Origin of the sequence: Cohnella boryungensis (assembly GCF_042651945.1) — a bacterium.
Lineage (GTDB): Bacteria > Bacillota > Bacilli > Paenibacillales > Paenibacillaceae > Cohnella > Cohnella boryungensis.
This window is the reverse complement of record NZ_JBHSED010000067.1, coordinates 1-57671: the sequence shown is the minus strand read 5'-3', so window position 1 is coordinate 57671 and position 57671 is coordinate 1. Positions and strand designations below refer to the sequence as shown.

The 57671-nt window shown below is 56.0% G+C and carries 41 protein-coding genes and 1 pseudogene (1 of these 42 running past the window's edge); 37 read left to right on the top strand and 5 right to left on the bottom strand.

Translation table 11 applies throughout. The features are described from left to right. The 6 genes from ACFO1S_RS25765 to ACFO1S_RS25740 all read left to right on the top strand — a co-directional run. Positions 1-621, top strand: partial view of an ABC transporter permease gene (locus tag ACFO1S_RS25765; protein ID WP_204606010.1) — the 3' portion only. 318 nt of this gene lie to the left of the window's left edge; 621 of the gene's 939 nt are visible here — the last part of the coding sequence; the start codon falls outside the window, past its left edge; its stop codon occupies positions 619-621. 14 nt (positions 622-635) lie between these two features. Beyond that, entirely contained in the window at positions 636-1520 is an 885-nt protein-coding gene (locus ACFO1S_RS25760; protein ID WP_204606011.1) for a carbohydrate ABC transporter permease, read from the top strand. 79 nt (positions 1521-1599) lie between these two features. Beyond that, positions 1600-3132 (top strand): extracellular solute-binding protein, encoded by a 1533-nt coding sequence (locus ACFO1S_RS25755; protein ID WP_204606012.1) that lies wholly within the window; start codon positions 1600-1602, stop codon positions 3130-3132. A 33-nt stretch (positions 3133-3165) separates the two neighbouring features. Further along, on the top strand, positions 3166-4212 hold the full coding sequence (locus ACFO1S_RS25750; RefSeq protein WP_204606013.1) for a glycoside hydrolase family 130 protein: 1047 nt from the start codon (positions 3166-3168) through the stop codon (positions 4210-4212). Positions 4213-4448: 236 nt separating this feature from the next. Further along, complete coding sequence (locus ACFO1S_RS25745) at positions 4449-8909, top strand: polysaccharide lyase family 8 super-sandwich domain-containing protein (RefSeq protein WP_204606014.1); 4461 nt, start codon at positions 4449-4451, stop codon at positions 8907-8909. A 210-nt stretch (positions 8910-9119) separates the two neighbouring features. Then, positions 9120-10697, top strand: coding sequence for an alpha-L-rhamnosidase-related protein (locus ACFO1S_RS25740; protein ID WP_204606015.1), 1578 nt, complete (start codon positions 9120-9122; stop codon positions 10695-10697). Here ACFO1S_RS25740 and ACFO1S_RS25735 read toward each other — a convergent pair. After that, positions 10685-11689, bottom strand: coding sequence for an AraC family transcriptional regulator (locus ACFO1S_RS25735; protein ID WP_204606016.1), 1005 nt, complete (start codon positions 11687-11689; stop codon positions 10685-10687). The genes ACFO1S_RS25740 and ACFO1S_RS25735 overlap by 13 nt on opposite strands. A gap of 251 nt (positions 11690-11940) precedes the next feature. On the opposite strand from ACFO1S_RS25735, the gene ACFO1S_RS25730 reads away from it, so the two are divergent. From ACFO1S_RS25730 to ACFO1S_RS25720, 3 genes are all read left to right on the top strand, one after another. Then, the gene (locus ACFO1S_RS25730; RefSeq protein WP_204606017.1) at positions 11941-13254 is read left to right on the top strand and encodes an ABC transporter substrate-binding protein; all 1314 of its coding nucleotides are present in this window, start codon (positions 11941-11943) and stop codon (positions 13252-13254) included. Positions 13255-13331: 77 nt separating this feature from the next. After that, positions 13332-14213: a carbohydrate ABC transporter permease gene (locus ACFO1S_RS25725; protein WP_204606018.1), complete on the top strand. Its 882-nt coding sequence runs from the start codon at positions 13332-13334 to the stop codon at positions 14211-14213. Further along, entirely contained in the window at positions 14210-15040 is an 831-nt protein-coding gene (locus ACFO1S_RS25720; RefSeq protein ID WP_204606019.1) for a carbohydrate ABC transporter permease, read from the top strand. Before ACFO1S_RS25725 ends, ACFO1S_RS25720 begins: the two co-directional genes overlap by 4 nt. Positions 15041-15499: 459 nt before the next feature. Here the strand turns inward: ACFO1S_RS25720 and ACFO1S_RS25715 are convergent, their stop codons facing one another. Continuing rightward, complete coding sequence (locus ACFO1S_RS25715) at positions 15500-17095, bottom strand: response regulator transcription factor (RefSeq protein WP_378127825.1); 1596 nt, start codon at positions 17093-17095, stop codon at positions 15500-15502. A gap of 11 nt (positions 17096-17106) precedes the next feature. Further along, entirely contained in the window at positions 17107-18903 is a 1797-nt protein-coding gene (locus tag ACFO1S_RS25710) for a sensor histidine kinase (RefSeq protein ID WP_204606021.1), read from the bottom strand. A 195-nt stretch (positions 18904-19098) separates the two neighbouring features. Here ACFO1S_RS25710 and ACFO1S_RS25705 point away from each other — a divergent pair, with 195 nt between their 5' ends. The 8 genes from ACFO1S_RS25705 to ACFO1S_RS25670 all read left to right on the top strand — a co-directional run bounded on the left by ACFO1S_RS25705 (position 19099) and on the right by ACFO1S_RS25670 (position 32128). Then, complete coding sequence (locus ACFO1S_RS25705) at positions 19099-20097, top strand: 2-hydroxyacid dehydrogenase (RefSeq protein WP_204606022.1); 999 nt, start codon at positions 19099-19101, stop codon at positions 20095-20097. Beyond that, positions 20094-21149, top strand: coding sequence for an NAD(P)-dependent alcohol dehydrogenase (locus ACFO1S_RS25700; protein ID WP_378127822.1), 1056 nt, complete (start codon positions 20094-20096; stop codon positions 21147-21149). The genes ACFO1S_RS25705 and ACFO1S_RS25700 overlap by 4 nt, the downstream gene beginning before the upstream one ends. 23 nt (positions 21150-21172) lie before the next feature. Next, positions 21173-23875, top strand: coding sequence for a family 78 glycoside hydrolase catalytic domain (locus tag ACFO1S_RS25695; protein ID WP_204606023.1), 2703 nt, complete (start codon positions 21173-21175; stop codon positions 23873-23875). Positions 23876-24199: 324 nt separating this feature from the next. Continuing rightward, on the top strand, positions 24200-25639 hold the full coding sequence (locus ACFO1S_RS25690) for an SWIM zinc finger family protein (protein ID WP_204606024.1): 1440 nt from the start codon (positions 24200-24202) through the stop codon (positions 25637-25639). Between the two features lie 21 nt (positions 25640-25660). Then, positions 25661-27466: a HEAT repeat domain-containing protein gene (locus ACFO1S_RS25685; RefSeq protein WP_204606025.1), complete on the top strand. Its 1806-nt coding sequence runs from the start codon at positions 25661-25663 to the stop codon at positions 27464-27466. 1 nt (position 27467) lies between these two features. Continuing rightward, a complete protein-coding gene (locus tag ACFO1S_RS25680; RefSeq protein WP_204606026.1) occupies positions 27468-28559 on the top strand; it encodes an ATP-binding protein in 1092 nt (363 codons plus the stop codon). Further along, entirely contained in the window at positions 28517-30913 is a 2397-nt protein-coding gene (locus ACFO1S_RS25675) for a DUF5682 family protein (protein WP_204606027.1), read from the top strand. The genes ACFO1S_RS25680 and ACFO1S_RS25675 overlap by 43 nt, the downstream gene beginning before the upstream one ends. A 3-nt stretch (positions 30914-30916) precedes the next feature. After that, positions 30917-32128 (top strand): VWA domain-containing protein, encoded by a 1212-nt coding sequence (locus ACFO1S_RS25670; protein WP_204606028.1) that lies wholly within the window; start codon positions 30917-30919, stop codon positions 32126-32128. Between the two features lie 15 nt (positions 32129-32143). On the opposite strand, the gene ACFO1S_RS25665 is transcribed toward ACFO1S_RS25670, so the two are convergent. Then, entirely contained in the window at positions 32144-32506 is a 363-nt protein-coding gene (locus ACFO1S_RS25665; RefSeq protein ID WP_204606029.1) for a Z-ring associated ZapG family protein, read from the bottom strand. A gap of 281 nt (positions 32507-32787) precedes the next feature. Here ACFO1S_RS25665 and hprK point away from each other — a divergent pair, with 281 nt between their 5' ends. The 20 genes and pseudogenes from hprK (at position 32788) to ACFO1S_RS25565 (ending at position 56663) form a co-directional block, all read left to right on the top strand. Continuing rightward, complete coding sequence (hprK, locus tag ACFO1S_RS25660; RefSeq protein ID WP_204606030.1) at positions 32788-33702, top strand: HPr(Ser) kinase/phosphatase; 915 nt, start codon at positions 32788-32790, stop codon at positions 33700-33702. Continuing rightward, positions 33699-34733 carry a TraB/GumN family protein gene (locus tag ACFO1S_RS25655; RefSeq protein ID WP_204606031.1) on the top strand — a complete coding sequence of 345 codons (1035 nt, stop codon included), beginning with the start codon at positions 33699-33701 and terminating at the stop codon, positions 34731-34733. The genes hprK and ACFO1S_RS25655 overlap by 4 nt, the downstream gene beginning before the upstream one ends. Continuing rightward, complete coding sequence (locus tag ACFO1S_RS25650; RefSeq protein WP_378127818.1) at positions 34730-36727, top strand: cache domain-containing sensor histidine kinase; 1998 nt, start codon at positions 34730-34732, stop codon at positions 36725-36727. Before ACFO1S_RS25655 ends, ACFO1S_RS25650 begins: the two co-directional genes overlap by 4 nt. Then, a complete protein-coding gene (locus ACFO1S_RS25645) occupies positions 36699-37514 on the top strand; it encodes a response regulator transcription factor (protein WP_204606032.1) in 816 nt (271 codons plus the stop codon). Before ACFO1S_RS25650 ends, ACFO1S_RS25645 begins: the two co-directional genes overlap by 29 nt. Positions 37515-37656: 142 nt before the next feature. Beyond that, positions 37657-38967 carry an extracellular solute-binding protein gene (locus tag ACFO1S_RS25640; RefSeq protein WP_204606046.1) on the top strand — a complete coding sequence of 437 codons (1311 nt, stop codon included), beginning with the start codon at positions 37657-37659 and terminating at the stop codon, positions 38965-38967. Positions 38968-39044: 77 nt separating this feature from the next. After that, the gene (locus ACFO1S_RS25635) at positions 39045-39926 is read left to right on the top strand and encodes a carbohydrate ABC transporter permease (RefSeq protein WP_204606033.1); all 882 of its coding nucleotides are present in this window, start codon (positions 39045-39047) and stop codon (positions 39924-39926) included. A gap of 37 nt (positions 39927-39963) precedes the next feature. Continuing rightward, positions 39964-40833, top strand: a complete 870-nt coding sequence (locus tag ACFO1S_RS25630) for a carbohydrate ABC transporter permease (protein ID WP_204606047.1) — start codon at positions 39964-39966, stop codon at positions 40831-40833. Between the two features lie 189 nt (positions 40834-41022). Beyond that, a complete protein-coding gene (locus ACFO1S_RS25625; RefSeq protein ID WP_204606034.1) occupies positions 41023-42597 on the top strand; it encodes a response regulator transcription factor in 1575 nt (524 codons plus the stop codon). A 25-nt stretch (positions 42598-42622) separates the two neighbouring features. Continuing rightward, on the top strand, positions 42623-44365 hold the full coding sequence (locus ACFO1S_RS25620) for a sensor histidine kinase (RefSeq protein WP_204606035.1): 1743 nt from the start codon (positions 42623-42625) through the stop codon (positions 44363-44365). A 113-nt stretch (positions 44366-44478) separates the two neighbouring features. After that, positions 44479-46206 (top strand): ABC transporter substrate-binding protein, encoded by a 1728-nt coding sequence (locus ACFO1S_RS25615; RefSeq protein WP_204606036.1) that lies wholly within the window; start codon positions 44479-44481, stop codon positions 46204-46206. Positions 46207-46422: 216 nt separating this feature from the next. Continuing rightward, positions 46423-47286: an ABC transporter permease gene (locus ACFO1S_RS25610; RefSeq protein WP_204606048.1), complete on the top strand. Its 864-nt coding sequence runs from the start codon at positions 46423-46425 to the stop codon at positions 47284-47286. Positions 47287-47299: 13 nt separating this feature from the next. Further along, entirely contained in the window at positions 47300-48220 is a 921-nt protein-coding gene (locus tag ACFO1S_RS25605; protein ID WP_204606037.1) for a carbohydrate ABC transporter permease, read from the top strand. Positions 48221-48233: 13 nt separating this feature from the next. Beyond that, entirely contained in the window at positions 48234-49397 is a 1164-nt protein-coding gene (locus tag ACFO1S_RS25600) for a glycosyl hydrolase family 8 (RefSeq protein WP_204606038.1), read from the top strand. Between the two features lie 79 nt (positions 49398-49476). Beyond that, positions 49477-50094: a polysaccharide deacetylase family protein gene (locus ACFO1S_RS25595; RefSeq protein WP_204606039.1), complete on the top strand. Its 618-nt coding sequence runs from the start codon at positions 49477-49479 to the stop codon at positions 50092-50094. A gap of 23 nt (positions 50095-50117) precedes the next feature. Continuing rightward, a complete protein-coding gene (locus ACFO1S_RS25590) occupies positions 50118-52181 on the top strand; it encodes an alpha-glucuronidase family glycosyl hydrolase (protein ID WP_378127817.1) in 2064 nt (687 codons plus the stop codon). 21 nt (positions 52182-52202) lie between these two features. Beyond that, the gene (gene uxuA, locus ACFO1S_RS25585) at positions 52203-53279 is read left to right on the top strand and encodes a mannonate dehydratase (protein WP_204606040.1); all 1077 of its coding nucleotides are present in this window, start codon (positions 52203-52205) and stop codon (positions 53277-53279) included. Then, a complete protein-coding gene (locus ACFO1S_RS25580; protein WP_204606041.1) occupies positions 53276-54127 on the top strand; it encodes an SDR family oxidoreductase in 852 nt (283 codons plus the stop codon). The genes uxuA and ACFO1S_RS25580 overlap by 4 nt, the downstream gene beginning before the upstream one ends. Positions 54128-54140: 13 nt before the next feature. Further along, positions 54141-54941 (top strand): Nif3-like dinuclear metal center hexameric protein, encoded by an 801-nt coding sequence (locus tag ACFO1S_RS25575; protein WP_204606042.1) that lies wholly within the window; start codon positions 54141-54143, stop codon positions 54939-54941. Positions 54942-55247: 306 nt separating this feature from the next. Continuing rightward, positions 55248-56174, top strand: a pseudogene (locus ACFO1S_RS25570) (endo-1,4-beta-xylanase); the annotation flags it as partial. Further along, a complete protein-coding gene (locus ACFO1S_RS25565; RefSeq protein WP_378127834.1) occupies positions 56151-56663 on the top strand; it encodes a hypothetical protein in 513 nt (170 codons plus the stop codon). The pseudogene ACFO1S_RS25570 and the gene ACFO1S_RS25565, both read left to right, overlap by 24 nt. Positions 56664-57038: 375 nt before the next feature. On the opposite strand, the gene ACFO1S_RS25560 is transcribed toward ACFO1S_RS25565, so the two are convergent. Then, a complete protein-coding gene (locus tag ACFO1S_RS25560) occupies positions 57039-57125 on the bottom strand; it encodes a putative holin-like toxin (protein ID WP_378127832.1) in 87 nt (28 codons plus the stop codon). Between the last annotated feature and the right edge of the window lie 546 nt (positions 57126-57671).

Genomic DNA, 57671 nt, shown 5'->3' with positions numbered 1-57671 from the left:
AATGAGATTCGCAATAAGTATTTCAAACGAATTTCGCAGTCTTTCATCTTTCTTCCTTATTTTATGTCCTGGATTGTGGTAGGAATGATTGTCCAATCCTTGTTCGGCGGGGAAGAGCCGATGATCAACACCTGGCTGCAAAGCATGGGATTGGAGCCGGTCAACTGGATGTTTGAGTCGAAGCTATGGCCTTACATTCTGACGGTGATTCGCGTGTGGCAAGGGGCCGGTTATCTTTCGATTATTTTTTTGGCCGCGATTACCGGCATATCGGAGGATTTGTACGAGGCTGCCCGGATTGACGGGGCGTCCAAGATACAGATTGTGCTGCGCATTACGCTGCCGCTGCTCGTTCCTACCATTATGATCATGACTTTGCTGGCCGTAGGCAAGATTTTCAATGGGGACTTTGCCATGATCTATGCCATCATCGGAGACAATTCCTTGCTGTATCCGACTACCGACGTTATCGACACCTTCGTATTCCGCTCCATGAGACAGTTGCATGACTTTGGCATGTCTTCTGCGGTTGGCCTGTTCCAGTCGGTTATGGGTCTGATCTTCGTCATTACCGCCAACTGGGTAACCCGAAGAGTGTCTAAAGAATCCGCATTATTCTAGGAGAATAAATAACGATGAGACTGAAACAGAGCGCTACGGATCGAGCTTTTACGGGATTTGCCTATACGTTCATTTCATTGTTTACCTTATTCTGTCTGTTTCCTTTTCTGCTGATGATCATCGGATCGTTTACGGACGAGGGGGAACTGATTGCGCACGGGTATACATTATTTCCGCAAAAATTATCGCTGGACGCTTATAAAGCGGTGTTGCAATCGGATGTGCTGTTTAACGGCTATGCGGTCACGGTATTTATCACCGTCGCAGGCGCATTAAGCGCATTGTGCATTTCCGCAATGCTCGGATATTCTCTGGCCAACAAGCGAAATGTCCTGCAAACGCCTTTTCTCATTTTTTGCTATCTGCCTATGCTTTTTTCCGGAGGCATCATTCCGTTTTATATTGTGGTCAGTCAGTGGCTGCATTTGCAGAATACCGTCTGGGTGCTCATCTTAACGATGTTATGCCAGCCGTTCCTCGTCTTTTTGCTTGTCAGCTTTTTCCGTACGATTCCCGAGGAATTGGAGGAAGCCGCAAGAATTGACGGGGCGAATGAAATGAGAGTTTTCTTTCAAATTATGATCCCGATCTCGAAGCCGATTCTGGCTTCCGTCGGTCTCTTCTATGCTCTGAACTACTGGAACGACTGGTTTATGGGACTGATGTTCGTGGATAATGAGAAGCTGTACCCGCTGCAGTTGATTCTGCGCCGAATGGTATCCAATATGGAAGCCGCCAAAAATCTCATTCCCGCCGCTGCGGCCATTGCCGTCACGCCGCCCACCTACGGCGTGCGGATGGCGACAACCGCATTGACAATCGGCCCGATCGTCTTGCTGTATCCCATGCTTCAGAAGTATTTCGTCAAAGGTCTAACGGTAGGGGCCGTAAAAGGGTAATCGAGGATTTCCGGCATTAACCGGATTAGTCCGGTTAATCATAGATGCTTTTTTTCAATATATAAGGGAGGTTAACGAAATGAGATTCAAAAAACAGTTTGGCGCGGCGACGACCGCGGTATTGGCTATTTCATTGATGCTGGCGGGCTGCGGAGGCAAGTCGAATAATGGCGGCAATGAAGGGAAATCTCCAACGAATACGGAAAGCGCTGCATCCGCAACGAAGGAAACAGTGACGCTGAAAGCTTATTTCCCGGGGGATAAGCCGGCGGGCTTCGACGATGTGCTGCAGGCGGTCAATGATAAATTAAAAGCGGACAACGTCGGCGCCGCCTTGAATGTCAATTTCTTGCCGTGGTCCGATTACGGGAACGCGGTATCTGTGAAGATGTCTGCCGGTGAAGGCTTCGACATGTATTTGGATGCTCCATGGTTATCCATGAATCAGATGATCGCCAGCAATTCTTTGACGGAGCTGGATGCGATGGTGGCCGAGCGTTCGGAGCTAAAGGCATCCATTCCCGATGAAATGTGGAATTATAACAAGTTCGACGGCAAAATTATGGGCATTCCGCTCGGTACCACGCAAGGTCAGGTATATGGCCTGCTGATCCGCAAGGATTTGCGCGTGAAATACGGACTTCCCGAGCTGAAAACGCTCGACGATTTGGAAAAATTCCTGTATTCGGTCAAGGAAAACGAGAAGGATGTTAAGCCCTTCGTTATAAACGGCATCAAAGCGGATAAACTTCCGTTTATCCTGAGCGATTCCGCTAATCTGGCTCTCGATGAAGTGCTCGAAATCGGTGTCAACATGTTCGCCTATTCAACCAAGGACAAGAAAGTAGTCGGTCAATGGGCAAGCCCGATGATTGCCGATGCTTATGAACGCGTCACCAAATACTACAAGGACGGCATACTTTCCAAAAACATCGCGCAGGAGCAAAATGCAGAAACCCTGTTCAAGCAAGGCAAATATGCGGCTACCTATTATGCGGCTGATGGAGTAGAGGGATTGAAATATTCGGAAATGCTGCAAGACGGCAGCGACAAGCTTGAGGTTTTCGTTCCGAACGGGGATAAGGCCAAGCCTTATACCGCTTTCCAGCAATGGAATTTCCTTTGCATTCCGACTTCATCCAAGCACGCCGATCTGGCTATGGACGTAGCCAATTGGATGTCCATTAAGGAAAACCACGATTTGATGGAATACGGCATTCAAGGGAAGGATTGGGAGCCTGTCGGCGATACGAGCTACAAGGTGCTGTCCAACTATTCGTTCCCGGGCTATGTGTTGACCTGGAGGCCAACGCTGAACCGCACGCCGGCCACGATGACGGCCGATGACAAGAAGTGGTTCGACTTCTCCACCAACCCGGCCAATTTCACGCTTAGTCCAACGGCGGGTTTCAACTTTAACGCTGAAAAGGTAAAGACGGAATATGCTAAAATTACGCCGCTTCACGATTCGATCTTCCTGCCGCTTAGTCAAGGCTTGTTGCCTGCCGATCAAGGCAAGGCGAAGCTGGAGGACAAAATGGCGAGTCTCGGCGGGCAAAAAGTGATCGATGAAATTCAGGCCCAAATCAACGCCGTCCTGTCCGGTAAGTAACGGCACTAATAATACTGAAAGAGGTACTTCACAGTGAACATAATACGCTGCGCGCAAAATCCTGTTGTACGGGTCGAGGATGTTGCACCCTCCCGCCCCGACTTTCAAGTGCTTGGTGCGTTTAATGCAGGCGTTGCGCAGCTGCGGGATGAAATTATTCTGTTGCTGCGCGTTGCGGAAGCGCCGATCGCGGACCGGGCGGATGAAGCGCTTATCCCCCGGCTGAACGAAGCGGGAACCGAAGTACTTGTAGAGCGCTACGATAAGACCGATCCCAGCTATGATTTCTCCGACTCGCGCTTCATCGTAAGGGACGGACGAACGGTCATGCTCACCTCCTTATCCCATCTCCGGGTGGCGCGAAGCAAGGACGGCGTTCATTTCGACATCGAGCCGCAGCCGGCCTTGTTCCCGCAACACGATTTTGAGGCGTGGGGAATTGAAGATCCGCGCGTGACCCAAATCGGAGACGTCTACTATATCACTTACAGCGCCGCCTCCGCCCGCGGCGTTGGCGTCGGCCTGGCGGAGACCCGGGATTTCCGAACATTCAAGCGACGCGGGCTGATGCTGGCTCCCGAGAATAAGGACGTCATGATCTTCCCGGATAAAATTAACGGCAAATACTATGCCTTGCACCGTCCGGTGCCAAAATCGTTCGGCTCTCCCGAGATGTGGATCGCCGAATCGCCCGATCTCGACCATTGGGGGAACCATCGCTTCCTGATGGGGCTAAGCGAGCAAGGCTGGGATTCGGCTCGAATGGGCGGCGGCGCGGTTCCGATTCGAACCGAACGCGGCTGGCTTGCCCTGTACCACGGAGCGGACAGCAAGCATCGCTACTGTATGGGCGCTGTTCTGCTCGACTTGGATAATCCGGCCAAGGTGCTCGCGAGATCACGCGTACCCGTATTGGAGCCGGAAGCCGCATATGAAGTGAATGGATTTTTCGGCAAGGTCGTATTTTCGTGCGGAGCCCTGTTGCTGGATCAAACGGTCCGTATGTATTATGGCGCCGCAGACGAAGTGATGGCTGTAGTAGATATCCCCTTGGAGGACATCTATAGCACTTTGTTATGAAGAAATGGAGGGCAGTAAATGGCTGCCCTCTTCAATCGATGAATTGGAAAGCGGTTTCAATAGCCTTTGAGGCTTAGCAAAGGAGGAGCATGAGAATGGCTGCCCGTATACAAAATTCAGTAAAGAGATGGATATGTCTGGCTACGGCTTGTTTAATGATATCCTCGATACTTTCAAATCCGGCCGCATTGGCAAGTACTCCCGAGGGAGCGAGCGCCTCTCAGGAAATCGCGGATATGAAATGGATGAAAGAACGGATGGTCGATTTTTACATCTCCAAAGATATCATCAACGACGGAACGAACGGTCGAGTCGAATGGACCTTCAAATCACAGGCCGGCACTTACTTAGCCAATCAAAATTCGGACGGAAGCTGGGGGGACGTCGATTACGCGAGCACAGCCTCCAGCGCCAATGGGAGAGCTTGGTCGCCCTATCTTGCGCTGGATCGGATGCAATCGATGGCGCAGGCGTTTGCTGACCCGAATGGTCCATACTATCGTAGTGAAACGCTGTTAGGCGGTATTCAAAAGGGGTTGGACTATTGGTTTACGGTAAAGCCGACTTCAACCAACTGGTGGGAGACCGGAATCGGCAAACAATTAAGGCTGGAGAAGATCGCGCTTTTGTGTGAAGGCTATTTAACGGCAACGCAAGCATCCAATATAATAGCCACGTTAGACAGCAGCCCACACATTGTCGATGGTGCCAACTCGTCCTGGTACAATCAAAATTATATGTACCGCGGCTTATTGCTGGAGGATGCTCAGATCGTCCGGAACGCCGTGAATGCATTTAACGTGCTGTCGAATGTGACTACGACTGTGACGGGAATCCAGTCGGACATGTCATTCTTCATGCACGGCAAAACGAATTATACGACGGGTTACGGAAGAAGCTTTGCCAGAGATATGTCATTCTGGGCTTACATTACCTCGGGCACCGTTTTCTCGTACAGCAAGGTGGCAATCGATTCGTTATCGTCCTACTTGTTGGACGGCACCCGGTATCTCGTGAGAGGCGATGTTGCCGATCTGGGTATGGGGATGAATGGACCCGATTGGCCGGATTATGAGAGCGCGGCTTTGACCTTCTATGAAGACCCATTGGAGTGGATGCAGACGGCCAATCCAAGGCGGGCTGCGGAGTTTGCGAGTTTTCTTGACAATATTCGCAGCATCGGCACGAGCACAAGCAACGGATTGGAAGCCAACAATATGACGCAATGGCAGACGCTGGTCTCCTCCCATATGCGAGACGACTATGGAATTACGGTCAAGATGTCTTCCAGCACGGTCAAAGGCGGCGAATGGAGAACGATTAATCCCAGCGGATATAACCTGCTGTACTGGACGCCGCAAGGAGCTACCGCCATTCAGAGAACCGGCGACGAATACAGAACCGTATACCCGCTGATGGACTGGGCCCATGTTCCCGGCACAACGGCTCCGTACGTACTTACGAAAGACGGGAATTTCAACAATCCCAAAACGTTTGTAGGCGGAGTGACTAATGAGCGTTATGGAGCCACCGCGTTTGATTTCAACAAGCTGAGTACAAGCGGGAAGAAAGGTTACTTCTTCTTCGACGATGAAATGGTGGCGCTTGGCGCAGGAATCACTTCGACGAATGCGGCTTCTATTCACACGACATTAAACCAAAGTCAGGCGGTAGGCGAAGTTCTCGTAGACGGCAATCCTATAGCAGACGGAACGATGCAAACAAACGGACGCTGGGCCTACAACGACCATATCGGCTATGTATTCCCGAATCCGACGACCTTTCAAGTAAAGCAGGAGACGAAAACCGGAAGCTGGAGCGGCGTAGTTTCGGGAAGCTCAACGGCGCCGATCACCAAATCGATTTTTTCGATTTGGGTCGACCATGGCGTGAAGCCCGCAAACGCCTCCTACCAGTACATCGTATTGCCGAACAAAACCTCCGAAGAGGTCGGCGACTACGCGAGCGACAACCCGATTAGCATTCTTTCGAATACCCCGTCGCTTCAGGCTGTTCGGCATAATTCTCTTGGAATTGCGGAATTGCTGTTTTATCAACCTGGGACGGTGACGGTGAGAGACGGTTTGACGGTCACAGTTGATAAACCCGCCATGGTGATCGTTGACGAATCCGCAGCGCCTGTCCGTATTTCAGTCGCCAATCCCGAAACGCCGGGGATTACGGTGAACGTGACATTGGATCGTAACGGAGAACAATCCACGACAAGCTATAAGCTCGGCAAGGATACGTTCACAGGCCGAAGCTTGACTTTGAATGAGGGAGCCTCCCACGATGACAGAGGTTTCGATCTCGCTTACGATAAAGGCGCGATCGCTTCATCGAGCAAAGACAACCTGCATGCTTCGAATGCTACGGATATTTACAGAACTTCGTATTGGGGTTCAAACCATTCGGACAATGAATGGATTTATGTTGATTTGCAAGATCAATATACGATCAATAAAGTTAGGCTGAATTGGGAGAAAGCTTACGCGAAAAGCTATAAAATTCAAGTATCGAACGATGCTGCCGCCTGGACGGATGTTTACTCCACGACGACGGGTAACGGAGGAATCGTCGACATTCCTTTCAGACCGACCAGTGCCAGGTACGTTCGGATGCAGGGCGTTCGACAGGGGAGCGGAAATGGCTACTCGCTTAATGAATTTAACGTGTATGAAGCTGTACCGCCCAATCTTGCAGAAGGCATGCCGGTAGTGGCAAGCTCGTCCAGAGCCGCGGACGTGGCGCCCGGGAATGCGGTGGATGGCTTTCTGAATACCCGCTGGGGATCTAACTATTCCGATCAGCAGTGGATCTACGTCGATCTTGGCTCAAGCCAATCCATCGAGAAGGTCATGTTGCATTGGGAATCTGCGTATGGGAAGGAGTATCAAATTCAGGTTTCCGACAACACGACGAACTGGACGACAGTATACAGCACCACAAACGGAAGCGGAGGAGTCGAAGAGATCTCCTTCGAACCGGTCAATGCCAGATACGTTCGGATGAACGGCATAAAAAGAGGGAGCAACTACGGCTACTCGCTCTGGGAATTTAAAGTGTATTCCGCTCTTCTATCCGTCCCCGACGCTCCTGCCAATGTGTATGCCGTCGGTCTAGACGGGGCCGCCGAGGTGAGCTTTGCCGCGCCGATCGATAACGGCGGAAGCGAGATTACAGGCTATAAAGTAACCGCATGGGCGAACGGAGAAGCTGTTACGACGGTGGAAGGTACGGACAGCCCAATCACGGTCGCCGGTCTGACGAACGGTACGGCGTATACCTTTACAGTAGCCGCGACGAACGCTCAAGGCGATTCGGCGGCATCCGAGCCGTCGAACGAAGTGATTCCGTCGGCGGATGCAGGTACTGTTCCGGCTTCGCCTGCGAATTTGACGGCGGCGCCCGGCGACCGATCCGTGACCTTAAGATGGCACGCTTCGGCCGAAAGCGTCACCTATTCGGTGTACCAATATCAAGGCATGACGGCGCCGGCCGACCCGGGCAATTGGCAGCTGGTTCAAGCCAGCGTAACGGAAGCCACGTACGCAGTAACCGGATTGACGAACGGGACGCGCTATGCGTTCGCGGTGAAGGCCGTAGATGAGAGAGGCGAGAGCGGGTTCTCCAATGCCGTGACAGCGACGCCGAAGGCTCCGCAATCGGAGACGCCGGTCAGCGGCGGCACAAACAATGGCAATGATACTTCCGTCATTAAGTCGACCAACGGCACCATCCTTATTCCGAGCGGCAGGAGCGGCGAGGTCAGCCTCGATACTGAAGTTATCCTTACGATAGGCGCAGGAGCGGTTGAGCAAGAATTGCGCATTGAGATCGAGAAGCTGTCCAGTATAGCAAACCTAATATTCGATAAAGAAACGCTAATCAGCAACGTCTTTGAATTAACGAAAAATAGTGCAGGAAACTTCAAGAAGCCTATCGTTATCTCAATGAAGTTCGATCCGTCTCTCGCAGGAGACAAGCAAAGAGTCGCTATCTTCTATTATGACGAAGCGAAGAAAGTATGGATTGAAATAGGCGGCGTCGTGAAGGGCGATCGAATTACGGCCGAGGTGGATCACTTCACCAAGTTTGCGGTCATGGCTGTAGGCGGGAAGAAGGACGAGAGCGGCGAACCGAACGCGCCCGCGCCATCGTTCAAGGACATCGCGGGACATTGGGCGCAGAACGCCATTCTGAGCGCGGCGGGCATGAAGCTTGTCAGCGGCTATTCGGATGGAACGTTCAAGCCGAATGCCGCCATTACCCGCGCCGAATTTACGGTCATGCTGGCCAATGCGCTTAAGCTGGAAGGAGCCGGTTCAGCGACTGCGTTTACGGACGAAGCCGCAATCGGCGGATGGGCGAAGCAAGCGATCGCGAATGCAGTTGAAGCAGGCATAGTGAGCGGGTATGCGAACGCCAGCTTCCGGCCGACTGCGATTATTACCCGCGCGGAAATGGCGGCGATGATAGCCAGAGCGCTTAAACTGTCTGCCGAAGCAGGCGCAACGACCGGCTTCGCAGACGATAAGGACATTCCGAAGTGGGCGAAAGGCGCGATTGAGGCGGTTCGCAAGCTGGGCATCGTGAACGGCCGCAGCAACAATAAGTTTGTGCCGAACGGTACTGCGACCCGAGCGGAAGCGGTGACCCTATTGGTGCGGATAGTTGAGCTTGGTACAGAGCAATAAAACATAGTTAACAGCGGGCACAGCGCAGGAACGGATATGTTCCTCATGCTGTGCCTGTTCTGTGCATGGGCGATAACTTGGCAGTGAAAGTATGTGCAGCCGATTATCATGAATCTGATATTCGGATAAAAAAACGCGGCGATCGGGCATGTTATCGGAGAAAGAAATAGGGTAGGGTGAGAGGCAAAAGATACGATGGAGGTCGAAGTCATGTCAGACCAAGCCAAATTTCAATCCGCCCAAGCAACGATTGTTCGCAATGAACGCTTCATCCGAACGGCGGAGCAGCTTAAGCCCGCCTTGCTTCGCGAGGAGGTCGAGCCGACTCGGCTCGTCCAGATGAAGGCCGACAGCTCTGCAATGCACGGATGGCGTGCTTCGCGCGAAGCGGGAATCGATACGCTGGACAGCCGGGAGCTGGGCAAAGGACAATCCGTCATCGCGGATTTCGGGGATCATCGGGTCGGTTACGTTTCATTCGAGGTCAGACCGGTCGGCAGTCCGCCGGACGCTCCGCTGAAGCTGAAGCTTACGTTCGGAGAGATGCCGGTGGAGATGGCGGTGCCGTTCTCCGGCTATGACGGATGGATCAGCAGCTCCTGGCTGCAAGAGGAGATCCTGTTCGTAGACGTGCTTCCCGGACGCGTAAGCTTGCCTCGCCGGTACAGCTTCCGGTATCTTAAGCTCGAAGTGCTGGATACCTCCCCCAAATATCGCGTGAGCTTCTTCAATCTGAGGTGCATGACCGTCACCTCGGCCGACAGAGCGAATGTCGCTCCGTTCGATCATGCCGACCCGCTGCTGCGAGAGATCGACCGCGTCAGCGTCCGGACGCTGGAGGATTGCATGCAGGACGTATACGAGGACGGACCGAAGCGGGATCGCCGATTGTGGTTGGGAGATTTGCGCCTGCAAGCGCAGGCGAACTACGCCACGTTCCGCAATGATGCGCTCGTCAAGCGCTGCTTGTATTTGTTCGCCGGAGTTCCCGACGACCGCGGCCGGGTGTCCGCCAATCTGTTCGTCGAGCCCCAGTTAATCGCGGACGATACGTACCTGTTCGATTATTCGCTATTTTTTACCGTAACCTTACACGATTATTACGAAGCGACCGGAGACGGGAATACGCTGAGGGAGCTGTGGCCGACCGCGCGCCGCCAAGTCGAGCTGGCGCTGGAACGGTTGGACGACAGAGGGATTGTGAAGGACGATCGTACTTGGTGGTCATTTATCGACTGGCACGAGTCGTTGAACAAGCAGGCGCCTTCGCAGGCCGTCCTCATCTATACATTGAAACGCGCTATTCATCTGGCCAAGGCGGTGGGCTGCAGCAGCGGCGCAGAGCTTGAACGGCGACTCGCCGAGGCGGAGCAAGCCGCTCTAGATTATCTTTGGAGTCCGGAGCAAGGCTTCTTCGTCAGCGGAGAGGAGCGTCAAGTCTCTTGGGCGACACAAATCTGGATGGCGCTTGCGGAGGTGCTGCCGCAGCAGCGGAATCAGGAGCTGATGAAGCGGTTGCTGGCCGCGCAGCCGGAGATCGCGCCCACCACGCCGTATATGTATCATCACCTCGTAGAGGCGCTTCTTGTCGTCGGCCTGAAGAAGGAAGCAGTCGATTGGATGAAAACTTATTGGGGAGGCATGCTGAAGGATGGCGCCGATACGTTCTGGGAGCTGTACGATCCGAATAATCCGGAGTTCTCCCCTTACGGCAGCCCTCTCATTAACAGCTACTGCCACGCGTGGAGCTGCACGCCGACTTATTTGATCCGCCATTACGGGCTGTAAGGAGACGAGCGGGACGGCGCGCTGCGGAATTCGTAAGGCGTTCGACCGAAGCGGGCCTTGAACTTTTTGTAGAAAAACCCCATGCTTTCGTATCCGCACAGACGGGCGATCTCTTCGATGCTCATCTCGGTCTCCATCAACAGCCGAGCGGCCCGGTTTAAGCGTTTCCTCTGGACCCATTCCGTGAACGTTAATCCGGTCCGGCTTTTCAGCAGGCTGCCCAAATATTTGGAATTGAAGTGGAAGCGCTCGGCCAACTCGGCAAGGGTACAGCTTTCCGAATGAGCCTCCATATAGGCTAAGACATCCTGAAGCACTCCCCGTTGAAGCGGCGGATCCGGCTCGTAATTCAGATCGAGTTCGTAGATGCGCATGAGCTCGATCAGCAATACGGGGACATAATGGTGCAGCAGGTCGGCGGAGTAGTCATCCGGATCGTAAAATTCGCACATCATATCCCGCATCAAGCCGTGGAGTCTCCCGCCCTCTCCCGGCCGGAAGACGATGTACCGCCCGGGCCGCTGCCGCTCGGACATCGCATGCGCGATAAAGCTTGCAACCGCGCCGCCCCGGGGAAGCGGCTGCGGGAACGCGGAGTCGATGGCCTCTTTGCGCAGCAGCAGGTTCACGAGAATATCGTTCTCGCCAAGCGGGGCGATTCCGTGGGGAACGTTCCGGTCCATCAGACACGCGTCGCCTTGGCACAGCGTGATTTCCTTGCCGTCGATCCATTGGTTACAGGAGCCGGAATACATGTAGTTGAGCTCGATAAAGTCATGCTTGTGAATCGGCATGGCGGCAAAACGATGATGCTTATGGATGGATACGAAGTCATTGCCGAAAAAATAGCTGCCCCGCATGCGGGGAATGCCGTCCGGCTCATCCGCAAGCTCGCCGCCGTCGAAATCGTTGACGTTCTCGCGAGTGCGAATCTGAATGCCTTCGACTGCATCCAGACCCCGCAGCAAATCGTCCAACTGAAGATGATTCATGCGCTGCCCCCACTTTTCAGATTGCTGAACAAAATATAACATATTGCGAGGCGGGATTTCTTCCCGTCTCTTGGGCGTGTACGATCCTTGGCTCGGACCGCTGTAGAGTGGACCGGTCATCCACCCATACCTAAAAATTGTGCACTTTAAGTACTAAAGTAAATGCACCGGATGAGAAGGTAACATGAACTTAGCCCAAAAACAGCACCAAATTAGGGGGATGGTTATCAGTGTTCAAAGGAAAGAAAAAGATGAAAACGGTTCTAGCCGGCGTAACCGCGCTGGCGGCGAGCATGGCCCTGTTGAGCGGATGCGGAAGCTCAAGCAGCGAAGAACCCGGAAAGAGCGGCAGCGGAGCCGGAACCGTTACGCTGACGATGATCGTATCCGGCAACAAGGCGGCGGACGGTCAGGATTTCGAATTGGACGTTCTTCCGAAAATGGTGAACGAGAAGTTCCCGAACATCAAGCTGGAGGTTCAGAAGCTCCCCGACGATCAATACAACACGTCGATCAAGACGAAGCTGGCTGCGGGCGAAGCGCCGGATATTTTCCGCGTATGGCCGAGAATGGGCTCCGCGGCAAGCATCATCGACCTGTCGAAGGCCGGATACCTGGCCGATCTGACCGACTTGCCGTTCATGAGCAACATCAGCGACGGCGCAAGAACGGATATGTCGAATGACGGCAAAGTGTACGGGATTACGAAGGGCATCGACATGCTTGGAACGTACTACAACAAAAGCCTGTTTGAGCAAGTAGGCATTACGGAAGTACCCCAAGACTGGGATGCGTTCCTTGCAGCTTGCCAGAAGCTGCTGGACGCCGGCGTCACGCCGATCGTCATGGGCGACAAAGACCCGTGGTGGATTCAGTTCGGAGCCTATCAATTGGCGGCGAACACGGTCTACTCGGCGGACAAGGATTTCGATCTCAAGCTGCAGAGCGGCGAGAAGAAATTCACGGACGAAACCTGGGTGAAGGCTCTCTCGATGTACAAAGAGCTGTACGACAAAGGCTACATCGCCAAAAACACGCTCGGACTGGGCGGTCCGCAAGCGACGCAAATGTTCATCGACGGCAAAGCGGCGATGGTGTTCGACGGCACGTGGGACTTCCCGACGCTGACGGCCAAAGGCGCGGCGGACTTCGAGCGCGGATTTTTCCCTCTGCCGGGCAACCAGCCGGGACAGCCGGTATGGCAAGCCGTGTCGACAGCGGCCGGATGGGCGGTCCATGCGAAATCCAAGCATATGGAAGAAGTCAAGCAAGTGCTTAACTACTGGTTCGACGTCGAGTCCGACCTGTTCGCAGAATGGGTGAAGCTGAATCCTTCGATCAGCGCGTTTAACGGCGTTCCGCTAAACAACGAGCTGTACAAGCATTCGTACGAGCTGTACCAGTCCAGCGGCAATTCTACCTACTTCGCGAATCAGATGTGGCCGAACGGCGTAGCCGACACGCTTCAGGTGAAGTTCGGCGAAGTCATCGGGGGCCGCAAGACGACGCCGGAAGACGTGGCAAGCGCCATGCAAGCGAAGTTCGACGAGCTCTGGAAGAAGTAAATCGACCGTCATCGAGAATCGAGTGAAGGGGACCGCAACGGTCCCCTTCCCATTCCATTCGGAAAGGAACTCCCAGCATGAATTCAGCGGTTTTGAAAAAAACGATGTACTGGTTTGTCGCTCCGGCGCTCGCCATGTATTTGATTTTCTGGATCTATCCCATCTTCAAGCTGTTCCAATACAGCTTTTCCGATTACAACGGTTTCGTCCAAAGCTTCAATTATATTGGCTTCGACAACTTCGCCTATATTTTCAAGGACGGCGTCGCGGGCACGTCTCTGTCAAACACGCTGGTCTATACGTTTGTTTTCGTCGTGTTCAGCAATTTAATCGCATTGGGTTTGGCTTTTCTTCTGAATATGAAAATTAGAGCCACGGGCCTTTATCGTACAGCCGCCTACGTGCCGACTTTGTTCAGCGCAATCGTCGTCGGGTTTATTTGGAGCTATGTCTACATGCCTGACAGCGGCCTGATCGCTACCCTCTTAAGCTGGTTCGGCATGGACGGTGCTAGTCTTAATCTGCTTGGAAGCTATAATTCCGCCTTGTACGCGATTAGCGCCGTTGACGTCTGGAAGCATATCGGAACAAGCACGGTCATTTTCTTGGCCGGACTGCAGACAGTTCCCGTCGATCTGGAAGAAGCGGGCCGAATGGACGGAGCCAGCTCCTGGCAGGTGACGAGATTCATTCGCCTGCCGCTGCTCGCCACGTCCGTGACGATCAACGTTACGCTCAGCCTGATCAATGGATTGAAGGCGTTCGACTACTCGTTCATCATGACCAATGGCGGTCCGGGGCGGGCGACGAGCACGCTGCTGTTCGAAATATTCCGCATGGCGTTCCGCGAAATGCAATACGGCAAAGCGTCCGCGCTCGCTGTCGTGTCCTTCGTCGTTATTATCGCCATAACGATCTTCTTCGTGCTCAAGCTCAACAAAAGGGAGGTATCGGCATGAACGGCTTCGCCAAAAAGACGCTTACGCACGCCGGAATCTCTTTCGTTCTGCTGCTGAATATACTGCCGCTGCTGATTGCATTGTCCAGCTCTTTTCGTTCCGTCTCCAATATGACCAATCCGCTGCAGTTGTTCAGCGAGTTCTCGCTTGAAAGCTATCGGGTCGCCTTCGAGAAGATGCATTTCATGCAGGCGCTCGGCAACAGCTTGATGCTGACGGTCATTTCGGTCGTCGTAGTCGTGCTGTTCACTTCCATGGCGGCGTATCCGATCGCTCGGCTCAACAACCGGCTGAGCAAGACGCTCTATTTGTTTTTCTTGTGCGGGCTTGTCGTTCCGAGCCAGATGGTCATTATCCCCATCGTTCAGACGATTCAGGGGCTGCATATTCCAAGCTCGCAATTCACGCCGATTCTGATGTTCATTACGTGCAGCATTCCGTTCTCCTCATTCCTGTATACCGGCTTTATCAAGAGCAGCGTTCCGATCGAGGTCGAGGAGTCTGCGCTTATCGACGGAGCGGGCTTGCTGCGCCGCTTCTGGCAAATTGTGTTCCCCTTGCTGCTGCCGGTGACGGTGTCGGTGGTGATTACGCAGGGCGTGTGGATCTGGAACGACTATTTCTTTAACATGATCTTTATTTCCAGAGCCGCCGAATCCCCGCTGCCGCTTGCCATGCTCGGCTTCATGGGCGATCAGACAAACCCGACGGCGTGGAACGTGCTGTTCGCGGCGTGCTTCCTCTGCGCGTTGCCGCTGCTCGTTATGTTCGCCTTCCTGCAAAAGTATTTTATCGGCGGTCTAACAGTCGGCTCGGTCAAAGGGTAACGCTCGTGTAGAAAAGGAAACGAAGCTGGCTCAAAAGTGCTAAACTTTTGAGCAGCTTCTTTGTTTTATATCGATTATGGTTTTGCGGGCATGTATCCCCTTCCGGTGGCTGTTGCATTCGTGAAATTTTGAATTTGTAAACTCGTAACGAGGAAATTTCACGACTGCAAAGGCCAACGCTCCGCTCCTCCAGGAGATACATGCCCTCTTTTTTCATCGATTGAGGGAAGAAAAAGCCCACAGAAATGCATAAAGAAATCGCTATTTGGTAGAATGGAGGTACCACCCAACCATCCCCAAAAGAGCGATTTCTTTGTACATTCAATCTACCATGGACCAACTTTAACTGCCGATGGATCTGAGGAAGACATCCCTGAAAATCATCTTGTTCGCATCGTTAATGAAGCCGTAAATCGACTCAATACTTTTGAATCAGCCCCTTCTTTGTCGTTCAGTAAACTATGCGTCGGCAGGAGCGCCATCACGCCGAGTCCCCTCCGCGGAGGCTTTAGCCGCATTCGTCCGGTATTCCTCCGGCGTGAATCCGGTCAGCTTCTTGAATACGCGAAAGAAATACTTGGTATTGTCGTACCCGAGCGATTTGGCGATCTTGTACACTTTGTCGTCGGTGCCTCCGAGCAGCGCTTTCGCTTTGTCGATGCGCACCTGATTGACATAGTCGATAAAATTGATGCCGGTTTTCTCCTTGAACAGAAAGCTGCAATAGCTGGGGTTGAGGAAAAACAGCGACGAGATCTTGTCCAGCGTCAGCACCTTGTTGGAATTGTTGTGAATGTACGCCTTGATATTGTCGACGACCTGCTCGGACGAATACAGGTTGTGACCGTTCATCATCTCCGCAATGCTGGGCAGTACGTTCGACAAATACGCCTGGATGGCCTCCGCATCGAAAAAGCCGGATAAGGCAGCCTCAAAGCTGGAGGAGGGGGATTGGTTTCCATCGATATGGAAGTTACGGTGGAGAAGACCGCGAACCTCCTGCACGAGAAGCCGGCATTCTCCCTTGACCTCGCCCAGAGTCAGATCGGGCATCTCGGCATAATGCTCGAACAGCTTAACCGTCCACTCGGTCGTTTTGGCCGCGTTGCCCGACTCGATGAAAAACAGCAGCTCGTCCATCCGCTCCCATGCCTCCGCAGCGGCTGCAGGCTTCTCTCCGCCGCCAAAGGCCGACACAACCGGTCCGTTCTCCCCTACGCGAATGCCGTTCAGCGCTTCGACCGTTTCCTCGTATGCCTCGAACAGCCCGCCAAGCGAGTCTTTTTCTCCGCTGATTCCGAGCCTGGGGCGTCCGGGCAGCTCCGCGGCGATGGCTGCGGCAACAGCCGCCGCGGCGCGGAGAAGAGCCTCGCCCGCCTCCGCGGAATAAAACACGTACAGCGCCATATGATCCTGCTGAACGTGCGGCACATAGACGTAAGGGACGTCGGCTTGCCCGGAATAGGGGGCGAACTCGTCCGAGGAATATGCGGCCAGCAGGACGTAACGCTTCGCCTCGGCGACCTCCATCAGCCGGGTCGAGCGAAAGGTCGGGAGCTTCTCCTTGCGGTGCAGACCCAGGATAAGATGGCCGAGCGACTGCAGGTCCGCGTCATAGCTAATTACCTGCTTTTCGTTCTCTCTATGCTCAAGCTGCTCCAGCGCCGATCGTTCGGCATCCAGCGTGGCGATCGCCTTGGACAACGCCTCGCGAATTTCCTCGCGGCTGAACGGCTTGAGCAAGTAGCCTACCGCCTTGGCGGAAATCGCTTCTTTCATGTATTCGTAATCCGAGTAGCCGCTGACGACAATAATTTTTTTGTGCGGGTAGTGCTGCTGAAGCGTCTGCAGAAGCAGCTTCCCGTCCATCTCGGGCATTCTCATGTCGGTGATGACAATGTCCGGGTCGGCGCTCTGGATTAGAGCAAGGGCATCCTCGCCGTTATTCGCCTCGCCGGCGAAGACAAGCCGCTCCCCGAAATCGGCGGTGCGGATTTTTTTGAGCATTCCGCGCCGAATCAGGATCTCGTCGTCCACCACGATATACTTGTACATGCCTGACACCTCTATTTCAATATCGGAACGTTCAAGATGACCTTCGTTCCCTTGTCGAGCTCGCTCTCCAGCGACAATCCGTACTCGGGACCGTAGTAGAGGGAGATTCTCGAATGCACGTTTTTTAGCCCGATGCTGCGCTTATCCCGGCGCCCAAGCTCGTTAAAGGCGGGCGGCTCGCGCAGCAGCGAGCGCAGCTCCTGAAGCTGATCGTGCGACATGCCGACGCCGTCGTCCTCGATCTCGAAGACGAGCCGCTCCTCTTCGCGGTATACGGTCACAGCAACCGTCCCTTTGTTTTTCGTGCTTTCCAGGCCGTGGTACAGGGCATTCTCGATGATCGGCTGAACGATAAGCTTCAGCACCTTCAAGGACGACAAGCCCTCCTCCAGATTGAAACGGAAATCGATCTTGTCCTCGTAGCGGATTTTCTGGATCGTCAAATAGTTGCTGACGTGCGCCAGCTCTTCCTCGATCGGGACCAGCTCGCTTTCCGTCTTGATGCTGTAGCGGAACATGTCGCCGAGCGCCTTCGTCATGACTGCGATGCTCTCGACTTCCTCGATCTCGGCGATGCTGTTGATCGCCTCCAGCGTGTTGTACAGGAAGTGCGAATTGATCTGCGCCTCCAGCGCTTTCATCTGCGAGTCGAGCGTAATCAGTCTGTTCTGGAAGCTCTCCTTGATGTAATTGTCGATCTCCTGAATCATCTTGTTGTATTCGGTGTACAGCACGCCGATCTCGTCCGTCCGCTCCAGATGCTTCTTCGTCGTGACGAGGCTGAGGAACTTGTTTTTGCGCATTGTTTTGCTTAGATCGATAATCGGCTTGGTGATCAGGTTCGAGAGCAGAATGGAGAGGAGTACGAAAATGACCGCGCAAGTGGCGGCGATCGAGATCAGCACTCTCTCGGACACGCCATATTGCTTGTACAGCTCCGACAGCCGGACCGACGCGACGATTTTCCAATCGTTATCGGGAAACGGCTTGACGACGACCAGCGTTCCGTCCTGTGTCTCCTCGGCGGCTTCTCCGGCATGTGCTGCCGCCCAGCTACTCAGCGGCTCCGGAAGATTTTCGCCGATTCTCGGCGTTTTGGAGTTGTCGTACAGTATTTTTTCATTCCCGTTGACGAGAAACATATTCGTAATATCAGGGACGATATCTTTATCGATGCCTTTGAAAATATCGAGCCCCGTGTCGAGCATCAGCACGCCGAGCAGCTGTCGGGTATCCGGATCGTACAGGGCGCGGGAGAAGGTGATCGACGGCTTGGCGTTAATGATGAAATCCTTTGTGCTCGCATCGCTGATATACAGCCCGCCATTTTGCTCGATCGTCTTGATATACCAGTCGTCCTGAAGCGGGATATAGTCGACTTGCAGGTCGGTGCTGATGCCGTAGCTGATCGATTTCCCATCGGGGAGGAAAATGTAGATTCCGTTCAGATAAGGATTGCCCAGCATGAGATTGCTGAAAAAAAACAGCATGTTCGAACGGGCCGTAAACAGATCGTACTGATCGGCGTTCGGATTGTTGATCAGCTTATTAAGCTCCTGGGATACGGTCACGGCGCCGGGACGGGTGGAAAACTGCTGGAACGACAGCGTAATGCGGTCGATATTCTGGAAAATATGATCGATCCGTTCGACGGCATTGTCGAGCGTGCCGGTCGACACGAGAGAGACTTGTTTGGCGACAAGGCCGGTATAAGCCCTGTAGGAAAAAATCGTGACGATGAGAATGGGAACGATGGATATGCCCAGAAATACGAAAAAAAGCTTGTTGCGAATATTGCGATTGATCATAACGGCTCCTCCGCTGGGCGTGTCTCGAAATAGCATACCATGATGCCGGAAGCCGCACAAAGGGAAGCAACAGGCCTAAAGATAGTGCACTCGATTCGCTAAAGTTAATGTACCCTTGAAGGAGTTATGATACTTTTGAAGTGTATCGGCCGCGATAGTCGGACGATAGATGACGGAAGCAATGGAGGAAATAGGATGGCGATGCCCAAGGTGCTTGTGCTGAAGCCGCTGCCGGAAGAAGCGAAGCGGATTATCCGGGAGCGCTGCGAGCTGATCGAGCCGCAAGCCAATCCCGTCAGCCGGGAGAAGCTGCTAGAAGGAATATGGGAAGTCGAAGGCTTGCTTACAAACGATGTTCGGATCGATTCCGAGCTGCTGAATGCGGCGAGCAAGCTGAGAATCGTCAGCAATCAATCGGTCGGCTACGATAATTTTGATCTTGGGGCGATGAGGGAACGCGGCGTGATCGGCACGCATACGCCCTTCGTTCTTGACGATACCGTTGCGGATCTCGTCTTTGCCTTGATGCTAGCGGCGGCGAGGAGAGTTCCCGAGCTGGACGCCCAGGTCAAGCAAGGCAAATGGGGGGAGCCCGGCTGCGGAGGGGAAGCCCATTACGGCATGGATGTGCATCATGCGACGATCGGAATCGTCGGCATGGGCAGAATCGGGGAGGCGGTGGCGCGCAGAGCGTCGCTCGGCTTCGGCATGAATGTGCTGTACAGCGGCCGTTCTCGCAAGCCGGTCGCCGAGCAAGCCTTCGGCGCGCAATTCCGCACGCTTGAGCAATTGCTGGAGCAAGCGGATTTCGTCGTCGTACTCGCTCCGTTCACGCCGGAAACCGCCAATATGATTCGGGCCGAGCATTTCGGGAGGATGAAGCCGTCGGCGGTATTCATCAACGCATCCCGGGGACAACTGGTGGACGAAGAGGCTCTGGAGGCGGCGCTGAGAAACCGACAAATCTTCGCGGCTGGGCTGGACGTCTATCAGCGGGAGCCCGTGAAGGCCGGTCACCCGCTGCTGTCGCTGCCCAACGTCGTCACGCTGCCGCATATCGGCTCGGCGACGGCGAAAACCCGCTACGAGATGGCGATGACGGCGGCGAACAATCTGGTGGGCGGTCTATTGAACGACAGGCCGATTCATATCGTGCCCGAATTGCGGCACTTAAGAGGAGGGGGATTGGAATGACTGTTCCCGCAATGATGAAGGCAGCCGTCATGACGGAGCCTCGGCTGATCGTCACGGAGGAAAGGCCGGTTCCGCAGCCCGACGAGCATGAAGCGCTCGTCAAGGTCATGGCGGTCGGCGTATGCGGCTCGGACGTGCATTATTTCGAGCATGGCAAAATCGGCAGCGCGATCGTCCGGTATCCGATGATTCTCGGCCACGAATGCGCAGGGGAGGTCGTGGCCGTGGGCAAGGCGGTTACCCGACTGAAACCGGGCGACCGGGTGGCGATCGAGCCGCAGACGACATGCGGTCGCTGCTCCGCCTGCAAGTCGGGCAAATACAACCTGTGCCCCGAGGTCGAGTTTTTCGCCACGCCGCCGATCGACGGGGCGTTCGCCCAATACGTGAAGATGAGGGAGGACTATCTGTTCCCGATCCCCGACAGCCTGAGCTATGAAGAAGCGGCGTTGATCGAGCCGTTCTCTGTCGGCATTCACGCCGCGAACCGGACCGGCTTGAAGCCGGGGTCTTCCGTGGCGATCATGGGCATGGGGCCGGTCGGCCTGCTGGCCGTCGTCGCGGCAAGAGCCTACGGGGCCAGCCGGATTTACGTCACCGATCTGGAGCCTGTCCGTCTGGAAGCCGCCAAGAGACTGGGAGCTACGCACGCCATCAACGTTCGCGAGCAGGACGCGGTGGAGACGATCAAGGCGCTGAACGGCGGCTCGGGCGTCGATGTCGCCTGGGAGACGGCCGGCAATCCCAGAGCGCTGCAGTCTGCGCTGCTGTCGCTGAAACGCGGCGGAAAGCTTGCCGTCGTCGGTCTTCCCGTGGAAGCGGAAATTCCGTTGAACGTTCATTTCATCACCGATCACGAGGTCGATATTTACGGCGTGTTTCGCTATGCCGACACTTATGCGGCGGGCATTGAGATACTGGCTTCCGGCATCGCGGATGTCCGTACGCTGGTTACGGACCGCTATTCGCTGGACCGGACGCAGGAAGCGATGGAGCGTGCCCTGAACAACAAGAGCGGAAGCTTGAAGGTCATCGTCTATCCGAACGGATAAGGCGGAACGAGAGGAGAAGTGACATGGCGGATTTCGGCGTTCATTCGCTCACTAGCGAATATCGCGAGCAATTGCTTGGAACCGATGTGCGGGTTCCGAGGTTCGGCTGGAAGCTAGCATCGGTTAGTAGAGGGACAAGCCAGAGCGCTTACCGCATTCAAACGGCGGAGTCGGAGGAGGGCTTCGGATCTCCGGTCTGGGATTCGGGCCGCATCGAATCGGACCGTTCCGTGCTGGTGGAGTATGGCGGGCCGCCCGTCCGCTCGAGAACCCGTTATTATTATCGGGTAAAGCTATGGGACAATGACGGCCGCGAGACGGAATGGAGCCGTCCCGCTTGGTGGGAGACGGGGCTGCTGTCCTCGGAGGAGTGGCTGGCGGATTGGATAACGCCTGATCCGGAGGCGATCGATCCGCACGCGAAGGAAGCGTTTCTGTTGAGAAAAGGCTTTCGGGCGAAGCAAGGCATTCGCAGCGCCCGGATCTATGCGACGGCGGCCGGCGTGTACGAGCTGTACGCGAACGGCGCGCGGGTCGGCGAAGACGTGCTGGCGCCGGGCTGGACAAGCTACCGCGAGCGCCATCAGTATCAAACCTACGACGTTACCGATATGCTGCGCAGCGGTGAGAACGTCATCGGAATCGTGCTTGGCGATGGTTGGTATAAGGGTGAGCTGACATGGCTGAGCAAGCGAAACATATATGGGGATAGAAGGGCGGCCTTGCTGCAGCTTTGCGTGCGTTACGAGGACGGAAGCGAAGAGTGGGTCGCCACCGATCCGACGTGGGAAGCGGCGACAGGCCCCATCCGGATGTCCGAGCTGTACGCCGGGGAGCTGTACGACGCGCGCCTGGAACGCGCGGGCTGGAGCGAAGCCGGCGAGAAGGCCGGGCAATGGCATGGAACGACGACGGTTCGGCTCGGCTACGGGCAGCTCGCGGCGCAGGAGAACGATCCGACCCGCGTTGTCGAAACGCTTGCTCCGCAGTCCGTTCTTCGCACGCCGCAAGGAGACAGGGTGCTCGACATGGGGCAGAACCTCGTCGGACGGATGGTCCTCACGCTTGATCTGCCGGCCGGCGCTCATATCCGCCTGCGTCACGCGGAGGTGCTCGACAAGCACGGGAATTTCTATGTCGGCAACCTGCGCAAAGCCAAGCAGACGGTCGAATACATCGCCGGAGAAGCCGGCAGCGTCTCCTTCGCGCCGCATTTTACGTTCCAGGGCTTCCGATACGTGCAGGTGGAAGGACTAGAGCATCTGTCGGACGAGCGTCTGGCGAGCGGATTCGTCGCCGAGGTGCTGCACACGGACATGAAGCCGACGGGCAGCTTCGAATGCTCGAACCCGATGGTCAATCGCTTGCAGCAAAACATCGTATGGGGGCAACGAGGCAATTTCCTGGACGTGCCTACCGACTGCCCGCAGCGCGACGAGAGGCTCGGTTGGACCGGAGACGCCCAGGTGTTCATTCGAACGGCGGCTTTTAATTATCATGTCGGCCCGTTTTTTACGAAATGGCTGCGCGATCTGAAAGCGGATCAACGCGAAACCGGCAGCGTACCTTACGTCGTGCCGAACGCCCTTGAGAATTACACGTCGACCATGTGGGGAGACGAGACGTATACTTCGTCGGCATGGGGCGACGCGGCTACGGTCTGTCCCTGGACCGTCTATCAAGTCTACGGCGACCGCCGCTTGCTGGAGGAGCAATACGGAAGCATGAAGGCATGGGTAGAGTTCATTCGCGCCCAAGGCGACGAAGAGAGTCTATGGAACTCGGGCTTCCACTTCGGCGACTGGTTGGCGCTGGACGCCCACGAAGGCAGCTATTTCGGCGCGACTCCGGTCGAACTGGTCGCTACGGCCTACTATGCGCTGTCGACGCGTATTTTGCGCGATGCGGCCGCCGTACTCGGCAAGGACGAGGAGGCCAGAGAGTACGGCAGGCTGCTGGAAGGAATCGTGGCCAAGTTCCGGGAGGCGTTCCTTACCTCCGAGGGAAGGATGGCCGCGTCGACCCAGACGGCGAACATTTTGCCGCTCGTGTTCGAACTGCTCGACGACGAAGACCGCAAGCGGATTGCCGCCGATCTGAACGAGCTGGTGCTGAAGAACGGCTGCCATCTGGACACCGGCTTCGTCGGCACGCCGTATCTGTGTCTGGCGCTGTCGGAGAACGGCTATCACGACACCGCCGTGAAGCTGCTGCTGCAGGATACCTATCCGTCATGGCTGTATTCGATCTCGAAGGGGGCCACGACGATCTGGGAGCACTGGGACGGCATCAAGCCGGACGGCTCCTTCTGGAGCGACGACATGAACTCCTACAATCACTATGCCTATGGTGCGATCGGGGATTGGATGTACCGATACGTGGCGGGACTGGATATGGACGAGAGCGCTCCGGCTTACAAGCGGGTTCGAATTCGTCCGGGACTCGGCGCCGAGGGGTTGACCTCGGCACGGGCAAGCTTTGAGTCCGCCTACGGGCGAATCGGGTCCGAGTGGCGCGAGGAAGGCGGCGAAGTATTCGTCGGCGTCGATATCCCGGCTAACGCCGGAGCGGACATTTTGCTGCCGGGAGCGCGGTTGGCGGACGTGACGGAGAGCGACGTGCCGTTGCAAGCCGCCGAAGGCGTCGTTTCTTGCGAGGAGACAGACGAAGGAGTACGGCTCGCGGTCGGCTCCGGCTCGTATCGCTTCCGTTATTCGGCGTCTTAGCCTGAATTGAACGTCTACAAAAGCGCGATAGCTGCAACTGATCGCAATAGAGAAGAGACGGCGTAGGGAGAAGTTCTCCTGAGCCGTCTCTTCCTCTTTTATATGGACTTGGTCTAACGGGCAGTTCACCAGGTGAAGCGGATTGACTCCCGGTCCGGCCAGGTACTTTCGTAGGAGGGGATTGAAGGGATAAAGTCTCGAATATATTTGGGAAGTATGGGGCGATTGTCGGACTCGCTACCCAAATTTCCCCATCTGGAGAGGATATCTCCAGAGCAACGGTTAATTAAATAAGGGATGATTCTACCAATGAGAGGGATGGCGATGAACAACTTAACTGAGGCCTACGTGGACAGTCTGGCCCTCAACGCGGCCGCAATCAAGAACGGCAAGGATCTGGTCAAGAAAAACAGCTTTCAGCAATTGTCGCATTCCGAGGACCATACGCTGTTGTTCGGAGAGTGCAAGGGAAGCGGTAAGGAGCCTTACCGCTGCTCGGCGGATTTCCTGAAGCCGGACAGTCCGGTATTTCGCTGCTCGTGCCCGAGTCGCCAGTTTCCGTGCAAGCATCTGCTCGGGCTTCTCTACGCGTATGCCGCCGGCAAGCCCTTCGCTCCGGCTGAAGTGCCGCAGGAGATCGCGGACAAACGGGAGAAGGCTGAGAAGCGCGAGGAGAAGAAGCGCGAATCGGCGGCTGCGGAGCCGACGGAGCCGGTCAAGCGCAAGACGAACAAATCCGCTTCGATCAAGAAAGCGGCTGCGCAGCTGGAGGGTCTGGCTGTCGCGGAGAAGCTGCTGAGAAGCCTTGTGCAAGCTGGCTTGGGAAGCGCGGACAAGAAGACGGTTCAACTGGTTGCGGATCAATGCAAGCAGTTGGGCAATTATTACATACCCGGCGTACAGACGGCTTTCCGGGGGCTGCTGCTCGACCTGCAATCGAAGGAGGACCGGGAGACGGTGTACACCCGGGCAGCCGGACGCATGACGCTGCTGCATTCTCTATTGAAGAAAAGCCGCGAGCATCTCACCGCAAGGCGCGACAATCCCGATCTGCCTCCGGATGCCGAATCGACGCTGGAGGAAGCGATTGGCCATGCCTGGCAGCTTGCGGAGCTGCGGGAGAGAGGACTGACGCGCCGCGATTCCCGCCTGCTGCAGCTGGCTTTCCGATCTTACGGAGACGACGCGCGAGGAGAGTTCGTGGACGAAGGCTTCTGGCTCGAGCTGGGCGCGGGCGATGTCTGCGTGACCCGCACGTACCGTCCGTACAGGGCGGCCAAGCATATGAAGGAGGACGATTCGGCATTCCATCTCGCAAGCGTCGACGAGCTGTTCGTCTATCCGGGCGAGTTGAACGCTAGAGTCCGCTGGGAGACCCAGACGTTCGAGCAGCCGGACACGGCGACGTTCGAATCCGCTCGAAGCGCGGCGGTTCAGAGCATTCCGGAAGCGATTAAGCGGGTCAAGGGCCAGATCAAAAACCCACTGTCCGACAAGCATCCGGCTGTGCTGCTGGCTTACAGTCAGATTGTCGAAGCGAATGGAAGCTATGCTCTGAAGGACATTCAGGGCAACCTTCTTGCGCTTGCGGACCTGCCCTGCCTGCAGCAGCCTACGACCCATCTGCTGCCCCTGCTGGGCAACGAGGACTTGAACAATCAGGCGGCGCTGCTGATGTTCGAGCATGATCTGGAGAGCAATCGATTAATGGCGCAGCCGCTTAGCATCGTATCGAACAACGGCGTAGTACGCTTATTGTATTAGCTTGTAAGGGAGGACTACAGGATGAGCATAGAGACCTTGCACGAGCTCCATCAGGAGACAAGGAGATTATTCATCGCCGGGAGCAAGCTGGCTCACGGCGATCTGCGGCTGGGCAAGCTGCTGCCCACCGTCCGCAAGCTGGGAGAGGCTTCGCCGGTATTCAACCGCGTGGCGCAGGCTGTGGAGCAGACCGTCAACGCCCGGCCTGAAGAGTCGGACGAGAAGCTGCTGGACTTGTCCGCGCTGCTTCATTCGATCCTGCATACGCAGGGCAGGACCGATCTTCAAGCCGAGACGACGCCGCTTTCCGGGACCGTCTCGTTCGATTACGTCTTCCAGCCTTACCGGAAGCTTCAGCCGGTTATTGAAGCGTTGACGGAGAAAGGCCAGGGAAGGCTTGAAGTCATTCGGCAGGCTTGCGAGGAAGGTACGATTCGGGACTATCGGCTTCTGGTGCCGGTTGTGGCCGCATTGGACGACAGCTATGCGGAAATTCCCGAGCTGGTGGAGGAGCGGATTGTTCCCCGGTTCGGCAACGCAGCGCTCCCGGTGCTGCTCCAGCATTTTCGGCCGGACGGCGGCAAGGGAGATTCGCGCAAGCTGCGGCTGATCTACCGCTTGCAGGGCGAGGGAGCCAAGGAACTGCTCTTGCGCATAGGAGCGGAGGGCTCGCCGGAAGTGCGGTCGACGGCGATCGAACTGCTCGGCAACTTCGCGGATCAGGAAGCCTTCCTGCTGTCGCAGACCAACGAGAAGCGCAAGGAGATTCGCCGTTCCGCGCTGCTGGCGCTGGCGGCGCTGGGCACTGCCAACGCTTCGGATCGCATCTATAAAGCGCTCTTGTCCAAGGACAGGGAGCTGGCGGTGGAGGCGATCGCGCAAAGCCGGGACGCGGATTTGCACCGGCGCGTCGTCGCTTATGCGAGAGAGGCCGGGGAGGCTGCGCTTCTGAACGTCAAGAAGGGGGAAGAAGTCTGGGCGCCCCTGCAAGCGTCGCTTGACGCTCTGTATGGTCATTCATCGCCGGAAGCCTTTGGCCTGCTACAGGATTTGTTGTCCGATCAGGCCTTTGTCGTTCATGCGCCGCTGGGGCTGCAGAGAACAGCCGTGCGCTTGCTCGTCGACGACTCCTCCGAGGAGGCCAGAAGCCTCACAATCTCGCTCGCGGATAGGCACAAAGGCCGTTTCCTGAGCTATAGCCTGCATGCGGCGGTAGAAAGCCTCGATCCGGAGCAGGTGTACGAGCGCTTCTCGAAGTATGCCGCCAGCGAGAAAAGAACGGAGCTCGGGGACTTCTTCAAAAGATATTTGCCTCCGGTGACCGACGGGATGACGGAGGATTTAGAGGAGGATCTGGAGGAAGAGGAGTACGGAAGAAGCCCGGATCGGCCGCGCCCGATCGATCGCCGCTGGCTGGGAGTGTTCATCCGCATCGACGAGTTGGAGGCCGTGTGCAGATTGGCTTGGGAGGCGGACGCCTTGACGGTGGAGTACCTCAAAGCCAAATGCGCGGCCAAGAAGGATTTTACGGACTCGGAGATCATTCACGCTCTGCTCGCTCTGTTCAAGCTCGGCTGCCCCGAGGCGCCGGAGGTGCTGATGGATGTTCTGGAATCGGGCAAGCGGCGTATGATCTATTATTTGTATCCCGAGCAGGCTCTGCTGCTGAGGCAGCTGCCGGGAGTATACGGGGAGAAGCTAGCCTTGCAAGCGGAGAAGCTTCATTATCCAAGCGTTCGCGAGCAAGTGCTGGAGATCGCAGATGAGCTGAGATTAAAGACGGAAGCCGCGAGCATCGGCGGAAGCAATGAGAAGGGGTTCTTATAACATGAAGCAAGCGGATTCCATTTTGAGGCGATCGTCCGAAATTCAGTATGCGCAGGAGCTGGAGGCGCTGGCCGCTTCCGACGGGGACGCGAAGCCTCCGGGCTGGAAGCTGTCGCCGAGGGCGGTATTGACCTTCATAACGGGAGGCCAAGCGGGAGGCGTCGGCATTCGGCCGAAATATATCGGCCACAGGCGGCTGGTCGAGATGGCGATCGCTACGCTGCTGACCGATCGCGCTTTGCTGCTGATCGGAGAGCCTGGGACGGCGAAGTCCTGGCTGTCGGAAAATCTGACGGCGGCGATCTACGGAGATTCATCGAAGGTGATTCAGGGGACGGCAGGCACGAGCGAGGAGCACATTCGGTATTCCTGGAACTACGCGATGCTGCTGGCGCAGGGCCCTTCGGACGCGGCTCTTCTCAAGAGTCCGATCTATCGGGCGATGGAGGAGGGGGGAATCGCGAGGTTCGAGGAAATTTCCCGCTGCGCTTCGGAGGTGCAGGATGCGCTGATCTCCATCCTATCGGAGAAGACGATCTCGATTCCCGAGCTGGGCCGCGAGCTGTCCGCAGCTAAGGGCTTCTCCGTCATCGCCACAGCCAATACCCGCGACCGGGGAGTGAACGAGATGTCGGCGGCGCTCAAGCGAAGATTCAATATTATCGTGCTGCCCTCGCCTGCGGATATCGCCACGGAGGTGGACATCGTAAACCGCCGCGTCGCGGAGATTGCCGCCAATTACGAGCTGCAAGCCGCGCTGCCCCAGGAGGAGGCCGTCCATAAGGTCGTCACGATTTTCCGCGAGCTCCGGGGCGGCGCGACCTTGGACAATAAAGAGAAGGTCAAGCCGCCAAGCGGCGTGATCTCGACGGCGGAGGCCATCTCGCTGCTGACCGGAAGCATGGCGCTGGCGGCGAGCTTCGGCACGGGAGAGGTGGCCGATGAGGATCTCGCGGCATGCCTGCAAGGAGCGATCGTCAAGGACGAAGAGAAGGATCGCCGCATCTGGAAGGAATACCTGGACAATGTCATGAAGAAGCGGGGATCGGAATGGCGAAGCCTGTACAACGCTTGCCGGGAGCTGAACGGTTGAACGGGGCGAGGGAGCGGGTGCATGTGTTCGGCGTAAGGCATCTGTCTCCGTCCGGCGCTTATCAATTGAGAGCTTTTCTGGACGAGGTAAGGCCAACGGCGGTGCTGGTCGAGGGCCCGAGCGATGCGAGCGGATTTATCGGTCAGCTGGCCTCAAGGGGAGTGGAGCCTCCGGTAGCGCTGTTGGCCTACACCGATCGGATGCCGGTTCGGACGCTGCTTTTTCCGCTTGCGGCTTATTCGCCGGAGTACCAGGCCTTCTTGTGGGCTTCGCGGCATCGCGCGGTATGCGAATTCATCGACTTGCCGACGGGAAACGCGCTGGCGTTGCAGCAGTTAAGGGATGAGAGCGACGGAAACGGGGCGGACGAGATTTCGGAGGAGGATGCGGCCGAGCGACGCTCTGCGCGGGATATCCGTGTCGACTACGCCCTGCGGCAGCATGCGCTCTACCGCAAGATCGCCGAGCTGGCGGATGAGCCCGATTACGAAGCCTACTGGGAGCGCAGCTTCGAGCACAACCTGAACCAGGGCGCCTACCGCGAAGCGATCCATGCGTTCTCGGCGAGCATGAGGGAGCTGACGGAAGCGGACGAAAGAGGAGCCGACCCGCGAGAGACCGCCTATAACGAGCTGCGCGAGGCGTTTATGCGCCGCCGAATCCTGGAAACGATGGCCGCCGGACATCCGGCGGAACGCATTGTCGTCGTAACGGGAGCCCACCACGCCTCGGCGCTGGATCTTGCTCTCCCTGCGATGGGCGACGAGGAATGGGGCAAGCTGCCGTCGGCGGCGACGAGGCTGACGCTGATGCCTTACACGTACTACAAATTATCTACGCACTCCGGCTACGGGGCCGGCAATCAGGCCCCCGCTTATTATCAATTGTTCTGGGAGTGCCTGAACGAGAACCGGCTGGCTGAGCTGCCGACGATCTATCTGACCCGGCTGGCGACGCTGCTGCGCGAAGCGGGGACGCACCGTTCGACCGCTTCCGTCATCGAGGGGGTGAGGTTGGCCGGGGCGCTGGCCTTCATGAAGGGCGGAAGCCAGCCGACCTGGAAGGACCTGCGGGACGCGGCCGTCGTCTGCCTCGGCAACGGGGAATATTCGGTCATTGCCGAAGCGCTGGCCCGCATCGATGTGGGGACGAAGATCGGCAAGCTGCCCGAGGGGGTTAGCCAGACTCCCGTACAGGACGATCTGAATCGCGAGATCAAGCGGCTCAAGCTGGAGAAGTACAGAACTGCCGTAGCTCAGGAACTGGAGCTGGATCTAAGGGAAAATCGCCGCGTGAAATCGGAGGAAGCCGCCTATCTGGATTTGCATCGCTCGGTTCTGCTGCATCGGTTGGCCGTCCTTGGCATCGGATTCGCCCGCAAGCAGGAAACGAATCAGCAGGCCGCTTCCTGGGCGGAACGCTGGGTGCTGCAGTGGACGCCGGAAGCCGAGATTCAGGCTGTCGAATCGACGCTTAAGGGCGAGACGATTCAAGTCGCCGCCGCTTATGCGCTGTATGAACGGCTGCAAGGCTCGCCCGATCTTGCGGAAGCCGCCAAGCTTATTCGCACGGCTTGCGAATGCCGGTTGACCGATGCGATGGGCGAAGCCACGCGGGTCTTGCAGGAATTGGCCGTTGAAGCGGGCAGCTTCGAGCAGATTGCGGCGGCGGCCTTCGAGCTGTCGGCGTTGATCCGGTTCGGATCCGTCCGCAGACTCGATACCGGGTCGCTGGTGCCCCTGCTTCGCCAGCTGTTTCTGCGGGGGAGCCTGCTGCTCCTCGATGCGGCGAACTGCAACGATGAAGCTGCCGGAGCGAGGGCCGAGGCGATTCAGCAGCTGAACGCTGTCGCGCAGGAGCATTACGAGGAGGTCGACGAGGAGCTGTGGCTCGGGCAGCTTCGGGAGCTGGCTTCGCGGGATGACCGCAATGCCAAGCTGTCGGGGTTTACTTTCGCGATTATGCTGGAGCGCAACGAGGTGTCCGCCGAAGCCTGCTCGCAGGAGGTGTCGCGCCGCTTGTCTCCCGGCGTTCCCGCCGATCTGGGCGCGGGCTGGTTCGAGGGGCTGTCGATGCGGAACCGTTACGCGCTGCTGTCTCGCACGGCGCTGTGGGAGCAACTGGATGCGTACGTCAATTCGCTGGACGAGGAGCCGTTCTACCGGTCTCTTGTGTTTCTGCGCCGGGCGTTCTCCGGATTCGAGCCGCGAGAGCGGGCGACGGTCACGGAATTGCTGGGCGATCTGTGGGGAGCCGGAGCGGAGGAAACGAGCGAGCGGCTGCAGCAGCCGCTGGGCGACGAGGAGAAGAGGAAGCTGGATGAACTTAACGAATTCGACTTTGGAGACCTGTAGCCTATGAGAGAAATGGAGCAAGAGAAGCTGAAGAGGTGGCGGTTGATTCTCGGCGCGGCATCGGAGGAAAAGCTCGAAGCGATGTCCGCTTCCCCGGGCGGCGGGCTGCTGAACGAGGAGGAGCTGCTGCGCGACGCCGCGCTTGCCGCCATCTACGACGATACGACGGGAATGCTGGATAGCGGAGGCGCAGCGGGCAGCCGCAAGGCGGGCTTGGGCAAATCGGCTCCCCGTCTCTCGAAATGGCTGGGGGATGTCCGGTCGCTGTTTCCTTCGGATATCGTATCCGTCATTCAGGCGGATGCGATCGAACGGAAAGGGCTCAAGCAGCTGCTGTTCGAGCCGGAGCTTCTGTCCCAAGTCAAGCCGGACATCCAGATGGTCGCTACGCTGCTTGCGCTGAAGGGGCAAATTCCCGAGAAGGGCAAGGAGGCCGCGAGACAGCTCGTAGCGGCGGTTGTCGAGGAGATTACGAAGCGGCTTGAACAGGAGATGCGGCGAGCCGTGACGGGGGCGCTTAATCGCAGACAGCATTCGCCGCTGCCCTCGTCCAGCGGTCTGGACTGGAAGACGACCATTCGTAAAAATCTGAAAAATTACGACAAGGAACGCGGGCTGTTGATTCCGGACAGGGTATTCTTCTTCGACCGCGCGCGCCGCAGCAAGGAATGGACGGTCATTCTCGATGTCGACCAGAGCGGTTCGATGGCGGACTCCGTCATTTATGCCTCCATAGTGGGCTCGATATTCGCGAGCATGCCCGCTCTGGATACCCGCGTCGTCGTCTTCGACACCGAGGTGGTGGACCTGACGGAGCAATGTGCCCAGGATCCGGTCGACATGCTGTTCGGAGTGCAGCTAGGCGGCGGAACGGACATCAACAAGTCCATCAAGTATTGCGAGCAATTCATTCGCGAACCGAAAAAAACGCTGTTTATTCTCGTGTCGGATTTGTACGAGGGCGGCAATCGCGCGGAGATGATTCGCCGATTGGGGGAAATGAGGCAGGCGGGAGTCCAGACGATGGCGTTGCTTGCGCTTGCGGACGACGGCGTACCATCCTATGACGAGGCGGTCGCCCAGAAGCTGGCCAGACTCGGCATTCCGTGCTTCGGCTGTTCCCCGGACCGGCTGCCGGAGCTGATCGAGGGAGCCTTGAAGGGAGCGGACCTGTCGAGCCTGGCGGACAGAATCAAGACGGAGCGCAAAGGCTGAACGGTCGCTTAGGGCTCAGGGCAGCGTCTCCTTCACGGAAGCCGTGACGTAGAGATAGGGCGTGCGCACCGTCGTGTAGGTGCCGTCGAGCGACTGCTCGGTCAGAAGACCGGCCTTGACGAGCGCGCTGATCTTCGCCGAATCGGCTTTGAACAGGACCCGCCACAGCTCGGGATCGGGCAAGGTTTCGACCAGCAGCTGATCGTTGTAATGCCGTTTCTCCTGATAGACGATTCTGAGCGTATAATCGTCGAAGCTGAATTCGGCGTCTTGAGCAAACTCGCTGACAATTTCCTTGCGAAGCTGGTCCAGCTCATCTTCCGCTTGCTTGAGCCGGGCCTTCAATTGACAGTAACGCGCAAGCTTGTCGACATTCATGCGATCAGACCTCCAATCCTTCGATAGTCATAGGTATGAGAAGAAGCCGTCGTTTATGAGACTGCGCGCATAAGGCGAAGCGCAGGCAAACAGGTCGAGCCGGAGCGGAGGGGTGCTCCCGGACTCGGCCTGTTTGCGTTGCTGACGTGTTGGAATTCGCAGGCAGACAAGAACGACCGACTTGCCAACTGGAAGCTTCGCTATTTTTTGCTATAATGAAAGCACTGTTGCTCTTGAGCTTCGGAGAAACCGAAGAGACGGGCTGCGGGAGGAGGACGCGGATGAAATCCATTACGGTTAAACAACTGCAAGAGAGATTCAAGCTGGAAATTCTGGCGGGCGAGCATCGGCTGGATCGGGAGATCACCCGATCGAAAGCGCATCGGCCCGGACTGGAGTTCGTCGGCTATTTCGATTTCTTTCCCATGAACCGGGTTCAGGTGCTGGGACGCAAGGAAATCAATTATTTGCACAAGCAGACAGAGGAAGAGCGCAATCTGCACATCGGCAACGTCGTGAAATATCATCCCCCCTGCTTTATCGTGACCGCCAATCAGGAAGGTCTTAAATATTTGATGATCTACTGTCAGCAGGAAGGCATTCCGCTGCTCCGAACGAAGGAGACGACGACGGAGTTTCTGGGCAAGCTCGATTCGTATCTCACGCAGGCGCTTGCTCCCGAGATTGCGGTTCACGGCGTGTGCATCAACGTATCGGGAATAGGCATCCTGCTGCGCGGAAAATCCGGCATCGGCAAGAGCGAGACGGCGCATACGCTTATTCGCCGGGGGCATCGGCTTGTTGCGGACGATATCGTGGTGCTGAAGAAGCTGAGTCCGCAGACGATTCTCGGCACGCACAACGAGACGACGCGGGAATTTCTGGCGCTGCGCAGCATCGGGCTGATTAACGTCGTGCGCCTGTACGGAAGGAAGGCATTTCAGGACGAGACGCGCATCGTGCTCGATATCGAGCTCTCGCCATGGCGGGATCAAGCGCTGAACAACGATTTGGAGCTGGAGCAGAAGTATACGGACTACCTCGGGGTCGGCATCCCGCATCTGGAAATTCAGCTGCAGCCGGGTAGAGACGTCGCCGGGATGATCGAAGCGGCCGCGAACAGCTGGTATTTGAGGCAGCAAGGGTACAGCGCGATGGAGGAATTCATGAAAAGAATCGAAGGAGAAATGAAATGATGAAACGTAAGGCAAGAATCGCCTGGATATGGCTTGCGCTCCTCTCGATGGCGGTGCTTGCGGCCTGCGCTTCCGATACGACGAATGAAAGCAAGGCGACGCCGATTCCGACGGAGACCGCAGCCGCAGCCGCGACGGCTTCGCCTGCCGGGCAGGAATCTCCCTCCGCAGCGCCGGAGAAGAAGGAGCACGGGGCCAACGGTTTTCTGTGGAAGGTGACCGGCGGCAAGCACGACGGCTATCTGGTCGGGACGATCCACTTCGCCAGACCGGAGATGTACCCGCTTCATCCGAATTTGGAGCAAGCATTGCAGGAAGCGGATTTCGTGGCGCTGGAGCTGGACTTGACGAAGGTCGATCAGATCAAGACGCTCGCTCTCGTCAACGAGAGGGCTATACTGCCGGAAGGCACGACCTTGCTGGATCGCGTCGACGGCAGGGACTACAAGAAATTCCAGGAAATTCTCAAGAAGTCGCTGCTTGCCGCCGGGGCTCCGATGCTCGATCGCTACGAGCCTTGGTATGCGGCGATGACGCTGGAGAGCTTGCCGGCGATGAAGTATATGTCGACGGACGGAATCGACCAGTATATTGCCAAGCAAGCCCACAAGGATGGAAAGACGGTTCTTGAGCTGGAGTCCATGGAAGCGCAGCTGGACATCTTCGACGAATTCTCGGACGAGCTGCAGAAGCTGTATTTTCGCCAGACAGTGGACAATGCGGCAACGGCACAGGAAGGGCTGGAGCAGCTGCTGGACATGTGGACCGCGGGAGATCTGGAGCAGCTGGAGGCGGTTCATGAGCAATTCGATGCCGAGGGCGACAAGACGATGGGAGATCTGAATGCCGAATACTCGGAGGCGATACTGGGAAAACGCAATGCCGAGATGGCGAAGAAGGTCGATCATTATTTGCGGGACGGGGAAGAAGGCACCTATATGATCGCCGTCGGCTCCCTGCATATGGTAGGCGAGGAAGGGCTGGTTTCCTTGCTGGAGAAGAAAGGCTATCAGGTTGAGTTTGTGAAATGACGGGAGGGCGGCGAGCGCTCGGCAAGCCGACTCATCGCCGCCAACGGCTGCGCTGTCCGACAGGGACGACGGTGCGGCCGTTTTTTGTGGTCTGCGGGCGTCCCGACCGACCGGCTCGGCGAACAAGAGAGAACAAGCGGCTCCGCTATCGCGGACGACAGGTGAAAGGTGAAAGGTGGATTCCTTTGCGGCTAACCCAGCAATCCCCCATGTCCAAGCTATCCAAGTTCAATACCCTTCGCAACCAGATGTTGTTCGGCTTCCTGCTTGTCATGATCATTATCCTCGCGCTTGTCGGCATCATTACATTCGATTCCGTGTCCAATCTGCTCAAGAGCAAGGCCGAGGTGCATATTCAGCAGACCGCGGTTCAGGCGAACGGCCGTCTGGAGGGCATGCTTCAGCAGATCGACTCGCTTACGACGGTCGTCTCGACCAATCCTTATGTGCAGTCGCTGCTTCTGAACGAGTTGAACGGACAGAGGGCGACGTTCGCGGAGCGTCAGGCGCTGCTGCCGATCGTGAATATTGTTCAGACCTACACGGACGGGGTTAAATCCGTGGAGATATACGGCCAGGATCGCCGCAGATTGTTCCCGCTGGACGAAGCCAAGCTGGAGGACAAGATCAGCGAGGAGCGGATCGGCTTGGCGACCGCCGAGAAAGGCGGCATTATCTGGTTCGGCATCGATCCGGCGGACGCCGAATCGGTGCTGGCTATTCGCAGAATCAGCTTGATGGACAGCAACTTCGAGCCGGGGGGATATTTGCTTGCGCGGATCAAGCGCGGGGTATTTTCCTTCCAATCGCCGCTGTCCGGAGACGGAGAGGCGGAATCGATGCTGCTGGTCGGCAGCGACGGCAAGATCATCGCGTCGAACGACCCGGCGATCACCGAGAAGGATGCCGCCGCGCTGTATCATTCGGAGACCGCGACGATTGAAACCGGCGATCAAACCTATATCGTTGTGCGGCAGCGCTCCGCTGTAACGGGATGGACGCTGTTCATTCTCACTCCGATGGGGACCGTCACTCAGGGGATATCGGTACTGCGAACGGCCATTCTGGCTTCGGCGGGCATCGGCACGGTGCTGTTCATCCTGCTGTCGCTGCTGCTCTCGACGATCATTACCCGGCCGGTGTTTAGGCTGATCAAGACGATGCGTGGCGCCCGGCTGGGCGTGCTGAAGCCGACGGATATCGTCTCCTCGACGATTGAGATCAACGAATTGAACAGGACCTATAACCAGATGGTGGACAATATCAACGAGCTGATACGGCTTGTCTACGAGAAGGAGCTTCTGCAGAGCCGAACCGAGCTGAAGGCGCTCCAGGCGCAGATCAATCCTCACTTCCTGTTCAATACGTTGGAAGCGCTCTACTGGTCTCTTCAGGAGAAGTCGGAGGACGAGCTTGCGGAATTCGTCGTCGCCATGTCCGATCTGTTTCGCTACACCATCGGAGGACCTGGCAAGGGAGAATGGGTCACGTTGAACGATGAGCTGGAGCACATCGAACGCTACTTGCTCATCATGAAGATGCGCTTCGGGGAGCGGCTGAGCTGGCGAATTCTGACCTCTCCGGAATTCGGCGCGGTCAGGCTGCCCAAGCTTCTGATTCAGCCGTTCGTGGAAAACGCGATATTGCACGGCGTTGAGAAGCAGATCGGAAGCGGCACGGTTACCGTTTCGGTCGCGCGAACCGAGCGGGAGGACGAGCTTGCGATTACCGTCGAGGACGATGGAGCCGGGATGGACGAGGAAACGCTGCGATCGATTCTGGAAGGGCTGGAGAAGGGGCAGGTCGTATCCCGCAAGTCGGGCATGGGCATCGCCAATGTGTACCGGAGAATCAAGCTTTATTTCGGCGAGGAAGCCGAAGGCGCTTGTCCGATCTCCATTCGCAGCCGGGCCGGAGAGGGCACGAGCGTGAGATTGAAAATATCAATGACTGCGGGTGGAACCTATGCGAACGTATACGATATTGATCGTTGACGATGAACCGAAAACGCGGCAGGGGCTGCAAAGAATGCTTGAAAGCTGGGGCGACGGAAGCTATCGCGTCTTAACGGCGGACAACGGCCATGCCGCATTGGAGGTGCTGAAGGAGCGGGAGATCGACCTGCTCATCACCGACATTCGCATGCCGGAGATCAGCGGTCTGAGTCTGGCGGGCCAGGTCGAGGCGATGGGGCTGACGCGCAAGCCGGCCGTCGTGCTCGTATCCGGCTATGCCGAGTTCGATTACGCGCAGCAAGCCATCCAATTAGGCGTAGTCAACTACCTGCTCAAGCCGATCGGCAAGGACAAGCTGCTCGCGGCGGTCGAGCAGGCGCTGCAAGCGGGGGAGAAGCGCAATCGGATGAGCATGATGCACAGAATCGCCGATCCGCGTCTCATGGAGACGGATTGCTCCTCGGTCAGCAAACCCGTCGCAGACGCTCTCCTGTACGTGGACAAGCATCTGGAGCAAGTGTTCGGCCTGCGGGAGGTGGCGGATGCCATCCAGCTGAACCCGAGCTACTTCAGCGTGCTGTTCAAGGAGCAGATGCGCATGACGTTCAGCGAGTACGTCACCCGGAGGAAGCTGCAGCGGGCCAAGGAGCTGCTGCTTCGAACAAAGCTGTCCGTCGCGGAGATCGCCGAACGGACGGGTTATCAGACGATCAAATACTTTCACAAGCTGTTCAAGGAATACGAGGGGTGCAGCCCGGGCCAATATCGCGCCGAGATGGCGGAATCGGACTCGGACCCGGAGCAGGAGCAGGAAACCCAAAAATAGTGAACTTTATTCTAATGGTTGTGCCCTTATTCATGAAAACCTCGAATGCTACACTGGAAACCAGAAGGAAAGCGCATTCATCATCCTTCACTCTTGTTAAGGGGGAACCACCTTGAAAAGAAAATGGTTAGTCGTTTGTTCGATGCTTCTGGTGTTGCTCCTTGTTGCAACCGCTTGCGGAAGCGGTTCCAATAAGGAAGGGAAGGCAAGCGAAGGCAGCGCTTCAGGCAGCAAGGCGCCGGCGGCCTCGGGCGACAAGATTAAGCTCAAGCTGATGCATCTCTGGCCGGACGGAAGCAATTCCGCGCAGAACAAAGTGATCAAGCAAATCATCGAAGAATATCTGACCGCGAATCCGAACGTGACCATCGATACGGAGGTGCTGGATACCGAGCAGTACAAAAACAAGCTGAAGGTACTGTCCGCCTCCAACGCCTTGCCCGACGTCGGCTTTACGTGGGCGGCCGGATTCATGGAGCCGTATGTGAAGGGCAGCATGTTCACGCCGCTGGACGATCTGCTGCAGGGCGATCTGAAGGACAAATTCGTCTCGGGAACGACGGACGGCTATGCGTTCGACGGTAAAACCTACGGTCTGCCGGTGGAATTGAACATCGTCCCCGTCTATTACAACAAGGAGATTTTCGCGCAGAACAATCTGCAGCCGCCGCAGACGCTGGACGATCTGAAGAAGATTATCCAAACGCTGAACGACAAGGGCATTACGCCGATTACGCTCGGAGCGAAGGATGCATGGACGGCCTCGTTCTGGTACATGTACCTGGCCGATCGTATCGGAGGCCCCGATCTGCTCGACCAATCCGTCGCCGGCAGCACGTTCACCGATCCTTCGCTGATCGAGGCGGCCAAGCAAGCGCAGGAGCTTGTCGATATGAAGGCGTTCGTCAAAGGCTTTAACGGTTTGTCCAACGACGAGGCCAAATCGGAATTTATGAACGGAAAAGCGGCAATGTACGCGATGGGGACTTGGGAGGTTCCGAATTACACGACGAATCCCGACATCCCTCAGGAATTCAAGGACAAGATCGGCTACTTCAAGTTTCCGACAGTTGCCGGAGGCAAAGGAGACCTGGCCGATTGGGTGGGCGGCGTAGGCGTAGGACTGTTCGTCTCCGACAAGTCCCAGTACAAGGAAGAGGCCAAGAAATTCGTCAGCTTCTTCGTTCAGAAGTGGGGCGAGCATTCCGTGACCGACGCCGGCATTATTCCGGCTACGAAGGTCGATACGGCCACCGTCAAATTGCCGCAGATGTTCATCGACCTGTTGAACGAGCTGAATTCGGCGAAAAAGGTTACGCTCTACGTAGATGTACAGATGAAGCCGGTCGCGTCCGAGGAGCATCATAACCTGGTTCAGGCGCTGTTCGGCAAGGCAGTCACGCCGGAGGAATTCGCACAGAAGCAAGAGGCTGCGCTGAAGACGGGCAAATAACACCGACGCGAAGGGGAAAGGACGTTCCGGCGAATACGGGGGAATGTCCTTTCTCCGCGCTTGGGGAGGCTAGGCTAATGGATAAGGTTATGTCCAACAAAGGGATTATCGCGCTTTACGTATTGCCCGCATTGCTTCTCATTCTTGGAGTCGTCTACATGCCAATCGTGCTTACGGGCTATTATGGGCTAATGGAGTGGAACGGCATAGGAGCGATGAGTTTTATCGGCTTAGACAATTACGCGGTGCTGCTGCGCGACGAGCAATTCTGGAGCAGCGTCTATCATTCGTTCTTGTTCGCGCTTCTGTCTACGGCGTGCCTGCTTCTCTATATGGGAGTAGCGCTGATCTTGTCCGGGCGTATCCGGGGGGCCAGCTTGTATCGCAAAATCTATTTGCTCCCGATGCTGCTTTCCTCGGTCGCAATTGCTCAGCTGTGGCTGAAGATTTATCATCCAACTTCAGGTATTCTGAACAATCTGCTGACTTCGCTTGGCGTCAAGGAAACACCAGATTGGTTGGCGGACCCCGCGATTGTTCTGGGCGCGCTGTTCGTTCCGATCCTGTGGCAGTATGCGGGCTTTTACATTTTGATTTATTATGCCGCATTCAAGAACATCCCGGCTTCGCTGATCGAGGCCGCGCGCATCGACGGAGCCAGCTCGCTGCAGATTGCGTTGCGCATCAAGGTTCCGCTGATCGCCGAAATGTTCAAGGTGACGATCGTGCTTGCGGTCGTTGGCTCGCTGAAATACTTCGACCTCATCTACGTGATGACGGACGGAGGACCTAACGGAGCAAGCGAGGTCATGGCCTCTTACATGTACCATAAGGCGTTCCGCAGCTTCGATTTTGGATACGGCAGCGCCATCGGCTTCTTCCTGCTCGTGATCTGTTTGTTCGCCACTTGGGGCATTCGCCGCTTAACCGCAACCAAAGACAATATCCAATACTCGTAGGCTGGAGGAGATTCGATTGACTACCGCTGCCAAAGCGATGCGCATCGGTTCGGAACGGAACAGCGACGGTCAGCGCTCGATCGGAAGCCGCCTCTTGTACGGGCTTCTATATGCGGCTTTGACACTGACGGCCGTTCTGCAACTGCTGCCTCTAGTCTGGCTGTTCTTCTTCTCTCTGAAGAACAGCCAGGAGGTGTTCAACCTTCCGCCGTTCTCGCTTCCCTCGAAGCTCAGGTGGGAGAACTATGAGAGCGTATGGTCCCAGGGCAATATCAGCAAATATTTTATCAATAGCGTATGGATTACCGTCGTTTCCGTCGTGCTTACGATTCTGCTGGCCAGCTTCGTTACCTATGCGCTCACGCGCATGAGATGGAGGCTGCGGCCGCTTGTGCTCGGGCTGTTCATGGTGGGGCTGATGATCCCGGTTCATTCGACGCTCATTCCGCTGTTTAACTTGTTCCAGAAGCTGAACATGACGGATTCGCAGCTAAGCCTGATCCTCTCGTACACGGCCTTTAACCTGCCTATTACCATCATGATTCTGCTCGGCTTCTACTACGCGCTTCCGCGCGAGATAGAGGAGGCGGCGGTCATGGACGGCTGCGGCGTCAACCGGGTGTTCCTGCAGATCGTGCTGCCGATGACGGCCTCGGTCATCGTCACTGCGGCAATTATCAACATGATCTATAACTGGAACGAATTCATATTCGTCAATACGTTCATCAGCTCGGACGAACTGAAGACGCTCACGGTAGGCGTACAAAATTTCGTCGGACAATACACGACCAATTGGGGCGCCGTCGGCGCTACGCTAATGATCAGCATTTTGCCGATTCTGCTGGCTTTCCTCCTTCTGAGCAATCGGATCGTGGAGGGCATTGCGGCGGGCTCGGTCAAGGGCTAATACTGAGATGGGGGCTTTCCCGTTGGGAATGCTCCCATCTTCGTTAAAAAGCAAAGGAAAATGTTTAATTTGTATGGTCCACGGGAGTCGGATTCACGGTAAACTAGGTTTGATTACCTGCAAACGAGATGAAAAGATGCTTGACCCGCATAATTGTAAGCGATTACAAAGTGATTCGGGGGGAAGCTTGTGAAGAAGGCCATTCTGGTGGACGACGAGGTATTCGCGCGCAAAGGGCTGATCGGACTTATTCCGTGGGCGAAGCTTGGTTACGAGATTGTAGCCGAGGCCGAGGACGGAGAGGACGCCTTCGCGCTCATCGGCGAGCTTCGGCCCGACGTGGTCATTACGGATGTCCGCATGCCGGTTCTGGACGGGTTGCAGCTCATTCAGAAGGTGCGGGAGCATGGCGACAAAACAACGAAATTCATTATTATTAGCGGCTACGGGGATTTCAAGTATGCGCAGCAGGCGGTTCGCTTCGGCGTAGAGGACTATTTGCTCAAGCCGATCGACGAGGATGAGCTTATCGAAACGTTGACCAGAATCGGGAAGACGTTCGACGGAGATCGGGAATGGAAGGAAGCGGGCAACCGGATAATTCAGGCTTCCGTATTCGAAAGCCTGGTGATCGGGCAGCTGGACGAGAAGCTGCTGGAGGAAGCGGCGATGCTGCTGGGACTACCCCAAGATCGTCCCTTGCGCTATATGAACGTCGAATGGAACGATCTGCCGCCGTCTTTGCCTGAGGACGTTAGAGCGGAACGGATCGAGCAGGCCAAGCTAGCGGTGGTTGAGCTGCTGGCGTTGCGCGGGCAGAGCGGAACGACGCCCTTCTACGCGCGGAGCGGTTCCGAATTCGGCTTTCTTGTGTTCGCCCTTTCGGAGACGGAGGGGGTCAGGGCGCTTGGCGAGGAGTTGGCGAGAACGCTTGAAGCCTGCATGGAAGGCGAGCTGCGCATCTATGCGGGGGCGTCTGTTTCCGGCTTGAGGAGCGTCAAGGAGTCTTACGCCGCGATGGCGGAAACGATGAGCTACAAGTATGCCCTGGATGGAGCGAAGGTCTTGATCTACGAGGAGATCAGGGATAAGGCGCTCGGCTTCAAGGAAGTCGATTCGGCGCTGCATGCCGAGCTGATGGAAAGCCTAGAGGAGCGCGACGAGACGGCCATGGCCAAGCTGGCGGACCGTCTGTTCGGCGCGTTCCGTGAGCAGTCTTATTCTCCGGAATCGGTGCAGGCTTCGATCTTGCGCTGCCTGCACGGAGCGACAGGGATCATTCAGACGATGGGCGGCGACGAGAAAGAGGTGGACAGACTGATCCCCCTTCTGCAATGGCATCATGAGCCGCGAACGCTTAGAGGGCTCAAGGCGCTGTTCACCGCCTTCCTGACGGAATGCGCGGATTACGTAAGCGAGCTTCGTTCCTCCAGAACAAGAGGCGATATCGGGAAAATCAAGAGCTACATCGATGCGCATTACGACGAGAATATCAATCTGAAGAGCATTTCCAAGCGCTTCTACATGAATCCGGTCTATCTCGGGCAGCTGTTTCGAAAAACGTACGGCGTATATTTCAACGAGTACTTGCTGCATATTCGCATAACAGAAGCGAAGAAGCAGCTGAGGCAAACGGACAACAAGGTTTACGAGATCGCGGCGAACGTCGGATTCGGCAATGCGGACTATTTCGTGTGCCAATTCGAAAAAGTCGAGGGCAGGACGCCGACGGAATACAAAAACGCAATGCTGGCGAAAGCCTAGGCGGCAACAGGAGGCTTCAGGCGCAATGAGGATCAGCGGCGCGTTGAACAATATCCGGCTCAGGAACAAAATGCTTATCGTTTACTTCTTATGCGTGTTCATTCCCGTAATCCTCACGATGCTGACGTTCTATACGATCACGACGAACAATGTCAAGAAGCAGAAGCTTCAGGACTTGTCGCTGGCGATCGAGCAGATCCGCAACGAATTCCGGAATCAGGTCGACGCGGTCGTCGGAATTTCGGCGGTGCTGTACAACGATTCCATTCTGAATGAATCGCTGGACCGTCAGTACGACAATCCGGCCGATTATGTCATCAGCTATCATTCCTACACGATGGACATTTTGGAGAAGTATGCTCCTGTATATAGGGCGATCCAGCAGATTACGGTGTACACGAACAACGACACGATTATTTACGGCGGCCACGTTCTCCCGCTCTCGCCGGAAGTGAAGAAGCAAGGCTGGTACAGGGAGCTGGAGCAATCCAACACCTCCAACCCGATTATCGTCCGGGACGGCGCCTCCCCTATGCAGCCGGCGATCAGCATCGTCCGCAAGATGAGCGATTCCGCCGGTCCGGGCCACCATGCCAAAGTCATGAAAATCGATCTGCATCCCGAGCTGATCATGCAGGCCTTCCATAATGTCACGCTGGCCGGCAATGTGTATTTGCTGTCCGGCGAGGAGGTTCAGTACGTGGCGACGCCGAACGGAGCGCTGACGGATGCGGCCGCGAAGGCCTCGTTCGATCAACCGGGAAGGGACGCCATCATGCTGGAGGAGAGCTTCGACGGCGTCGGCTACTTGCGTAATTGGCGCGTCGTCGGGGAGTTTCAGGAGGGAGAGGTGCTTGAAGAGGTGCGGAAGTCGCGGGAGTTCGTGATCTATATGGCGCTTCCGAATATTATTGTTCCCACGCTTATTATCATCTGGTTTACCCGATCGTTGAACGAGCGTCTCATTCGCATTCTCAAACAGATGAAACGGGTGAAGAATCACAGCTTCGACACGATCGACAACTCCGAAACGAAGGACGAGATCGGCCAGCTGACGATGGAGTTCAACCGAATGACCTTGCAGATCAGAAGTCTGATTCATGACGTCTATATGGCGGATATCCAGAAGAAGGAGCTGGAGCTGAAGCGGAATCAGTCTCAACTGCACGCGCTCCAGAGCCAGATTAATCCCCATTTTCTATTTAATTCGCTGGAGACGATCCGGATGAGAAGCTTGATGAAGTCCGAGGAGGAAACGGCGAGAATCATTCATCACATGGCGAAAATCTTCCGCAAATCGCTGACCTGGGGGAAGGACCTCGTTACGGTCAAGGACGAGCTCGATCTGGTAGACAGCTTCCTGCAAATTCAAAAATATCGGTTCGGGGACAAGCTGGACTATCGAATCGAAGCCGATCCCGAATGCAGCGGCGAGCTGATTCCGAAGATGACGCTTCAGCCGCTTGTGGAGAACGCCAGTATCCATGGAATCGAGGCGCTCAAAAGCTCGGGCATGATCACGGTGCGCGTGAGCAAAACGCCCGAGGGCATGCTCTGCATGGTCAGCGACAACGGGGTAGGCATTCCCGAGGACAAATTAGCCGAGCTGCTCCACGATCTTCGCCACAGCGAGGAGATCGGGGAGAGCGTGGGCGTGCGCAACGTATTTCTAAGACTGAGACTGTTCTATGGCGAGCGCGCGGCCTTCGAGATCAAGAGCACAAGAGGCGAGGGCACCTCGGTTATCCTTGCGCTGGGTTCTCTTTAATTTTCAAAGCGCGATATATAGTTTATTGGGTAAACAAAGGTCGAATCCCCTTATATACTGAAAGTGCTTACTAAAAGCGCTTACAACTTCACAATTGGAGAGGGGTATCTTCATTGAAAACGAGGAAAAAATGGCTGCTCGGCGCTCTGTCGCTGACGCTGCTGACGGCGCTGGTCGGCTGTTCGGGGGGCAACGGCAAGGCAGGAGAGAGCGCTGCGCCCAGCCCGAGCGGATCGGAGTCGGCGCCAAGCTCGCAGGCGGCGAGCGAAGAGCCGAAGCCGGAGCCGATCACTTTTACTTATTTTAATGCGACCGCGAACAAAGATACGGACACGAACAAGACCGAGATCGGCAAAATTCTGGAGGAGCAAACGGGCGTCAACTTCAGAATCGAGTATCTCGTTGGAGACTTGAACACAAAGATCGGCACGATGATCGCCAGCGACATTTATCCGGACATTATGCAGCCGGACGCGGGCATCGACAAGATTCTGGAAGCCGGAGCCTTTATCCCGCTTAACGATCTTATCGAACAGTACGGTCCGAATATCAAACGAGTCTACGAGCCTTATTTCAACCTGATGAAGGCGGATGACGGCAACATTTATTTCCTTCCGTTCAGCGCCATCGTCGGGGAATATACGCCGAACGCGTCTATCGACCAAGGCGCTTTCTGGATACAGAATCGCGTGCTGAAGGAAGCCGGGTATCCGAAGGTTAAGACGTTCGACGAGTATTTCAAGCTTATCGAAGATTACATTGCGAATCATAAGGATGAGAAGCTGACCGGCTTTATGTCGCTGACGCACGACTGGCGCTTCTTCGCCACGACAAACCCGCCGAACCATCTGCAAGGGTATCCGAACGACGGCGAAGTTCAGGTCGATATGAACACGATGGACGCCAAAATCTATGCGACCAACGACGGAACGAAGCGTTGGCTGCAGAAGCTGAACGAGCTTAACGGCAAAGGGCTGTACGACAAGTCCTCCTTCGTCGACAATTACGATCAGTATATGGCCAAGATTACCTCCGGCAGAGTGCTCGGCTACTTCGATTACGGCTGGCAGGTCAATCAAGCGCATCAGACGCTCAAGGCCGAAACGGTCAAGAACGGCGGCAACGACGATCTGGAATATTTCCCGCTCCCGATTGTATACGATGCAAGCATCAAGGATCAGTATATCGACCCGTCTTCCTTCATTAACAATCGCGGTATCGGGATTACCAAGAGCGCGAAGGACGCGGTCAGAATTATCAAGTTCTTCGACAATCTGCTGACGGACGAGAACCAGAAGCTGGTGCAATGGGGCATTCAGGGCAAGACCTACGAGGTCAACGATCAGGGTCGTCTCTACAGAACGCAGGAGCAGATCGATCAATTGAAAGACAACGACTACAAGCGTCAAGTCGGTCTTGGTCATTTTGAGTATTACTGGCCGATGTACGGCCAAGGCTCCAAATTCCCGGACGGCAACGTCGTTACCGCAGGAAGACAGCCGGAGGTCGCGCAAGCCTCGTATACGCAAGCGGAGAAAGACCGCCTGGCCAAATACGGCGTTCAGACTTATGCAGAGCTGTTCTCTGGCCCGGACGATCGTCCGTGGTATCCGGCCTGGAGCATCGCGCTGGAGCAAGGCTCGCCAGCGCAAATCTACACCGCCAAGAAGGTCGACGTGCAGCGCAAGTATTTCGCGAAGATCGTTCTCGCTTCTCCTGACAAGTTCGAGAGCAACTGGAACGAATTCCTGAACGAGTACGCCAAGCTGCCCGTAGCGGAGTATGAGAAGACGATGTCTGACGAGATCAAGGAAAAAGTCGCCAAGATCAAAGGCAACTAAACAAACGGGGAAGGTCGGAGTCCGCAAGGTTACGGCTTCCGGTCTTTCCCGGTTTTACGATCTCTTCAACCGCAGCGTCTGGAACGGAGATAAGGAGCGACCGCCTTGTTAAAAAACTACGAGCTAGAACCATCCGTCGACCGGCTGCCTCTTGGCAGAAAATCCGGCGTTAATTCGTTTTTGTATAGACTCATCAAGCAGAAAACGCTGGTGTTTATGTCCATCCCTTTTCTGCTGTGGCTGTTCGTGTTCAAGTACATTCCTCTATGGGGCTGGACGATCGCCTTCCAGAATTTCAAACCGGGCAAGCCGTTCGGAGAGCAGAAATGGGTCGGCTTTCAGCAATTCGATTTCATGTTCTCGGATGACCGGTTTGTCACGGTATTGCGCAATACGCTGGCGATGAGCTCCATCAATTTCGTGCTGGGATTCGTGACTGCTATCACGCTGGCGCTGCTGCTTAATGAGTTGAGGGTTGTCCTGTTCAAGCGAGTGGTACAGACCATCAGCTATTTGCCGCATTTTATTTCTTGGGTCGTAGCCGCTACGATCATTCAAACGACGCTGTCGGCAGACGGCGGCGTCATCAACGAAATTTTAATGGGCCTGGGATGGATTAGCGAGCCGATTCTATGGCTCGGCGAAGGGAAGTACTTCTGGGGAATCATCGGCGTTTCCGAGGTATGGAAAAACGTAGGCTGGAATACGATCATCTATTTGGCAGCCTTGACGACAATCGATACGTCGCAGTATGAGGCCGCAGAGATCGACGGCGCGGGAAGGATTCAGAAAATCTGGCACGTCACGCTTCCGGGCATTCGTCCAGTTATCATCATACTGATGATTCTGACGTTGGGACAAATCCTGGAAACCGGGTTCGAGCCGCAATATTTGCTCGGCAACGGTCCCAATCTTGATTATTCGGAAAATCTCGAAATATTCATTTTGAAATACGGTATGAATTTGGGCAATTACTCGCTTTCCGTCGCTGCGGGCATATTCAAGACGGTCATCAGCATCGTGCTGCTGTTCTCGGCCAACCATCTCGCGAAGCGGCTGGGACAGGATCGATTGTTCTAAGGAGGAGAGCGAAATGGCGAAGCTGCAAGGAACTTACAGGCACCGATTGTCGTTTGGCGACCGGGCGTTCGATATAGCGAACTACATCTTCATGATTTTGTTGATGATCGTGACGATCTACCCTTTCGTGAATATGCTGGCGGTTTCCCTGAACGATGCATCAGATTCCGTCAAAGGCGGGATTTACGTCTGGCCAAGGGTTTTAACCTGGGATAACTACGATTATGTGTTTAAGCAAGCGACGATTCTCCATTCTACATTCATCTCCGTCGCGCGGACGGTTATCGGCACGCTGATCTCCACCTTCTGCTCGGCGATGGTCGCCTATACGATCAGCCGACCGGAATTCGTGCTCAGGAAATTCGTCACGCTTGCGTTCGTGCTCACGATGTATTTCAACGGCGGTCTGATTCCGAATTTCCTGCTCATGCGGGAGCTCGATCTTCTGGGGAGCTTCTGGGTGTATATCGTTCCGGGGATCGTCGGCGTATTTAACGTGATTGTTATTCGCTCGTTTATCGAAGCATTGCCCGAGGGCATTCTGGAGTCCGCCAGAATCGACGGGGCCGGGGAGTTTACGACCTTTTTGCGGATTGTGCTTCCGCTCTCGACGCCCGTGCTGGCCACGACGTCGTTGTTTACGGCGGTCTATCATTGGAATTCCTGGTTTGACGTGTTTCTTTACAACTCTTCCTTTATCGATCTGAGTACTTTACAATACGAACTAATGAAGATGCTGCAAAATTCCAACGCTTCCATTTCTTCTTCAGGGGGTAGCATGGATGGCTCGGGAGGATCGTCGGCGAATTTCGTCACTCCAACCTCGATCCGGGCAACCATGACGATCGTAGCCAGTCTGCCTATCGTTATGGTTTATCCGTTCCTGCAAAGATACTTCGTGAAGGGGATGACACTCGGAGGCGTGAAAGGATGAGGATGATAGGGTGATGGGCAGAGCAACCGGGACGGGGGCATCCAGCAGCGGCGCCTATCGTAACCTGCTTTTGGATTACGGCTATAGCGAGTCGGACATCGCCGCGAGGCTGGAACAGACATGGGAGCAGTTGTTCGGCCGAAATGACGAGACGAGAATTTATTTTCCGGCGGACAACGAGATGGGTTATATGCTCGACACCGGCAATGACGACGTTCGGACGGAAGGCATGTCCTACGGAATGATGATGGCCGTTCAGCTGGACAAACGTGAGATATTTGACCGAATATGGAAATGGTCGTATCGTTATATGTGGATGTCCGAGGGAGACAATGCCGGATATTTCGCTTGGTCCTGCAACCCGGACGGAACGAAGCGGGCGACCGGCCCCGCTCCGGACGGAGAGGAGTATTTCGCGCTTGCGCTCTTCTTCGCCTCTCATCGCTGGGGGGATGGACCTGCGCCGTTCGATTACGGCACGAAGGCCAGGGAGCTGCTGCGCGAATGCCTTCATAAGGGGGAGAACGGCAGCCGCGGATATCCGATGTGGAACCCTCGCAACAAGCTGATCAAATTCATACCGGAGTGCGATTATACGGATCCATCCTATCATCTGCCGCACTTCTATGAGCTGTTCGCGTTATGGGCTTACGAGGAGGATCGGCTTTTCTGGAAGCAAGCGGCGCAGGCCAGCAGGGAGCATCTGAGACTCGCCTGCCACCCGGAGACCGGCTTGTCGCCCGAATATGCCCATTATGACGGGACGCCCAACAACGATCGCGGCTACGGGCATTTCTTCAGCGATTCGTATCGGGTAGCGGCCAACATCGGCTTGGAAGCGGCATGGTTTGGAGCCGACGAGTGGATGACGCGGGAAGTCCGGCTTATTCAAGCATTCTTCGCCGATAAGAGCCCCGACGATTACCGCAAGTATACGATCGCCGGCGAGCCGTTCGAGAAGAGATCGCTTCACCCTGTGGGCCTAACGGCGACGAATGCGATGGCTTCGCTGGCCGATCCTGACGGACCTTATGCGGCTTTGAGCGTTGAGAGGTTCTGGAATACGCCTGTTCGAACGGGCAGGAGACGATATTACGATAACTGCCTGTACTTATTCGCGATGCTGGCGCTAAGCGGCCATTACCGGATATGGTTCCCTTACGAGTCTGAACAATAGCTAGCGTGAAGAGCCCCTTCCTTGACGGGGGCTCTTCGCTCGTCCGGTCTAGAAGGATACATTGAGGAGAGGGAAATGCATGAAAACATGGGAGCTGCTGCATGAGGTCGATACCCAACGCAAGGAGATCGCTCTGACGTTCGACGACGGGCCATGCCCGATCTATACGCCGCAAATCGTCAGCTTGCTTGCGGAAGTGTCCGGCAAGGGAACTTTTTTTATGATCGGGGAAGAGATGGAAGCGCATTCAGATGTTGTCCGATCCGTTGTTGACGCGGGTCACGAGATCGGGAATCACACTTTCAGCCATCCGGCTCTGACGAACCTGAGCGTTGAACAATGCCGCGCGGAGCTGGAAAGAACAGATGCGCTGATTCACGAGCTTACGGGGCGCAGGCCGCTTGTCTTTCGACCTCCCTATATGGCTTACAACGAGGAGGTTGGGAATATCTCCTTGGAGGCCGGGTATAGAGCCATAGGTGCGGTCAACGGGGAAGCCCGGGACTGGGATCAGCCTGGAGTCGGGCATATTGTCGAGAAGTCGATGGAGACGACTCGGAGCGGGAGCATTCTGCTCTTCCATGACGGCTGGGGGGATCGCAGCCAGACGGTGGAAGCCGTAGGCGTGCTTCTGCGTGCATGGAGCGAACAGGGCTATCGGTTTGTGACTGTCAGCGAATTGCTGGCCGATCGTTAGACAATGAAAGGGGAGACGATAGCGTGAAGAGAAGGAAGGCCGGAGGCGGCTACGAGGGTTGGCTGAAGTATTCCTTAATAGAAGACGCCGGAATGCGCGAGGCGTATGCGGAGAAGTGCTCCCGTCTGGCGGTGGTTGGCGATTCGCCGGTCATGGCATCTGCGCGGAGAGAGCTGAAGCTGGCCCTGTCCGGGCTGCTTGGCATCGTACCGGAGGAAAGCGAGCTGCCGGATCGCGGTCCCTTGCTTGTGGCCGGCGTGCCGGATCGCTCGCAGCTATTCGAGCCGCTGGCGGCGGCTGGCGATCTGTCCGGGCTTGGAGAGGAAGGCTACGTTATCGAGTCGTCGTCAGATGGGAGAGTATACTTGGCCGGCCTTACGGACAGGGCGGTCTTGTACGCCGTCTTCGGATTTATCCGGCTGCTTCAGAACGGAGAGGATCTGGAGGAAATCCGCATTCGCGAGACTCCCGCGAACGGACTGCGTATGCTGAACCACTGGGATAACCTGGACGGCTCCGTGGAGCGGGGTTATGCGGGCAAAAGCCTGTTTTTTAACAACGGCGAGATAACGGACGATCTGGAGCGGATCGAGGATTATGCCAGACTGCTCGCTTCGTGCGGCATCAATGCGGCGGCGATCAACAACGTCAACGTTCACAAGCAGGAAACGCTGTTGATTACCGATGCGTACTTGCCCGAGGTTTCGAGAATTGCGGCGATTTTTCGATCATGCGGGATCCGGCTGTTTCTAAGCGTCAACTACGCCAGCCCGATGGAAATCGGCGGCTTGAATACGGCCGATCCTCTGAACGCGGACGTAGCGGCATGGTGGAAATCGGCTGTCGGGAACGTCTATCGGCATATTCCCGATTTTGGCGGGTTTCTGGTGAAGGCCGATTCGGAATTCAGACCGGGACCGTTCACGTACGGCCGAAATCATGCGGATGGCGCCAATCTGCTGGCCGATGCGCTTGCACCGTTCGGCGGGCTAGTCGTCTGGCGATGCTTCGTCTATAACTGTCTGCAGGATTGGCGGGATCGCTCTACGGACAGGGCGCGCGCCGCTTACGATCATTTTATGCCGCTCGACGGGGATTTTCGGGACAACGTGCTGCTGCAGATCAAGAACGGGCCGATGGATTTTCAGGTGCGAGAGCCTGTGTCGCCGCTGCTCGGCGGGATGAAGCGGACCAATCAACTGCTGGAGCTTCAGATTACCCAGGAGTATACTGGACAGCAGAGGCATCTTTGCTATCTAGTTCCTCAATGGAAGGAAGTGATTGAATTCGACACGCGAGCTCGGGGGGAAGGCTCGCTCGTTGCCCGAGTCGTCGACGGCTCGCTGTTCGGCCGGCGTCTCGGCGGAATGGCTGCGGTCGCGAACGTCGGGGATGCTCCGAACTGGACGGGACACTTGCTGGCCCAGGCTAATCTGTACGGCTATGCGCGACTTGCCTGGAATCCGGGCCTGAGCTCGGAGGAAATCGCCCGGGAATGGGTAAGGATGACATTCGGGCGGGATTGGGAAGCGGAGCGGGTTATCCTGCAAATGCTGCTTGACTCCTACAATATCTATGAAGCTTATACGGCTCCGCTAGGCGTAGGGTGGATGGTTAATCCCGACCATCATTACGGGCCGAACGTCGACGGCTATGAATATGCCAAGTGGGGCACCTATCATTATGCCGACCGTGACGGCATCGGCGTCGACCGCACGGTCGCGACCGGTACCGGCTTTGCGGGGCAGTACCATTCGCCGAACTCGGAAAGGTACGAGTCGCGCGAGAGCTGCCCGGATGAACTGCTGCTGTTTTTCCACCATGTCCCCTACAAGCATAGGCTGAATTCCGGCAAAACCGTAATTCAGCACATCTACGATTCGCGCTTCGAGGGGGCCGAGCGGGCGGCCGAGCTGCTTACGCTCTGGGAATCGATCGGGGAACGCATCGATGAGGAACTGTACGGTCAGGTCCGTCAGCGTCTCCTGCATCAGCGGGAGCACGCATGCGAGTGGCGGGACATTCTGAATACTTACTTCTACCGGAAATCCGGTATCGCGGATGAGCACGGACGAATGATCTACTAGGATCCAGGAGGAGAAAAGCCGATGAGAATGGTGTTCCGCTGGTATGGTGAGGGCAACGACACGGTTACGCTGGAGCAAATCCGGCAAATTCCGGGAGTAGAGGGCATCGTGTGGGCGCTGCACGATCTTCCTGCGGGCGAAGAGTGGCCCATGGAGCGAATTGCCGAGTATAAGGAAAAGGCCGCGGCTTACGGTCTGCATACGGAGGTAGTCGAGAGCGTTAACGTGCATGAGGATATTAAGCTGGGCCTGCCTTCGCGAGATTACTATATCGACAATTACAAGAAAACGATCGTCAAGCTTGCGGAGGCCGGTGTCAAAACGATTTGCTACAATTTCATGCCGGTATTCGACTGGGTTCGAACCGATCTGTACAAGGAGCTCGGCGATGGAGCGACGGCGCTGTTCTACGAGAAGGCCAAGATCGAAGGGATGGACCCTGCCGAGCTGGTCGATCGCATCGCCAATGAACTCAATTTTACAATGCCGGGCTGGGAGCCGGAGCGGCTGAAGCAGCTTTCTCCGCTGTTTGCCGCTTACCGCGAGGTTTCGGAGGAGCAGCTGTGGAGCAATCTCCGCTACTTTCTGGAGGCGATCATTCCTGTAGCGGAGGACTGCGGCATCCAAATGGCCATCCATCCCGACGATCCGCCTTGGCCGATCTTCGGTTTGCCGCGTATTATGACCGGGGCCGACGCCTTCCGCCGCTTGCTTGGCCTGGTAGATAGCCCCGCGAACGGATTGACCCTGTGCAGCGGCTCCCTCGGGGCGAATCCCCGCAACGATATTCCCGCTATGATCAGGGAGTTCGCCGGTCGTATTCCATTCGCGCACATTCGGAACGTACGAGTCTATGACAACGGGGATTTTATCGAGACGTCCCACCGCACGTCGGATGGAACCGTGGATATTGCCGGAATTGTACAGGCGTATCACCAAACCGGATTTACCGGCTATGCGCGGCCGGATCATGGCCGTCATATTTGGGGCGAGCAATGCCGACCGGGGTATGGTCTGTATGACAGGGCGCTGGGAATCATGTATCTGTGGGGGCTTTGGGATTCATTGGAGCACGGCAGGAAGGAGCGGTTGGCATGAGTCTGCCGATTCACGACAGCTTAAGAGGCAAGGTCGCCGCGGTTACCGGAGGCAGCGGCGTGCTATGCTCGGCAATGGCTATGGAGCTTGGCCGTCAAGGGATGAAAGTGGCGATCCTGAACCGGAAGCGGGACAACGGCCTTCTCGTAGCGGACGGCATTCGCCGGCTTGGCGGGGAGGCTATCGCGGTGGAGTGCAACGTGCTTGACGCGATGAGCGTGAGCGAAGCGGCCGATCAAGTCCGGGAGCAGTTGGGCGAGTGTTCGCTCCTGATCAACGGGGCTGGCGGCAACCATCCGGACGGCAGCACGACGAACGAGACGTTCAGGCCTTCGGACCTGGAACAAGAGGGCATTCGTACCTTTTTTGATTTGACGAAGGAAGGGTTCGGCTACGTATTCGATCTGAATTTTCTCGGAACGCTGCTGCCCTCGCAGGCTTTCGCCAAACAGATGATCGGCAGGCCCGGATCGACGATCATTAATGTTTCCTCCATGAGCGCTCCCAGTCCGATGACGAAGGTTCCCGCTTACAGCGCGGCGAAGGCGGCCGTGGATAATTTTACGCAATGGCTGGCCGTTCACCTGGCGGAAGCAGGCGTTCGGGTCAATGCCATCGCGCCGGGATTTTTCTTGACGGAGCAGAATCGTTCGCTGCTTATGCAGGAGGACGGCTCTTTGACAGAAAGGTCGCACAAAATTATCGCTCATACGCCGATGCGCCGGTTCGGAAGGCCGGAGGATTTGCTGGGCACGCTGCTCTGGCTGGCCGACGATCGGGCTTCAGGCTTCGTTACGGGCGCCACAATTCCCGTGGACGGCGGCTTTATGGCCTATTCCGGGGTATAGAGGGGGCGATGCCTTGGGTCTGACGATACAAGAGGTGATCGACACCTTGACGGAGCAGATCGGGCAGTTTCCGAAAGGGACGGATCGTCTGTTATACGGGGACGCACTCTCGCCCGTGCGAGGGATAGCCGTCGCATTTATGCCGACGGTTCAGGTGCTGCAGCAAGCGATCTCGCAGGGGGCCAATCTGGTCATTGCACACGAGGGAGTCTTCTATCGCCATGAAGAGATAGGATTGACGGATGCGGCCGCCAAGGAGCCGGTCTTCGCCGCAAAGCGGCGCTTGATCGAAGAGATGGGATTAGCCGTCTACCGTTGTCATGACAGCTTGCATGCGATGAGGCCGGATGTCATCATGCAGGGCTTGCTTCGGGAGCTCGGCTGGCAGGAGCATGTCGTGGAAGAGCAGCCGACGGCGACGATGGTTTCGCTTCCCGAAGGTACAGTCGGAACAGTCGCCGAATGGGTGAAGGCGCGGCTGGGGCTCGCTTCGCTCCGGCTTGTCGGCGATCCGGCGATGCCGTGCCGGCGCATCGGGCTGTTAGTCGGCTATCGTGGCGGAAGGGAGCAGGCGGTGCCTCTATACGAAAGCTGCGGACTTGATCTGATTCTGTACGGCGAGGGCCCGGAGTGGGAGACGCCCGAGTACGTGCGGGATGCGATCCAGCTTGGGCAGCGAAAGGCTTTGCTGGTGCTCGGCCATCGGGAAAGCGAACAGCCGGGCATGAAGCTTCTGGCCGACTGGCTGAGCGGCTGGTTTCCCGGCACTCCTGTTCGCTTCTATTCGGAGGAGCCTGTTTTTACCGTGGTTTAACATGCGTTTGTCCAATTGAACGATCCGTGAATGCGCCCCTTCCGGGGCGTTTTTTGGCATGCGGAGAGCTCGGTTTATATAGAAACGATCGCTGATTCTCATTGCCTATTTTATGTAAAGCCTATATTTTTCAAGTAATTGCTAAATTTATTCCATTAAAATAAATTACGCAAATCGGTAAAATATGAAATGTAAGCGATTTAAATAAACGAGAGGGGGGAGAAGCGCAAGTAGGGAAAATAGAGATTCCATGCTGAATTCCAAAAAAGCAAAGGAGAATGAGTAATGTTAAGGTCCAAATGGATAATGTGGGGTGCCGCGTTCGTGATGATAACCTCCGTTCTGGCTTCCGCCTGGGTTGCTCCGGCAAGCGCAGGTCTCGCCAGCGGGAACAAGTTTCTGGGCAACATTATCGCCAATTCCGTTCCATCGAGCTTCGGTACTTATTGGAATCAAGTGACGCCGGAGAATTCGACCAAGTGGGGAGCCGTCGAGTCGACGAGAAACAGTATGAATTGGAGTGCTGCGGATACGGCCTATAACTATGCTAGAAATAATGGCTTCCCGTTCAAGTTTCACACACTTGTATGGGGAAGTCAGGAGCCGGGCTGGATCGGGAGCTTGTCCAACAACGACAAACGCGCTGAAGTCGTTCAATGGATTCAAGCCGCCGGGCAGAGATACCCGAACGCCGAATTCGTAGACGTCGTGAACGAGCCGCTCCATGCAAAGCCCTCTTACCGGAATGCGATCGGCGGAGACGGCGCAACGGGCTGGGATTGGGTCATCTGGTCATTCGAACAAGCCAGGCAAGCCTTTCCTAATGCGAAGCTATTAATTAACGAGTATGGGATCATCAGCGATCCGGGCGCGGCGGCCAATTACGTCCAGATCATTAACTTGCTGAAAGCCAGGGGCTTGATCGATGGGATCGGGATTCAATGCCATTACTTTAATATGGACACGGTCTCGGTAAGCACAATGAATTCCGTTTTGAACACGTTGGCGGCGACTGGCCTTCCTATCTATGTGTCCGAGCTGGATATGACCGGGAACGACGCTACGCAACTCTCCCGCTACCAGCAGAAATTCCCGGTGCTTTGGGAGCATTCGGCTGTCAAAGGAGTTACGCTCTGGGGCTACATTGAGGGACAGACCTGGCAATCGGGCTCGCAATTGATTACAAGCTCGGGGGCGGAGCGTCCGGCGATGCAATGGCTGAGACAGTATCTAAGCGGAACCTCCGGCGGAGGCGGAGGTACGGGCGGAACCGGGGCATATGCTGATTTTGAATCAGGGACTGACGGCTGGACAGCTTCTAATATTTCCGGAGGGCCTTGGTCAACGACCGCCTGGAGCTCCAAGGGTTTAAAGTCGCTACAGGTGGACATCCAGATGTCCAACGGAAGTCAGCATTACATGTTCAAGAGCGGGAATTTCAGCTTTACGGGGTCGCAGTTGAAGGCGACGGTCAAGGGTGCGGGCTGGGGCAACTACGGATCGGGTTTAGGCGTCAAATTGTATGTCAAGCATGGCAACAGTTACACCTGGAAAGACAGCGGATGGTTAACAATCAGCGCCGGTGGAGTCGCCAACCTCACACTGGACCTGACAGGGGTCGACAAAGCTAATATTAAGGAGTACGGCGTGCAGATGATCGATGCAAGCAATTCATCCGGCCAAACCTCTGTATATGTTGACAATGTGTACCTATGGAATTAGCGAAGGCGGAATCTGAGCGAATGCTGACCGCAAGTCCAGAGTGCTCCGTAAGCTGACTGTGCAAGAGTATGGAAGGCTGAATGGAAAGGGTGGGCGGCTGCTGAAGCCGCTCGGCCTTTTTAGACGATCAGAGAGCGGACAAGCTTATCCTCATCTAATAGATGATCTAACAATGCGTATGCCGCCATACGAAAGGACGGCGAAGCCGTTTTACTTGGCTGCTAGGTAGGGTAATTTATTATGCGGTTGCAAACAGAAGGGGAGTTAAAGCCGCAAAGCTTAAAAGAGGGTCGGACCAACAGCGGCCCGACCCGACGCAAGCAGGCGGCGGTTTGTTTCACAGTATGGCTTCACACCAGACAGGAACCAAGTGGATTACTTTCTCTTCTCGATGTAGCTCAGCAACGTGAGGATGAATACGCCGAATGCGAAGAGAACCGAGAACGATTGGAAGATATCCATAACACAGCCTCCCCCTTCCGCGAAGAGCTGTCCGCCGCCTGCAAGCGTAGGTTAACAATAATCTATGATGGTTAATTATGGAAGAGTTCTAAGCACTATTGTTTCTACATTTTTCTTCCATTGTATTTGAGAGAGGGCAAGGCGGCGTCCACGAAGCGCATCCATTCGCTGTAAAGCGGGTTCTAGAGCGCTTATTGCAGAAGCGCCGCCGTTTGCGCCTGCGTAGAAAGTGTCCGGTCACGTCGAAAAGTTTATCTGGAATATTATTTCAGTTGCCAAACGAGTATAGATCATGATATATTCTATTTCCGCCACGAAAGATGTCGAAGATTCGCAAGCCTGCAAAATCTATAAAAGCTGAAAAATAGCGAATGGTAAATTTTGAGGGTTGCAAGATGTCGAATAGTGCGGTATGATGTAATTCCTGCTTCGGAAACGGAGCTGGGCGCAAGAAGAAACACCGAATGGTTCTTTGAAAACTGAACATTGAGCGTAAGAAACAAAAACGTCGGAAGACGGCTTCGGTCGTCGGAAGGCAAACCAGCA

Excerpts from the sequence above, each read along its gene's own strand:
- ACFO1S_RS25715 (WP_378127825.1), bottom strand. The coding sequence starts at position 17,095 with ATGTACAAGTATATCGTGGTGGACGACGAGATCCTGATTCGGCGCGGA.
- ACFO1S_RS25755 (WP_204606012.1), top strand. The coding sequence starts at position 1,600 with ATGAGATTCAAAAAACAGTTTGGCGCGGCGACGACCGCGGTATTGGCT.
- ACFO1S_RS25605 (WP_204606037.1), top strand. The coding sequence starts at position 47,300 with ATGGCGAAGCTGCAAGGAACTTACAGGCACCGATTGTCGTTTGGCGAC.
- ACFO1S_RS25700 (WP_378127822.1), top strand. The coding sequence starts at position 20,094 with ATGACTGTTCCCGCAATGATGAAGGCAGCCGTCATGACGGAGCCTCGG.
- ACFO1S_RS25725 (WP_204606018.1), top strand. The coding sequence starts at position 13,332 with ATGAATTCAGCGGTTTTGAAAAAAACGATGTACTGGTTTGTCGCTCCG.
- ACFO1S_RS25560 (WP_378127832.1), bottom strand. The coding sequence starts at position 57,125 with ATGGATATCTTCCAATCGTTCTCGGTTCTCTTCGCATTCGGCGTATTC.
- ACFO1S_RS25685 (WP_204606025.1), top strand. The coding sequence starts at position 25,661 with ATGAGCATAGAGACCTTGCACGAGCTCCATCAGGAGACAAGGAGATTA.
- ACFO1S_RS25735 (WP_204606016.1), bottom strand. The coding sequence starts at position 11,689 with ATGAATCATCTTCAGTTGGACGATTTGCTGCGGGGTCTGGATGCAGTC.
- ACFO1S_RS25610 (WP_204606048.1), top strand. The coding sequence starts at position 46,423 with ATGTCCATCCCTTTTCTGCTGTGGCTGTTCGTGTTCAAGTACATTCCT.
- uxuA (WP_204606040.1), top strand. The coding sequence starts at position 52,203 with ATGAGAATGGTGTTCCGCTGGTATGGTGAGGGCAACGACACGGTTACG.
- ACFO1S_RS25680 (WP_204606026.1), top strand. The coding sequence starts at position 27,468 with ATGAAGCAAGCGGATTCCATTTTGAGGCGATCGTCCGAAATTCAGTAT.
- ACFO1S_RS25675 (WP_204606027.1), top strand. The coding sequence starts at position 28,517 with ATGGCGAAGCCTGTACAACGCTTGCCGGGAGCTGAACGGTTGAACGGG.
- ACFO1S_RS25565 (WP_378127834.1), top strand. The coding sequence starts at position 56,151 with ATGCAATGGCTGAGACAGTATCTAAGCGGAACCTCCGGCGGAGGCGGA.
- ACFO1S_RS25640 (WP_204606046.1), top strand. The coding sequence starts at position 37,657 with ATGCTTCTGGTGTTGCTCCTTGTTGCAACCGCTTGCGGAAGCGGTTCC.
- ACFO1S_RS25580 (WP_204606041.1), top strand. The coding sequence starts at position 53,276 with ATGAGTCTGCCGATTCACGACAGCTTAAGAGGCAAGGTCGCCGCGGTT.
- hprK (WP_204606030.1), top strand. The coding sequence starts at position 32,788 with ATGAAATCCATTACGGTTAAACAACTGCAAGAGAGATTCAAGCTGGAA.
- ACFO1S_RS25695 (WP_204606023.1), top strand. The coding sequence starts at position 21,173 with ATGGCGGATTTCGGCGTTCATTCGCTCACTAGCGAATATCGCGAGCAA.
- ACFO1S_RS25600 (WP_204606038.1), top strand. The coding sequence starts at position 48,234 with ATGGGCAGAGCAACCGGGACGGGGGCATCCAGCAGCGGCGCCTATCGT.
- ACFO1S_RS25705 (WP_204606022.1), top strand. The coding sequence starts at position 19,099 with ATGGCGATGCCCAAGGTGCTTGTGCTGAAGCCGCTGCCGGAAGAAGCG.
- ACFO1S_RS25630 (WP_204606047.1), top strand. The coding sequence starts at position 39,964 with ATGCGCATCGGTTCGGAACGGAACAGCGACGGTCAGCGCTCGATCGGA.
- ACFO1S_RS25650 (WP_378127818.1), top strand. The coding sequence starts at position 34,730 with ATGACGGGAGGGCGGCGAGCGCTCGGCAAGCCGACTCATCGCCGCCAA.
- ACFO1S_RS25730 (WP_204606017.1), top strand. The coding sequence starts at position 11,941 with ATGAAAACGGTTCTAGCCGGCGTAACCGCGCTGGCGGCGAGCATGGCC.
- ACFO1S_RS25710 (WP_204606021.1), bottom strand. The coding sequence starts at position 18,903 with ATGATCAATCGCAATATTCGCAACAAGCTTTTTTTCGTATTTCTGGGC.
- ACFO1S_RS25745 (WP_204606014.1), top strand. The coding sequence starts at position 4,449 with ATGAAATGGATGAAAGAACGGATGGTCGATTTTTACATCTCCAAAGAT.
- ACFO1S_RS25595 (WP_204606039.1), top strand. The coding sequence starts at position 49,477 with ATGAAAACATGGGAGCTGCTGCATGAGGTCGATACCCAACGCAAGGAG.
- ACFO1S_RS25655 (WP_204606031.1), top strand. The coding sequence starts at position 33,699 with ATGATGAAACGTAAGGCAAGAATCGCCTGGATATGGCTTGCGCTCCTC.
- ACFO1S_RS25645 (WP_204606032.1), top strand. The coding sequence starts at position 36,699 with ATGCGAACGTATACGATATTGATCGTTGACGATGAACCGAAAACGCGG.
- ACFO1S_RS25690 (WP_204606024.1), top strand. The coding sequence starts at position 24,200 with ATGAACAACTTAACTGAGGCCTACGTGGACAGTCTGGCCCTCAACGCG.
- ACFO1S_RS25670 (WP_204606028.1), top strand. The coding sequence starts at position 30,917 with ATGAGAGAAATGGAGCAAGAGAAGCTGAAGAGGTGGCGGTTGATTCTC.
- ACFO1S_RS25635 (WP_204606033.1), top strand. The coding sequence starts at position 39,045 with ATGGATAAGGTTATGTCCAACAAAGGGATTATCGCGCTTTACGTATTG.
- ACFO1S_RS25740 (WP_204606015.1), top strand. The coding sequence starts at position 9,120 with ATGTCAGACCAAGCCAAATTTCAATCCGCCCAAGCAACGATTGTTCGC.
- ACFO1S_RS25760 (WP_204606011.1), top strand. The coding sequence starts at position 636 with ATGAGACTGAAACAGAGCGCTACGGATCGAGCTTTTACGGGATTTGCC.
- ACFO1S_RS25620 (WP_204606035.1), top strand. The coding sequence starts at position 42,623 with ATGAGGATCAGCGGCGCGTTGAACAATATCCGGCTCAGGAACAAAATG.
- ACFO1S_RS25720 (WP_204606019.1), top strand. The coding sequence starts at position 14,210 with ATGAACGGCTTCGCCAAAAAGACGCTTACGCACGCCGGAATCTCTTTC.
- ACFO1S_RS25665 (WP_204606029.1), bottom strand. The coding sequence starts at position 32,506 with ATGAATGTCGACAAGCTTGCGCGTTACTGTCAATTGAAGGCCCGGCTC.